A 56,625-nucleotide genomic window follows, 5' to 3' on the forward strand; every position below is an offset into this window, starting at 1 on the left:
CGGAACCGTGCCCTCCCTCGGCGGACCCGGATGGCGCTTCCCGCCGCTGCTAATTTTTTTCTCTTTCCTGGGATTTTTTATGGCGGTGGGCTCTGGTGGTTTGCGCTTTTTTTCTTTCTTAAATTTTTTATGGCTGAAGGTTTTGTGAAGAAGCTTCAGCGCACACCAGACCAAATTAAAAAAGAAATGAAGGGTTTACAGGCGATGGTAGAGGGCGCCATCCGCAGCGCCCGCCCCTTAGCCCGTCCGCGTGCGGAGATGCCGCTGAAACTGCCAGAAGCCTGGCGGGCGGAACCCCCTCAGTGCCGCGCACTGCTTAGCGCACCCCTGCGCTGGCGGGCGGAACCCCTCCGGTGCCGCGCGCTGCCGCAATCAGCCCCGCGCGGCTCAGCGCCAGCCCCTATGGCAACGTCACCCGCACCCGCAGTCCGCAGCGCTCGCCCTGAGGGGTAAGACAGTTAGAGAGCGCCACCTGCATCTGATGCTTCTGCGCCACGCTGCGCACAATCGACAGGCCGAGACCGCTGCCCTGCGCCTGCACGTCCGGTGAACGGGTAAAGCGGTCAAACGCCCGCTCAAGAAACGATTCCGGCATACCGGAACCGTTATCGACGATATCGACCACCGTACGATCGCCTGTGCGGTGCAGCAGCACATCGACCAGGCTTCCTTCTGGCGTATGCAGCATTGCGTTGCCGATGACGTTATCAAACAGAGTGCGCAGCTCAGAGCGGCTGGCCTGCAGCCGGTAACGCGTGCTGCCGCTATAGCCGATATCGATGCCGCGCTTATCGGCAACCACCATCAGCTGCTCAATACTCTCTTTCAGCAGATCGTCGAGTTCGATCGTTTCCGCGACCGGCACCGCGGACCGATCCTCCTGACGTGACACATCCAGCAGCTGCGTCACCAGATGACGGGTGCGGCTGACGCCCGCTTCCAGCTGATCAAACTGACGGCGCGCCTCGCCGGGCTGAATATGCTGGCGCAGATTCTCCAGCTGCAGCGTAACGGCGGTGACCGGCGTGCGCAGCTCATGCGCGGCATCCTCCAGAAACTGCCGCTGGGCGGACCAGGCGGCGCGCAGTTTATCCAGCAGCGCATTATAGGCGGCGACCAGCGGCAGCACTTCGTCAGGCAGGCCATCCGGCGATACCGTATGCGGGTGCAGGCTCTCCTGCGCCGCGATCTGCCGGGATGCCACCAGCAGATTGCGCGTAATGGCGCGTACGATCAGCCAGATCAGCAGCAGCGACAGCGGCATCATCAGGATCAGCGGGATCACCGCCGAGAGCACGCGTTTTACCATCAGGCTTTTCATATAGCCGATATTGTGCAGCACCTGAACCGTGCCGATTTCACTGCCCGCTTCGCCAGGGCGGGTATAGACGCGCCATTCACAATCGTCACCGCAGTCGCCAAGGCGTAAATCGGACCAGCCGTGCACCGCCTGCAGCGGGGCTTTCAGCGCCGGCCACGAGCTGGCACGCAGCTGATTATGCGTATCCCACAGCTGGACGATGTAAGCGCTTTTGAGCCGGTCCTGATCGAGGATCGTCGGGATCAGCGCGGGCATGGTCTGACTGGCTGACCAGACGTCGGCCACTTTTGCGAGCTGATCGTCCTTCATTGAGCCCATCATGTCGCCGTAGCAGTGGAAAAAGTACCAGGTCACGCCACCAATCATCGCCAGATGCAGCAGCACCAGGCTCATCAGCAGCTTATTGCGCAGGGAGCGCAGAAACGTAAAATTTTTCATTGTGCCGGTACCCGCCAGCCAAGGCCGCGCACGTTGCGAATCGCTTCGTTGCCCAGTTTACGCCGCATGCCGTGGATCAGCACATCAACGGCGTTGCTGGTGACCTCTTCGCCCCAGCCATAGATGCGATTCTCCAGCTGTTCGCGTGAAAGGATCGCGCCGGGCCGCTCCAGCAGCGCATAGAGCAGTGCATATTCGCGAGCGGTAAGCTGTTCACGCTGGCCCTTATAGAGCACTTCCCGCGTCATCATATCCAGCTGCACGTCGCCGCTGCCGAGCAGCGAGTCGGCGGCACCGTGGCGGCGTCGGGTGATAGCGCGCATACGTGCCAGCACCTCCTGCAGATCAAAGGGCTTGAGCAGATAATCATCCGCGCCGCTATCCAGCCCCTGAATGCGCTGGGCAACGCTGTCCCTGGCGGTCAGCACCAGCACCGGCGTCATATCACCGCGGGCGCGGGCACGCCGCAATACGTCGATACCATCCTCACGCGGCAGGCCAAGATCGAGCAGCACGCAGGTGTAATTGCTTTCCGACCAGGCGTGCGAGGCAAACCGGCCGTCGCGCACCCAGTCCACCGACCAGCCTGCGGCTTCCAGGGCCTGCTGCAGGTTGGCACCAATCATCTCATCATCTTCTACCAGCAGCACGCGCATGGAGTCTCCTTATCAGTGTGGGCAGTGTAACGCTGCATTCTTAGTGAAAAATTATCACCGCTGAATTTTACCGCTGCGCGCTTTGCTAATTCTGCGCTAATTCTTCGCTAATTAAGGGATAAATCTCCTGCGCTACAGTGGCTCTTCAGGAACAGTCTGTTAAGCCGGAGGGTGCGATGAATCAGCGAGAGTTTATCCGTAGTTTACTGGAGTGGATTGAAGATAACTTAGGTCACGATCTGCATCTGGATGAGGTGGCGCGTCGATCGGGCTATTCACGCTGGCATCTGCAGCGTCTGTTTCGTCAGCACACCGGTTTTTCACTGGCTGAGTATATCCGCCAGCGCCGTCTGACTGAATCGGCATTAACGCTGCTTAACAGCGACGACGCCATTTTACAGGTCGCCATGAACTACGGTTTTGATACGCAACAGGCCTACACCCGCACCTTTAAAAATTATTTTCGCATTACGCCAGGCCAGCTGCGTCGTCAGCGTCGCGTTGAGCCGGAGCGGCTGCTGCTGCCTTTTGCCGTCGCCGTATGACCGGCCAGCAGCGGAAAGAAAATCGGGTGCAGAACGGCGCAATACCTTTTAAGCTGCGGGTCATGTTTCTCTGACAGCCGGACCCATGAACCCTGGTGATAATCTGACAGCCATGCTGCTGTTTGCGCACGTGGCGGAGCAACAAAGTTTCAGCGAAGCCGCGCGTATTCTCGGCGTCTCTAAATCCTATGTCAGCCGTGAAATTGCCCGGCTGGAGGTGCGGCTGGGGATCAAACTGCTACAGCGTACCACACGTCATGTTGCGCTGACCGGCCACGGGCAGGCGTACTACCCATTCTGCCTGCGCATGCTGGATGAGCTGCATCAGGCGGATGCGTTTGTGCAGCAGCTGCACCAGCTGCCAGCCGGCAATCTTCGCCTGCAGGCTCCGGTAACCTTTGGCTGCCAGTGCGTGGCGCCGGTGGTGGACGCCTTTATTCGCCGGCATATTCATCTGCATGTGGATCTGGATCTCACCACCAGCGAAGACCCTCACCCCGATGCCGATGTCGCCATTGTGGTCCGCAGCCGCGCGCCGCAGGGAGGCGCCTGGCGCGAACTCAGTATCATCGACTGGGGCCTTTACGCTACGCCCGGCTACCTTGCCGCGCATCCGCTGATTGATCATCCCCGTACCCTGACGCGCCACAACCTGCTGCTGTTCCACGGGCCGGCCCATACCGCCGCTCTGCCGTTCCGGCGTGATAAGCAGCGGCTGGCGCTGGAGGTGCGCAGCCGCTTCCGCGCTAACAACAGCATGGCGTTGCTTAACGCGGCGCTGGCCGGCGGCGGCATTGCCTATCTGCCCTCCTATATGACGCGTGAGGCGCTGGCGCGCGGCGATATCCAGCCGGTGCTGAGCGACTGGCAAATGGACCGCTTTCACAGCTACCTGCTGCTGAAAGAGCAGCCGCAGCCCTCCTCTCCGGTTACACAGCTTTGCGATGCGCTGATCACCGCACTGCAGGTGCCCTGACTGTTGCTCGCTGGCAACAGTGGCAGGCTGGCAGGTAACTCTCCGGCACCCTCTGTTTTCTCTCTCTCCGCGCAGGTAGCCTGATAAAAACAACCGCCGGGAGAGGGTATGTCACACGCTTCAGTATCATTAACAGCTGAACAGCAACACTGGAAGTGCAACCTGCTGGTCTGCACTCTGGGGTCATTTACCACTATCGTCGCCATGACGCTGCTGCTGCCGTTTCTGCCGATCTATGTTCAGCAGCTTGGGGTTGAGGAGCCGGCGGCGATCGCCCGCTGGTCGGGTGCCGCCTATGCGGCCACGTTTCTGAGCGCCGCGCTGACGGCGCCGCTGTGGGGCCGGCTGGCAGATCGCTACGGACGCAAACTGATGCTGATCCGCGCCAGCCTCGGCATGGCGATAGCCATGTCGCTGATTGGTATGGCCACTGCACCCTGGCAGCTGGTGGCGCTGCGCCTGCTGGCCGGGCTGCTGGGGGGATACGCTTCCGGATCCACGATTCTGGTCGCTGCGCAGACGCCAAAAGCCCACACCGGCTGGGCGCTGGGTATCCTCTCAGCAGGCATTATGGCGGGCAACGTCGCGGGGCCGCTGCTGGGCGGAATATTGCCGCCGCTGATTGGCATCCGTCACACCTTCTGGCTGACGGGCGCGGCGATCTTCCTCGCGTTTCTCGGCACGGCGTGTCTGCTGAAAGAGGCACCGCGGCAGCCCAAAGGCGCAGCCACGGCAGGGCAGGCCGCTGATGAGCCGCCGGCGAATCTTCGGGTGGTGCGACTGATGTGGCTCACGGCCATGCTGATGATGTTTGCCACGATGTCAGTGGAACCTATTATCACGCTCTATATTGCGCAGTTTGTGCAGGGCGAGCACGCGATAACCGTCAACGCCGGGATTGTGATGGCGGCGGCGGCGCTGGGAAGTATTCTTGCTGCGCCGCTGGCCGGGCGGCTGGCGGACCGCATCGGGCACGGGCGAGTATTGCTTGCCGGGCTCGCGGCCAGCGCGCTGCTGCTGATCCCGCAGGCGTTTATCAGCCACGTATGGCAGCTTACCGGCCTGCGTTTTCTGATGGGCGTGGCGCTGGGCGGACTGCTGCCCTGCATTACCGCGCTGATACGCCACCACGTCCCGCAGCAGCAGACGGGAAAAATGCTGGGCTATGCGACCTCGGCACAGTATGCCGGGCAGGTGACCGGACCGCTCTGCGGCGGGATCGTGAGCGGAGCGTTTGGCATGCAGCCGGTGTTTCTGCTCACCGCGCTGATGATGGCGCTGTGTGCTTTACTGGTACGCGGCGTGGTGCAGGAGAGACAAAGCGCATAAAAAAGGCGGGCCACCGGCCCGCCTGATTTATTCTGCTGTTACGAAAGGTTATTTCGTATCAGGCAGCGCATAGGCAACCACGTAGTCGCCCAGTTTGGTGCCAAACGAACCGTGACCGCCAGCTGCAATGACAACGTACTGCTTGCCGTTCGCTTCATAGGTCATCGGCGTTGCCTGACCACCGGCTGGCAGACGCGCCTGCCACAGCATTTCACCGGTGTTGGTATCAAACGCACGCAGGTAGTTATCTGCCGTTGCGCCGATAAAGGCAACGTGTCCCGCCGTGGTGATTGGGCCGCCCAGCATAGGCATACCCATCTTAAACGGCAGCGGCAGTGGCGCGCTGTCGCGCACGGTACCAATGCGTTTTTTCCACACGGTTTCGTTGGTTTTCAGATCCACCGCAGAAATATAACCCCAGGCTGGCTGTTTGCACGGCAGGCCGAAAGGTGACAGGAATGGATTCAGCTCAACGCCAAACGGCACGCCATACTGTGGCTGCACGCCGGTTTCAGTACCGGAGCCGCCTTCCGCACCTTTCGGTGGCTCAGCCGGGTTGCCCGGTCCGCGTGGGATCAGCTTCGAGACAAACGGCAGCGCCATTGGGTTAGCGATGGCAATCTGACGATGTGGATCAACGGCGATACCACCCCATTCAAACATACCGAGGTTACCCGGGAAGACCAGCGTACCCTGTTCAGACGGCGGCGTGAACGGACCATCATAGCGCAGGCGCTTGAAGATCACGCGGCACACCAGCTGGTCGAACATCGTCGCGCCCCACATATCCTTGTCAGTCAGATTCTGCTTAGGACGGTAGGTCAGCTCAGAGTAAGGCTGCGTCGGTGATACGTGGTCACCTTTCGCTGCGCCCTGCGGAACCGGGGTTTCCGGTGCCGGTACAACCAGCTTGCCGTTGCGGCGATCCAGCACAAAGATGTTACCGGTTTTCGCCGGCGCGTAGATCACCGGAACGGTGTTGCCATCTTTGTCGGTGATATCAGCCAGCGTCGGCTGAGAAGGCAGGTCCATATCCCACAGGTCGTGATGCACGGTCTGATAAGACCAGACCAGCTTACCGGTGGTGGCATTCAGCGCCAGAACGCTGTTTGCATAACGCTCCTGCTCAGGCGTACGGTTGCCGCCCCAGATATCCGGGGTAGAGACGCCCATTGGCAGATAAACGATATCCAGTTTCGGATCGTAAACCGCCGGTGCCCATGAGTTCGGTGAATTCAGGGTGTAGGTGTGCTCATCTTCCGGAATCGCGTTAGGATCTTTCGCGCCCGGATCGAATGCCCACAGCAGTTTGCCGGTGTTGACGTCAAAGCCGCGGATGACACCTGATGGCTCACGGGTAGAGTAGTTATCGGTTACGGCACCGGCGATCACGATAGTGGTATCGGTGATAATCGGTGGTGAGGTCGGTTCATACTGACCAGGGGTGGTAACCGGCTGCTTGTGCTGCAGATCCAGCTCACCGTTGTTACCAAATGCCGGGCAGCGTTCGCCGGTTTCCGCATCCAGAGCAAACAGACGACCATCATTGACCGGCAGATAGATGCGACGTGCGCAGAGTGCCGGCTGAGTTGCCGCGCTATCCGCTGCTGCAGGGGTTTCATGATAGGAAACGCCGCGGCAGGTGATGTGCTGGAAGGTCGGATTCTGCTTCAGAGCCGGATCAAACTTCCACTTCTGCTTACCGGTTGTAGCATCCAGCGCAAACAGGATCTGATGCGGTGAGCAGAGATAGAGCGTGTCGCGGATTTTAATCGGCGTCACTTCATCAGTGATTTCACCCGGATCGTTAGCATTTTTCAGATCGCCGGTCTGGAACTGCCAGGCAACCTGCAGCTCTTTGACGTTGCTGGCATTGATCTGCTTCAGCGGAGAAAAGCGGGTACCCTGCTGATCGCGCGCGTACGCCGGCCAGTCAGCATCAGCAATATTGCTGATAGGCTGAGTCTGCGGGGTGGTCGCTGCAGCGGGCAGCTCGCCATTCAGCTCCTGCGGATCGTGGAAAACAGCCCACGCCAGAACCAGTACGCTGGCAATCAGCGCCACCAGCATCGCGCCTCTGCCGGCAGGATTGAACGTGCGATAGACGAAAGGCAGGATCAGCCAGATACCGAAAATCACCAGTACATCGGTGCGCGGTGCCAGCGCCCAGAAGTCAAAGCCGACTTCCCATACGCCCCAGATCAGCGTGCCAAGCAGCAGCAGCGCATACAGCAGCAGCGCGGCGCTGCTGCGACGCCAGAGCAGAACAGCGGTGATCAGCATCATCACACCGCCAATAACGTAGTACCAGGAACCTCCAATGGTGGCTAACCAAATGCCACCAACCAGCATAAACGCGCCCGTCAGCAGTGCGAACAGCACCGTGAGCAGGCGGATTACGCCAAAAGATGAGGAAGCTTTCCCCATAATATTGACCTCTTTCTTTGCCATAGAAAAACAAAGGAAACAACGCTTCAGGCTGTTTCCCGACATAGAGTACGAAGTGAGCAGAAATGTTCACGCAGCGTTCTTCCGTGACGCCAGATGATCCCTTTGCGTTAAATTTTATCTTAAAAACGTTAACGAGTTTGCTTTTTTTAGCGGTTTTAACTCTGTCGGACCAAATCACACGACATTTTATGGCGGAATAGCGGCGTTAATTCCGATCAAATCAGGTGGCTGCGCCGCGAAGTAGCAGATTGTGTAAACGGTTACCCTAAAAAAGCGTGCCGGGTGTGCGCTGCTGCTGCCAGCCGCTTAACTGCAGGCGCTGGTAATGTTCGCTATTCAGCGTCAGCTGTGCGGTGCGTAATATAACGTCTGCTTCTCTTTCTCTCAGAGACTCAATTAAAAACGGAAAGCTGAACTTGAGGTAATTATCGTTAAAAAAATCCTCGGATAAAACCACACCGCTAAATGGAAACGCCACGATCTTTTTCCACTCTGTTCCCGGCGGCGCGAGATCGCACAGCCAGAATGAGAAGTGGTGCGCAACGGCAAGCAGAGGGGCACCACCCTGTAGCAGCCCTGCATAATCAATTGCCAGACGGACGTGGGCAGCCTGCAGCATCGGATAATTTTCCGGGGCACGTAAAAATTCCATCAGGCTATTTCCCGCCAGCGGAATAATTATTAGTTCAGGGGTATCAGGCAACTGATTATGCAAAGCAATTATGTTATGTCCATTAAGTAATGTATCAGCGTCCTGCTCGCAATGCATAAAGGGTGCTGAATAACACACGCCGCACAGCGTGTTGTCAAAGCGATGAATACGCTCAGTAACATAAGGATTATAAGTACTGTTTTTCATGTATCTCTGCAAAAAAATTATTAACCGGAAAGATATGTTTTATTATAAATGCGTGTTATGACTGAAATTTACCGGCGGCTAATATAGATCGAAAGAGAGTGTTAAATCACCTTTTTTTACCTGTCTCTGATACAGAGATATTCCTGGCGTTAAAAGGGATAATTAAGCTGTTAATTCAGTAATCAATAAATCAATACCGGTATTCAATCAATAACAATCACTCTCCTGATATATAGAGACCAATGTTTATCTGCCAGGCAGTTAAGTTTTTGTTTCAAAAGCGCACAACCTGCCATTGCCTGCCAGAGTGATATCACGCACGCTCAGAGAGACAAAACGATAACAGAAGTCACTGCCTGGCTTCTGACCAGATTAGTGCAATGACGCTAATCAGTTAATCATTTCAGGATGGGATCGCATGACAGGTATAAAAAGCTCTGCTGCAGAAGACTCTCTGCTGCGGCATCGACCGTTTGTGGCTTTCTGGCTGGCGCGCACCTGCTCGTCATTCGGCTTTCAGATGTTTTCAGTGGCGGTCAGCTGGCAAATCTATGCCCTGACACACAGTGCGCTGGCGCTGGGTATGATCGGCTTAATGCAGTTTTTACCCTCGGTACTGCTGGCGCTGCCGGCTGGTCATCTGGCCGATCAGCACGACCGTCGTCGCATTGTTTTGGTGGGACAACTGATTGAGTGGGCAGCGCTGCTTGGGCTGGTGGCGCTGACGCTGCTGCACTGGGCAGGAAGCGTTGAGATCTGGGGACTGGTGTTTCTGATCTCAGTGGCAAAGGCGCTGGAGTGGCCGGCTATCACCTCTATGCTGCCGGCGCTGGTGCCGCCGCCGGTACTGGCCCGTGCGATGGCTGCCAGTTCAGTAGGCGGTCAGGCGGCAGTGATCGTCGGCCCGACGCTGGGCGGCCTGCTTTATGTCGCCGGGCCTGAAGTGGTGTATGGCGTTTCCGCGCTGTTCTATCTCTTCTCTATCGTACTGATTAGCCGCCTGCGCTACGCGCGGCCGCCGCAGTCGCGCATGCCGATGAACCTGACCAATATGTTCGCTGGCGTGCGTTTTATTCGCGAGCGCAAAGATGTGCTGGGCGTGATCTCGCTTGACCTGTTTGCCGTGCTGCTGGGCGGGGCCACGGCGCTGCTGCCGATTTTTGCGCAGGATATTCTGCATACCGGGCCGTGGGGGCTGGGCATGCTGCGCGGCGCACCATCAGTCGGTGCGCTTGTGGTGGGCGTCTGGCTCAGCCGTAATAAGCTGGAGAAGCACGTCGGTATGATTATGTTTGGCTCGGTAGCCGGTTTTGGTCTGGCGACGCTGCTGTTTGCGCTCTCCACTCAGCTCTGGCTGTCGCTGCTGGCGCTGGCTGCGCTGGGGGGATTTGATATGGTCAGTATGGTGATCCGCGGTGCGCTGGTCCAGCTCGATACGCCGGATGATATGCGTGGTCGCGTCAACGCCGTGAACGCTATTTTTATCAATACGTCCAATCAGCTGGGGGAGTTTGAATCTGGCCTGCTGGCCGCATGGCTGGGGGCGGTACCGGCGGCCGCGCTGGGCGGAATAGGTACGCTGATAGTGGTCGCCGTCTGGATGACGCTTTTCCCGCATCTGCGCAAACGGCAAAAGCTGGAGAATGAAAGCGGCGTGTAGATGAGGGTGCCCGGCGCAGCATCACGCCGCCGGGCACATCAGCAGACCGGCAGCCGGTCTGCCTGGCGTCGGCGCGTTATGCGACCCCGTTGACCAGGATAACGCGGTAGTTAGCGCCTTTCACGCGGTGCGCTTTCGCTTCCTGATAAGCCGGACTGTGATACCAGGCGCGCGCGGCGTCCATATCGGCAAATGCCAGAACGACAACGCCTTCGGCATCCCGGCCTTCCAGCACTTCCTGCTCGCCATAAAAAGCCAGCGGCGTGATCTGATGATCGCCACGCGCGTCGCCCGCTTTCTGTGAGTAGGTTGCCAGCTCATCTTTGTCCAGCGTCTCATCCTTAATCATTACCATGTAAGCGGTCATTACTTCTCTCCCCGTGCCTGACGTTTATCTTCGGTGTTGTGTTCAAAATCGCTGGCGTCATGCCGCTCCAGCAGCTGATCCTGCGGCTCAGCGGCAAAGGCGCGATTAACTTTACGTCCGCGTACTACCGCCGGACGCTCCGCGATCTCTTTCGCCCAGCGCACCACGTTGGTGTAAGCCTGCACATCCAGAAACTCTGCTGCACCATACAGGCCATTCAGCACCAGGTTGCCATACCAGGGCCAGGTCGCGATATCCGCAATGGTATAGGCGTCACCTGCGAGGAAACGGTGATCCGCCAGCTGGCGATCCAGCACATCCAGCTGACGCTTCGCTTCCAGCGTAAAGCGGTTGATGGCGTATTCAATTTTCTCCGGTGCATAGTGGTAGAAATGGCCAAAGCCGCCGCCAAGATAGGGTGCAGAACCCTGCAGCCAGAAGAGCCAGTTCAGGGTTTCAGTGCGGCCCGCCACATCTTCCGGAATAAAGTAGCCAAACTTCTCCGCCAGATAGAGCAGGATATTACCTGATTCAAACACCCGCTGCGGTGGCGTCACGGAGTGGTCGCTCAGCGCCGGAATTTTAGAGTTAGGGTTCACATCAACAAAACCGCTGGAGAACTGATCGCCTTCACCAATGCGGATGAGCCAGGCGTCATACTCCGCCTCTTTTACGCCCACCGCCAGCAGCTCCTCCAGCAGAATAGTGACCTTCTGACCATTTGGCGTACCGAGCGAGTAGAGCTGCAGCGGATGCTTCCCGACCGGCAGCGCCTGCTCATGCGTGGCGCCAGCGGCAGGGCGGTTCGTGCTGGCGCCGTTGCCTTTGGCTTCCGGTTCCCAGGTCCAGACTTTTGCGGGCTGATACTGATTATCTGACATCGTCATTTCACCTTATGGTCGTGAGCGTTGCGCTGCCACTGAGTGTAGCAGCGCAATTCCGCGCCGATTTAACCGCGCTGGCGGTGAGCGGGTTTGCGGGATCAGGTACAGTTCTCCTGGGTATAGAGCATAAAGTCGACTTTGCCCGGCGCGTAAGTATCAGGCTGCTCGCGCTCTTCCAGATGCCGCAGCAGCAGGGTCAGAGCGAGTTCAGCGTGGCGCTGCGTGTTCTGATCGAGGGTCAGGGTCAGGATGCGCTGCTGCAGCAGCTGGCGCGTAGTTGCATAAAGTTCATGCGTCACATAAACCGTGCTGCCGCACAGCCGGTGGCGCGCCAGCGCTTCATAAATCTGGGTATTGCCCATGCCGGTGTTATAGAGTCCGGCGATCTGGCGCGATCCCGCCAGCGTTTTTTCCAGCAGCCGGCTGATGCGTTCGCGATCGTCCTGGCCGGCGAGGATCTCACGCAGTCGCAACTGTGGAAAGCGCTCAGCCAGCACCTGCTGAAAACCTTCAATACGCTGCTGGTGCGCGAGGTAGTCAGCGCGACCGCTGATCAGCACCACATCCCCTGTACTGGCCGCCATGCTGCCGAGCATCAGGCCCGCCGTGCGTCCCGCTTTGTATTGATCGATACCGACATGGCAGAGCCGCGGCGCGTCAGGCAGATCGCTCACCAGCGTGATGACCGGCACGCCCCGCGCCTGGCAGCTGGCCAGCGCCTGATAAATCAGCGGGCTGGCGTGGGCAAAAACAATCAGCCCGTCCATTCTTTTACTGCCGGCATCGATATGGGCCGCCAGCTTCTCCGGCGCATCTTCCGGGATAAGCGTGCGATGCAGCCGGACGCGCCGGTAGCCCAGCGCATCTGCCAGACGGGCAAACTCCTGCGCCAGCTGCTGAAAGAAGAATGAGCCGTTGCCGCTCAGGATGACCTCTATCTGCCAGCTGTGGCGATGCTCCTCCGGCAGAATACGTTTTAAGCCCGCCTCCCGGGCCGCCTGCAGCACTTTTCGCGTCATCGCGGGCGAGACGCCCCCGCGATCGTTCAGGACCCGATCCACGGTTGCGACGCCAACGCCTGCGCGCTTAGCCAGTCCGGCCAGCGTGGTTGCTTTCATTCGAGTGAATTCCATCAAAAAACTGCGTTCTGACAGCCTGCCAGAACGGGATATTTTGACAAGACAGGGCATTCTGAAGTGTGAGCTAAAGGAGGAGATCCGCAGCTTTGCTGTTGATATGGCGATGATAATAGTGCCGCTGCAGAAGGGCGCGGTGATGCCTGGCGCGATGTAAGCGGTGCGTTTCCCCCTGCAGGGCCCAGGGGGAGAATACTACCCGATGCGGCAATCAGAGGTTCAGCAGTTCGCGCTCAATCAGTTCGCGCGTCTCTACCGCCTGATAGCGCATCTTCTCCGGATAGCCGAACAGCGCCGCTGAGATAATCGACTCACCGCCGACTTTGAAGCTGCGCCGGGCAAAATCCATCTCGCGCAGCGCTTCAAACAGCGCATCGAAGTTGACTTCGCCTTCTCCCACCGCGACGTGCTGATGGATGGTTGCGTCCACGCCGGGCGGATTCACAATGTAGCGGCAGTGTTTGGTGTGGTTCATGGTATCGGCGATCAGCATATGCGACAGATCGTCGCCAGCGTAGTGCAGCATGTTTTTCACATCCCCTTTGCCTTTGTCATAATAGAAGGTGTGGGGCGCACTATAGATATACTTCACGTTATCGCTGCGAAACGACTTCACGATATCCGCTGTTTCATTGTTCTCTTCGCAGAAATCCCACGGGTGCGCCTGGATTTCAATGCGGATCCCTTCCCGCTCAACGATCGGCAGCAGCTCCTCCATAGAGCGGTAGAACATCTCTTCGCAGATTTCTGGCTCATTAGGGTTGCCGGAGAGTTCGGTATTGATAACCTGCACGCCCATCTCAACCGCAATCTCAATCATGCGCTTCCAGTTTTTTACCGCCGCCTGACGCCGCAGCTCGTCGGGTCCCGACCAGCGATAAACCGTGATGAAGGAAGAGATTTCGGTGCCGGTGGCGTTCAGCGCATTTTTATATTCACGCAGGATTTCGCGGCTGGCTTTGGGGTGTTTATAAAAGGGATTGATCTGCGGATGGGGTGATTGCTCAATATATTTATAGCCCCATTCCGCCACCTGATGCACCATCCGGGTAATGCCGAGATCCCGGATAACGTCCACGTCAAAAGCAATTTTCATGCTGTCGCTTCTCCTGCGCTATTCCGCTGCCAGCGTTGTTCCGGACAGGCGGAAGCTGATGCAGAAACGCCAGGCAGACGGAGAATGTGTTTATCAGCCACTATAGGAAGGGAAGTCGGCGCGTTCTACGATTTTGCTGATGTAAAACCATCAGGACGGCACCGGCTACAGGAGCAGCAGGCAAAGCAGAATGAATAAAGCAGAAAAGCAAAAACCCGGCCATAAGGCCGGGTTTTCTGAATTGTGGTGCCCGAACCCGGAATCGAACCAGGGACACGCGGATTTTCAATCCGCTGCTCTACCGACTGAGCTATTCGGGCAACGGGGCGCATTAAACCTTAATGGCCGCAGATCGTCAACGGGTTTTAGCAAAAAAGCGCGCTATCCGTGACTGACTGCCTGCTTTTCAGGCATGTCAGCCCGTTTTCAGGCGAGTGCGCCGTTCTGACGACAGAGCGCAATACTGAATACATCTTCCGCCAGGCGCCGGGCGGTCGCCACATCCTGTACGTTGCGTTTCACCAGCAGTTTGCTCAGGCAGCCCTCGAGGATCAGCTCCATCTGATCGGCTACCATCGCGGGATTATCCAGCGCCAGCTCAACCAGGATCTCATGGGTAAACTGCCATGAGTGGCGCTTCTGCTGCTCCGCCAGCTGGTGCACCGGCTGGTCAGGCTGCGGATAGAAGCTGCAGGCAGCAATAAACAGGCAGCCGGGAAACCGGCCTTTGCTGACATACTCTGCCAGCACGTCATAGCGCGCCATCAGCTTTTGCGCCGGAGTGAGCCGCTCATCCAGCTGTACCTGACGCCGCCAGCTGTCGATCTGCTGACCGTGATAGCGCAGTGCATCATAGAGCAGCGCATCGCAGTCGGGCCAGTAGCGGGTCAGCTGTCCGGTGCTGAGGCCGGTTTCACCTGCCAGCTGTGGCAGCGACAGGGTGGCCGCCAGGCCGTGTTGTTCGAGCACATTCAGCGCATGCTCCAGAATTTGTTCGCGTTGCACATGACTCTCCTCTGGAATATCGGCCCGCTCGTCGATGAGCGGGCAGTGGCTGAACCAGTGTCGTTTAACGCGGCAGATTCTGCAAATGCGCGCGAAACGCTGCCGCACGCAGAAAGCCGCTGATACGCGAATCGGGGATCTCGCGACCCTGCGCGTCAAAAAACAGAATGGTCGGTAATCCCGCCACCTGCAGCTGCTTCAGCAGGGCATTGTCCTGCGCGCTGTTTGCGGTGACATCCGCCTGCAGCAGCTGCACGTCAGCAAGCGCGCTGGCGACTGCCGGATCGCTGAAGGTATATTTTTCAAACTCTTTGCAGGCGACACACCAGTCGGCATAGAGATCGAGCATGGTGATGCGCCCCGGTGCCTGCTGCAGCGCCTGCTCAAGCTCCGCGCTGCTGCTGATGCGCTTAAAGGGCAGGTGTGCCACGCTCTGGCTTGCCGTAGCGCCAAACGCCCACTCCTGCAGCGGCCGCGCCATAATCAGCGCTGCCCCTAACATCACCAGCGGCACGACGCGCCACTTGCCGCGCGCGTTGATGCTGTGAATAAATGCCCAGCTGAAAAACGCTACGCCCAGCAGACTCCAGAGCCGCAAACCCCAGGTGTCGCCGAGGATACGCTCCAGCAGAAATACCGGAAGCGCCAGGATAACAAACCCGAATGCCTCTTTTACCGTCTGCATCCACTGGCCGCTTTTGGGCAGTAGCCGATGGCCAAAAAGCGTGACGGCGATCAGCGGCAGCCCCATTCCCACGGCGTAGAGCCACAGCGTGCCGGCGCCGGCCCACAGGTTTCCGCTCTGTGCGATATACAGCAGGATCGCGCTGAGCGGCGCCGTGGTGCAGGGGGAGCAGATAAGCCCGGCCAGCGCGCCCATGACAAATACGCCAGGCAGCGAGCCGCCGCGCTGCTGATTGCTCCAGAGCGCAAGACGCGTCTGCAGGCTGGCGGGCAGCTGCAGCGAAAACAGGCCAAACATCGACAGCGCCAGCAGAATAAACAGCAGCGACAGACCCGCCAGGACGTATGGATGCTGCAGCGCCGCCTGAAAGCGCAGCCCGGCCGCCGCGACCACAACGCCCAAAAGCGTGTAGGTCAGCGCCATGCCCTGCACATAGACCAGCGCCAGCGCCAGCAGGCGGCCAGCGCTGTAACGGCGTGCGCCGCCAAGGATGATGCCGGAAATCAGCGGGTACATCGGCAGGACACAGGGGGTAAAGGCGACGCCGATACCGATCAGCAGCGCCCAGAGCGGCGAGAAGGGCAGCGGCGTGGCGGCGGGCTGCTCCGTAACCGGCGCGCTGCCGCCGCTGACGACGCTCAGCGGAACGGTGCGGCTCTCAGGCGGGTAGCAGAAGCCAGCTGCGGCACAGCCCTGATACGTTACCGTCAGCGTGGCACCCGCATCTGCCCGCTGCAGCGTGACCGGCAGCGTCACGGCCTGGCGATAAATCTCGCTTTTGCCGTAAAATTCATCTTCATGCGCTTCGCCGGCCGGCAGCGTCAGCGGGGCCAGCTGCGCGTGCTGAGCCGTAATCTTCATCTGCTGACGATAGAGATAGTAGCCGGGCCTGACCTGCCAGTTCAGCATCAGCGTTGAGCCCCGCTGAGAAAAATCAAACTGAAAGGCCTGATCGACCGGCACAAAGCGGCTGGTGGATTTCGGCGCAAAGAGATCGGCCTGAGCCGACAGGCAAAGCAGCAGCGTCAGGCAGAGCGTCAGCAGGCGGGAAAGAGGTGCAGCCATAACAGATTAATCAACTCCGGTAGTGCAGAAGCGGTGAGCATAGCACGACCGCTTCGGCACAGGATTTCACAATGTAACGGCGTCAGAGGATCAGACTGCCAAACAGAAAGCCAAACGCCACGGAAAAGGCGATGGCCAGTACGCCCGGAATAATAAAGGAGTGGTTAAAGACAAACTTGCCGATTCGCGTCGAACCGGTGTCATCCATTTCCACCGCGGCCAGCAGCGTCGGATAGGTAGGCAGGACAAAGAGCGCTGATACCGCAGCAAACGAGGCCACTGCCGCCAGCGGCGAGACGCCGAGCATCAGTGCTGCCGGCATCAATGCTTTGGTGGTTGCCGCCTGCGAATAAAGCAAGGTGGCGGCAAAAAACAGCACCAGCGCCAGCATCCAGGGATAGCGCTGCAGCATGTCACCCGCCAGAGTCTGGATCTCGCTCAGGTGCGCTTTGACAAAGGTATCGCCCAGCCACGCCACGCCCATGACGCAGATGCAGGCGCTCATGCCCGATTTAAACGTGCTGGCACTGAGGATCTCACTGCTGTCCACGCGGCAGGTCAGACAGATCAGCGTAGCGACCGTGAGCATAAACACGACGATCGCTTCGTTACGCGGCAGCACCGGGCTGGCGAGCAGGCCCACGCTGTCGCTGATGGCGGTGGCATAGAGCACCACTGCCACAATGCCGGTCAGAAACAGCAATACGGCGCGGCGCGCGCCGGGTCGGGTGGTATACACTTTCTCACCGCGCAGCGTCACGTCGCCTCTGGCAAGTCGCGCCTGATAGATGGCATCATCCTTTAGCTCCGTACCGAGAAAATTGGTGATCACTGCCGCGCAGAAGATTGCCGCCATCGTGGAGGGCAGCGCCACGCCCAGCAGCGCCAGATAGCTGACGCCGCGTGGTTCGAGTATAGAGGCAAAGAATACCACTGCGGCGGAGAGCGGTGAGGCGGTGATCGCAATCTGGGAAGCCACCACCGCGATGGAGAGCGGACGCGATGGCCTGACGCCCTGCTCTTTGGCGACTTCAGCGATAACCGGCAGCGTGGAGAACGCGGTGTGGCCGGTGCCGGCCAGCAGCGTCATCAGATAGGTGACCAGCGGCGCCAGAAAGGTGACGTAGCGCGGATGGCGGCGCAGCAGCTTTTCCGCCAGCCCGACCAGGTAATCCATACCGCCTGCGACCTGCATGGCAGCAATCGCGGCGATAACGGCCATAATAATTTCGATCACATCAAACGGGATTACGCCGGGCTTCATGCCGCACACCAGCGTCAGTATCAGCACTCCCAGACCGCCGGCAAAGCCGATTCCGATACCGCCCAGGCGGGCACCGAGCCAGATCGCCATGAATACCACTGCCAGTTCCACTGCTATCATCCGTTTCTCTCCTCAGGCTGCAGAACGTGCCCCCTGAATGTTGTAGTCGCCAGAGATAAAAAAAGCACGCCGTATTGTATACAGGCGTGCCCGGGGCGACGTGATCGGAAACAGATTACTGTTCGTTTTCGTCGGTATAGCGTTTCGCTTTATAGGTCGGATGCATCAGGTTCTGGACAGAGAAGATATCATCCAGCTCCGCTTCGGTCAGCAGGCCGCGTTCCAGCACCACTTCACGTACGCTTTTGCCGGTTTCAGCACAGACTTTACCCACGATATCGCCGTTGTGATGGCCGATGTAGGGGTTGAGATAGGTGACAATACCGATAGAGTTGAATACGTACGCTTCGCAGACTGCTTTGTTCGCCGTAATGCCGTTAACGCATTTTTCCAGCAGGTTATAGCAGGCGTTGGTCAGGATGCTGACGGATTCAAACAGCGCCTGGCCAATCACCGGTTCCATCACGTTGAGCTGCAGCTGACCCGCCTCAGACGCCATGGTCACCGTGGTATCGTTGCCGATAACCTTAAAACAGACCTGATTAACCACTTCCGGCACCACCGGATTGACTTTGGCTGGCATGATCGAGGAGCCCGCCTGCAGTTCCGGCAGGTTGATTTCGTTCAGGCCGGCGCGCGGACCGGAAGAGAGCAGACGCAGGTCGTTGCAGATTTTTGACAGCTTCACCGCCAGACGCTTCAGCGCTGAATGCACCATGACGTAGGCGCCGCAGTCGGACGTCGCTTCAATCAGATCTTCCGCCGGCACCACCGGCAGATTGCTGACTTCTGCCAGGCGCTGCACGGCCAGCTGCTGATAGCCATCCGGCGTGTTGAGGCGGGTACCGATTGCGGTTGCGCCAAGGTTCACTTCCAGCAGCAGCTCGGCGGTGCGCAGAATATTGCGGGTCTCTTCATTCAGCAGCACGTTAAACGCGTGGAACTCCTGGCCCAGCGACATCGGCACTGCATCCTGCAGCTGGGTGCGGCCCATCTTCAGAATGTTTTCAAACTCCACGGCTTTGCGCTGGAAGCCTTCGCTCAGCTGGGCAATCGCATCCAGCAGCTTGAGAATAGAGGCGTAAACCGCAATCCGGAAGCCGGTCGGGTAGGCATCATTGGTTGACTGGCATTTGTTAACGTGGTCGTTGGGGTTGAGATACTGATACTCACCTTTCTGGTGACCCATCAGCTCCAGGCCGATGTTTGCCAGCACTTCGTTGGTATTCATGTTCACCGAGGTGCCGGCGCCGCCCTGGTAAACATCTACCGGGAACTGATCCATACATTTGCCGTTGTTCAGCACCTCATCGCAGGCCTGAATAATGGTATTCGCAATGTTGCGCGGGATCGTCTGCAGCTCTTTGTTAGCCAGCGCGGCTGCTTTTTTAACCATCACCATGCCGCGGACAAATTCAGGAATGTCGCTGATTTTGCTGCTACTGATATAGAAATTTTCAATCGCACGCAGAGTATGAACACCGTAGTAAGCATCCGCCGGCACTTCGCGCATGCCTAACAGGTCTTCTTCGATACGAATGTTGTTCGCCATGATTACCTTCTTATTATTGCTGCTCTGATACCGCCACGCATCCGGCATGGATGGAGAGCGAATAACACGCAGGTGAAGCAATTATATTGTCGTGGAATACCAGTGCCGACATTTTATCCATCTTCGGGCTGGCGGGCACGATCATATTCTGTCACGGCAGAAATGCTCGTACACAGATCACTTTACGGACATTTGCCCGGCAAGTGGTAATAACGATATGTGATGTATCTCTCACTTTTATGTCAAAAGGAATTATTTGGCCGGTGCGGTTGAAATCCACCGCGCGGGTGCCCATCTCACTACCTATGATCGTTACGATCGCTCTGTTTCTGCCGCCTGGCCTGTCGCGGGGCGGCCCAACTCACAGGAGACACCAGTGCGCTGGTTACCGTTTTTACTCTTTTTTGTCCTGGCGTGGATTGAGATCACGCTGTTTATCCAGGTGGCACATGCGCTGGGCGTGCTGCTGACGATGCTGCTGGTAATTTTTACCTCCTGTATCGGTGTGTCGCTGGTGAAAAATCAGGGCATGAAAAACTTTATGCTGATGCAGGAGAAGCTGGCGCGTAACGAAAGCCCGGCGGCGGAGATGATCAAAAGCGTCTCGCTGATCATCGCTGGTGTGCTGCTGCTGCTGCCCGGCTTCTTTACCGATTTTCTCGGCCTGCTGCTGCTGCTGCCGCCGGTACAAAAGCTCCTGACGCTGAGACTGATGCCGCATCTGCGCGTCTGGCGCGGTCCTGGCCAGGGACCCGACAGCGGCGTAACGATGGATGGTGAATTTGAGCGTAAAGATCAGGATCGCATCGGCCACGATAAAGATCGCTGAGGTAAGCGAGGCGGCGCAAGCCGCCTTATTTGTATTCTTTTTAAGCGTTTGTAGCACAAACAAAAATTTTTTTATTTTTTTCCCCTTGAAACTCTCTTGTCTGCCCCTATCTCTTCCTGCACGAGGCCGGAACCCTCAAGCCCGGCGTTCAACCCAAAAATGAATGATTGGACTTCTCAAAGGAGAGCTACCAAATGAAAATTCGTCCGTTGCACGATCGCGTTATCGTCAAGCGTAAAGAAGTTGAAGCTAAATCAGCAGGCGGTATCGTCCTGACCGGCTCTGCAGCTGGCAAATCAACCCGTGGTGAAGTTCTGGCTGTTGGCAATGGCCGCATCCTGGACAACGGCGAGATCAAGCCGCTGGACGTGAAAGTGGGTGATCTGGTGATTTTCAGCGAAGGCTACGGTGCAAAAACCGAGAAAATCGACAACGAAGAAGTTCTGATCATCTCTGAAAGCGACATCCTGGCGATTGTCGAAGCGTAATTTACGCGTAATTCACTGAACGAAACGAATTTAAGGGAAATTTGAAATGGCAGCTAAAGACGTAAAATTCGGTAATGACGCACGCGTAAAAATGCTGCGTGGCGTGAACGTACTGGCAGATGCAGTAAAAGTTACCCTGGGCCCGAAAGGCCGTAACGTGGTTCTGGATAAATCTTTTGGTGCACCGACCATCACTAAAGATGGTGTTTCTGTTGCGCGTGAAATTGAGCTGGAAGATAAGTTCGAGAACATGGGTGCTCAGATGGTGAAAGAAGTCGCGTCTAAAGCAAACGATGCAGCAGGCGACGGCACCACCACCGCAACCGTACTGGCACAGTCTATCGTTAACGAAGGCCTGAAAGCCGTTGCGGCCGGCATGAACCCGATGGATCTGAAGCGCGGTATCGATAAAGCCGTTATCGCTGCTGTTGAGCAGCTGAAAGCGCTGTCTGTACCTTGCCAGGACACCCGTGCAATCGCGCAGGTAGGTACGATTTCTGCTAACTCCGATGAGAGCGTTGGTACCCTGATCGCCCAGGCGATGGAAAAAGTGGGTAAAGAAGGCGTTATCACCGTTGAAGAAGGCACCGGCCTGCAGGACGAGCTGGACGTAGTGGAAGGTATGCAGTTCGATCGCGGCTACCTCTCTCCTTACTTCATCAACAAGCCAGAAACCGGCGCAGTTGAGCTGGAAAGCCCGTTCATTCTGCTGGCTGACAAAAAAATCTCCAACATCCGTGAAATGCTGCCAGTACTGGAAGCCGTTGCGAAAGCGGGCAAACCACTGCTGATCATCGCGGAAGATGTGGAAGGTGAAGCACTGGCAACGCTGGTGGTGAACACCATGCGCGGTATCGTGAAAGTGGCTGCGGTTAAAGCACCAGGCTTTGGCGACCGTCGTAAAGCGATGCTGCAGGATATCGCTATCCTGACCGGCGGTACCGTGATCTCTGAAGAGATCGGTATGGAGCTGGAGAAATCCACGCTGGAAGATCTGGGTCAGGCGAAGCGCGTTGTGATCAACAAAGATACCACCACCATCATTGATGGCGTGGGCGATCAGGGTGCTATCTCTGGCCGCGTATCGCAGATCCGTCAGCAGATCGAAGAAGCGACCTCAGATTACGATAAAGAGAAGCTGCAGGAGCGCGTAGCGAAACTGGCAGGCGGCGTAGCCGTACTGAAAGTAGGTGCCGCTACTGAAGTGGAAATGAAAGAGAAGAAAGCCCGCGTTGAAGATGCCCTGCACGCTACCCGTGCTGCGGTAGAAGAAGGCGTGGTAGCAGGCGGCGGCGTCGCGCTGGTTCGCGTTGCGGCTCAGCTGACCGATCTGCGTGGTCAGAACGAAGATCAGAACGTCGGTATCAAAGTTGCGCTGCGCGCAATGGAAGCTCCGCTGCGTCAGATCGTTTCCAACGCCGGTGAAGAGCCTTCCGTTGTGGCAAACAACGTGAAAGCGGGCGACGGTAACTACGGTTACAACGCGCAGACCGAAGAGTACGGCAATATGATCGACTTCGGTATCCTGGACCCGACCAAAGTAACCCGTTCTGCGCTGCAGTACGCGGCCTCTGTAGCTGGTCTGATGATCACTACCGAGTGCATGGTTACCGATCTGCCTAAAGGCGACGCACCTGATTTAGGCGCGGGCGCAGGCGGTATGGGTGGCATGGGCGGTATGGGCGGCATGATGTAATTGTCCCCGACAGCGTAAGCTATCTGCGAAACCCCCGACCGGAAACGGTCGGGGGTTTTTCTTTTGCTGGCGAACAGGGTATAAGTAGGGACGCGATCTTTCGGCTTTGTGGGTTCAGGGCAATGAATGTTCAGAAAAAAAGTGCGCTTTTCTGCTACGCTGCCGCCCGACACTGATGATAATAAAATGGGGATTACAATGCGGATTAACCTCTTGCCCGGACTGGCAGCGGGCATCATGCTGCTGGCGGGTTGCAGCAGCTCAAATCAGCTGAGCGCCGCTGGCGAACGCGTCACGTTTGTCGATGAGCAGCCAGCAAGTCAATGTCAGCTTCTGGGCAACGTCACCGGCTCACAGAGCAACTGGCTGAGCGGGGCGGGCGGCGAAAATAGCGCGCTGCGTGGTGCTGCCAACGATCTGCGCAACCGGGCGGCTGAAATGGGCGGCAACGTTATTTATGGTGCCACCAGCCCGACGCAGAATCTGCTTTCTGCGTTCGCGCCGCTCGACAGCAAAATGACCGGCCAGGTTTACAAGTGTCCGTAATAGCAGAGCAGCAATAAAAAAGCCGCGAGAGCGGCTTTTTTTATTTGCAGCGGAATGTGGGGGTTACGAGCCGCTGTGGTCGCCATTAATGGCGACCCTACATAAGCACGCCGGGTGCGCATCAGTTGCGGCACGTCTGCTTGCAGGGTGCGCATCAATTGCGGCACGTCTTTGTAGGGTGCGCATTCATGCGCACCGGAGAGCGAGCGTTACTCCTGACGCAGCTGAAGGTCCAGCGGGGTTTTGCTCGGCTCACCGCCAATCTCACGCGCCAGTCTGGGAACCATATAGCCGGAGACCCGGCTGAGCAGCTGACGCATCAGCGCGCGCGCTTCGGCGTCTGAAACAAAGAAGTGGGCAGCGCCCTGAACTTTGTCGAGCACGTGGAGATAGTAGGGCAGAATGCCGGCATCAAACAGCGCATTACTTAGCTCAGCCAGCGCATCCGCATTATCATTAACGCCGCGCAGCAGCACGCTCTGATTCAGCAGCGTCACGCCCGATCGCTTCAGCAGCTGCAGACGCGCGCGCAGCGCCTCATCAATCTCCTGCGCATGATTGATATGGCTTACCAGCAGCACCTGCAGGCGGGTGTCAGCCAGCAGCTGACACAGCGTTTCCGTAATGCGCGCCGGGATCACCACCGGCAGCCGGCTGTGAATACGCAGGCGCTTCAGATGCGGGATCTGCTCCAGCGCCGCAATCAGCCAGGCCAGCTCATGATCTTTAGCCATCAGCGGATCGCCGCCGGAAAAGATAATCTCATCCAGCTCCGGGTGCGCGGCAATGTAGTCGATCGCCGCCTGCCAGTTACGCTTGTTGCCCTGATTATCCTGATAAGGAAAGTGACGGCGGAAACAGTAGCGGCAGTTTACCGCACAGCCCCCTTTGACCAGCAGCAGCGCGCGGTTTTTATACTTGTGCAGCAGGCCCGGCACCACGCTGCTCTGCTCATCGAGCGGATCGGTAGTGTAGCCCGGCGCATCGGTAAACTCCTGGCGGCTGGTCAGCACCTGCAGCAGCAGAGGGTCACCGGCATCGCCGTGGCGCATGCGCTGAATGAAGGCGCGCGGCACGCGCAGGGCAAAAAGCTGGCGTGCAGCGTGGCCGGCAGCTAATTCCTGATGATGTTCGAGGCCTAAAAGTTGCAGTAATTCAGCAGGATCGGTGACAACATCAGCAAGTTGCTGCAACCAATCTTCTCTGACAGGGGAATTTAGGGTTACAATGTGTGCCATTTTTTTGGCTATTACCAGTTAATATCTACAGAGGGCCTTTATGGCGACTTATCTTAGCAACGATTTTCGTTCCGGTCTTAAAATCATGTTCGAAGGCGAACCGTATGCCATCGAATCCAGTGAATTCGTAAAACCGGGTAAAGGCCAGGCTTTCGCACGCGTTAAAATGCGTCGTCTGCTGACCGGTTCTCGCGTTGAGAAGACCTTTAAATCTACCGACTCTGCCGAAGGCGCAGACGTTCGTGATATGACGCTGCAGTACTCTTACAACGACGGTGACTTCTTCTACTTCATGCACCCTGAGTCGTTTGAACAGTACCAGGTTGAAGCCAAAGTACTGGATGACGTGACCAAGTGGCTGCAGGACAACGCAGAGTGTATCGTAACCCTGTGGAACGATAAACCGATTGCCGTTCAGCCGCCAAACTTCATCGAAGCAGAAATCACCGAAACCGATCCGGGCCTGAAAGGCGATACCGCCGGAACCGGCGGCAAGCCAGCGACCCTGTCTACCGGCGCAGTGATCAAAGTGCCACTCTTCGTTCAGATTGGCGAAGTGGTGAAAGTTGACACCCGCTCGGGTGAATACGTTTCCCGCGTAAAATAAGCACGACATCAGTACTCAATCAGGCGCATCGGTGATGCGCCTTTTTTTATGGCCGCGAAACGCGATGGCGGCGTGAATTTTTCCGGGGCGCAGCTACCAGGGTTGCAGAAGCAGACTATGCTTTAAAAGCTGTACTTTTACTGCAACCAACAAGGATATGGCTATGTTTAAGAAAAGTATTGTCGCAATTTTCTCTGTGCTGGTGCTCTCTTCGGTACTGAGCGGCTGTAACACCACGCGCGGCGTCGGTGAGGATGTCGAAGCGGGTGGTCAGGCAATTCAGCGCAGCACCCAGTAAAATCTGCCGGTGCGAAAGCTTTCGCACCGCTCTTCTTTTCCTCTGATCTGCCAGCTTCTCTTCCGCTACGCCTCGTTGTTTGCTGCTTCTGTTCCGGGTAGACTTCCACCCCTTATTTGTATGAGGAGTCATCACCATGAGCGAAACGGCAAGCTGGCAGCCGAGCGCACCCATTGCCAATTTGTTGAAACGCGCCGCGATTCTGGCGGAAATCAGGCGTTTCTTTGCCGATCGCGGCGTGCTGGAAGTGGATACCCCGGCGATGAGCCAGGCCACCATCACCGATATCCATCTGGTGCCGTTTCAGACGCGTTTTGTCGGACCCGGCGCCAGCGAAGGCCGCGATCTCTGGCTGATGACCAGCCCGGAATACCATATGAAACGGCTGCTGGCCGCTGGCAGCGGGCCGATCTACCAGATGGGTCGCTGCTTCCGTAATGAAGAGGCGGGGCGTCATCACAATCCTGAATTCACCATGCTGGAGTGGTACCGCCCGCACTACGATATGTATCGCCTGATGAACGAGGTGGACGATCTGCTGCAGCAGGTGCTGGAGTGCGACACTGCAGAATCCCTCTCCTATCAGCAGGCGTTTATCCGTCATCTGGAGATTGATCCGCTCTCTGCGGATAAAACGCAGCTGCGCGAAGCCGCGACAAAGCTCGGCGAGGGGGAGCTGGCGCAGCGTGAAGAGGATCGCGATACGCTGCTGCAGCTGCTGTTTATGCTGGGCGTAGAGCCGAAAATTGGCAACGACAAACCCTGCTTTGTCTATCACTTCCCGGCAAGTCAGGCTGCGCTGGCGGAGATCAGCACGGAAGATCATCGCGTTGCTGAACGCTTCGAGGTCTATTACAAAGGGGTTGAGCTGGCGAACGGTTTTCGCGAGCTGACCGACAGCCGTGAGCAGCGTCAGCGTTTTGAACAGGATAACCGTCGTCGTGCGGCGCGCGGGCTGCCGCAGCATCCGATTGACCACTATCTGCTGGATGCGCTGGCGCATGGTATGCCAGCCTGTTCCGGCGTGGCGCTGGGCGTGGATCGCCTGATTATGCTGGCGCTGAAAGCCAGCGCGCTGAGCGATGTGATCGCGTTTCCGGTCGACAGAAGCTGAGAACGTCAGGTTAAGCGCGGCGCCGGCTGGCGCCGCGGCTTACTGGGCGGTGGTGACGGGGGCGGCAGCTTCCGGAAATTCCTGGATCGTAACCGGCAGCGTCATTTTTTGCTCATTGCGCAGCACCTGCACATCAATCACTGAACCGGGGCGGATCTCCGCCACCTGATCCATCGTCTCCTGCGCGGAGAGCGCAGGCTTGCCATTAACCTGCAGCAGCACATCGTTGGCCTGGATCCCGGCGCTATCGGCCGGACCGCCCGGCGCGACGCTGTTAACAATAATACCCTGTACGCGATCGAGATTGCTGCCCTGGCCGTGCAGCGGCGGCAGTTCACGTCCGGTAATGCCGATATAGCCGCGGATCACCCGCCCGTCGCGGATCAGCTTATCCATGATTTTGGCCGCCAGCGCGGTAGGAATAGCGAAGCCGATGCCTTCCGGTGTTTCTCCGTCGTTGCTTTTATCAAAGGTCAGCGTGTTGATACCCATCAGCTCGCCCAGCGAATTGATCAGCGCGCCGCCTGAATTGCCCTGATTAATTGAGGCATCGGTCTGCAGGAAATTTTGCCGGCCGGAAGAGCTCAGGCCGACGCGTCCGGTCGCGCTGATAATGCCCTGTGTGACCGTCTGCCCGAGATTATAGGGGTTGCCTATCGCCATCACGACGTCACCAATGTGCGCCAGCCGCGCAGGGTTAATCGGGATAACCGGCAGGCCTGAGGCGCTGATTTTGAGCACGGCTAAATCGGTCATGGCGTCGGAGCCCACCAGGGTCGCTTCAAAAAAGCGGCCATCCTGCAGCGCCACGATGATCTGATCGGCGTTATTGATAACGTGTTTGTTGGTAAGGATGTACCCTTTCGCGTTCATGATCACACCCGAGCCGAGCGTGGTGATACCGCGATTATTGTTACCGTGGGCGCTGCGGTTGTAGACATTGACTACGGCGGGCACGGCGCGGCGCACCCCCGGATTAAAACTGAAAGGGGTTTCGTCAGCGCTGCTTTCATGATCAAAAGTGACGTCGCTGCCCATCCGCAGCGCCGGGATCGCAACAAGCAGCAAGCCTGCTACGATCAGGCCCATCACCACTGCACGCAAAAGTTTAAGAAACATGGTGTTATTTCAAGCCAGGTGAGATCGCAGGGCAGAATAACATGAGAAAGGCGGACACACACCTGCTTGTCCGCCTGTCGGGGGGATTATCTCAGAAGCAGGTAGATACTCTCGTCGCCGCGTACCACATTCAGCGCCAGCACCGGCGGTTTGCCCTCCAGCACTTTACGCATCTCGGCAAGGCTCTGCACCCGGGTACGGTTTACGCCCACAATCACATCATCTTTCTGCAGACCGACCTGCTCAGCCGGCGTGCCTTTTTCGATGGCGTCGACTTTAATGCCTTTATCGCCTGTTTTGGTGGTGCCGTCGCTCAGCTGCGCGCCCTGCAAAGCAGGAGACATCAGCTGCGCGCTGGCGGTGCTCTGCGCGCTCTGCTCCAGCGTAACGGTCACGCTGACCGGCTTACCGTCGCGCAGCAGACCGATTTTCACCTGCTGGCCTGGCGGCGTGGTGCCTACTTTAACGCGCAGCTCGGCGAAGCTGGCGATCGGCTTATCGTTGATAGAGGTGATGATATCGCCCGATTTTATCCCCGCTTTCTCCGCGGCCGATTTTGGCAACACTTCAGAGACAAATGCGCCGCGCTGCGCGTCAACGTTAAACGCTTTCGCAATATCCGCCGTCATCTCGGTGCCTTTGATACCCAGCTGACCGCGCTTCACTTCGCCGAACTGAATCAGCTGCTGCGCCAGGTTGATCGCCATATCACTGGGGATGGCAAAGCCGATACCAATATTGCCGCCGCTTGATGCCAGAATCGCGGTATTAATACCGATAAGCTCACCGTTCAGGTTGACCAGCGCGCCGCCGGAGTTACCGCGGTTAATCGCCGCATCCGTCTGAATAAAGTTCTCCAGTCCTTCAAGATTAAGGCCGCTGCGGCCGAGTGCCGAGATGATCCCGGAGGTGGCTGTCTGACCCAGACCAAACGGATTACCGATGGCTACCGCAAAGTCGCCGACTTTCAGCGCATCAGAATCGGCGATTTTCACCTGCGTCAGGTTCTTAGCCCCTTCAACCTGAATCAGAGCGATATCTGTCTGCTCGTCGTGGCCAATCAGTTTGGCATCATATTCGTTGCCGTCGCTGAGCTGGACGCTGATTTTGTCCGCGCCGTTTACAACGTGATTATTCGTCAGAATATAGCCTTTTGCCGCATCGATAATGACGCCGGAACCGAGGCCTTCAAATGGCTGAGGCTGCGACTGACCTGGCGCCTGGCCGAAAAAACGCTTCAGCGGTTCCGGGATCTCCTGCGCCTGCTGACCACTGTCGCTGCCCTCAACGTGTACGCTGACCACCGCCGGCAGCACTTTCTCCAGCATCGGTGCCAGGCTTGGCAGCGCCTGCCCCTGAATCTGTACCGGAAGCGCGGCCATCGCGCCTGACGTTGCGGCCAGGCTCATGCTGATACTCAGCGCCAGTGCGCTTAATAGTTTTGTTTGTTTTTTCATGGGTTATCAGGCTCTCGCTGCGAATAGGGGAGTACAGAAAGTGTGACAGTCGTTTACTGCAAGTGTTCGAAACAAAAAGGGCACCGCATGAGGCGGTGCCCTGAAAAGATTAACTGCGGGGCGGGGTAGTGCGATCGCTGCCGCGCAGTAACCCGGAAGCGCCTTCAGAGTAGTCGCGCGGGATCTGCACCGGCGCCTGATCGTTATCCGCTTCCGCTTCCGTCAGCTGATAGGCGAACGGATTTTTTTCACCCGGCAGATTAGGCAGCAGATCGTTGGATCCTTTTGCCATGTGCTGATAAAGCTGGCGGTAATCGCGCGCCATATTGTCCAGCAGCTCTGCGCTCTGGGCAAAATGGTTGGTGAGCTCTTCGCGATAATCTGCCAGCTCCGCTTTTGATTTTTCCAGTTCATACTGCATGCTGCGCTGTTCGCGCAATTTTTTGTTGCCAAAACGCATAGCGACTGCGCCGACAATAATGCCAATCACTAAACCAATCAGCCCGTATTCCCAGGTCATAATAACTCCCGTGTAATTTCCGTTGCTTCGTAGGGCATTGCTTCAACTTCAACTTCAGCTTCACTATAAGTCACTATACCCGTTAATCTGCAGGAAGTGGAACTATCGGACTGTATCGCTTAGTGTAGAGCGGCCTAATTTTCAGCAACCGACACGTGAATCGGACTTTTCAGGGATTCTGAGAGAACCATGCAAACCTCATCTCCGCTTGCGCGCTATGAGCAGGCGCTGTCGCAGGGCGAGTTCCGCCCGGACGACGTACAACGTGAAGCTATAACCCGCTTAGACGCTATCCAGCAAGGGTTGATTGCCCGTCAGCAGCCGCGTGAAAACAGCGGTCGCGGCCTGCTGGGACGCCTCTCCCGACTGGTCGGCAAAGAGAAGGCAGCGCCGGAAGCACCGGTACGCGGTCTCTATATGTGGGGCGGCGTCGGCCGGGGAAAAACCTGGGTCATGGACCTGTTTTTTCAGTCAATTCCTGGCGATCGCAAACTGCGGCTGCACTTTCATCGTTTTATGCTGCGGGTACATGAAGAGCTGACGCAGCTGCAGGGACAAAGCGATCCGCTGCAGATTGTGGCTGACCGTTTTAAAGCAGAGACCGATATCCTCTGCTTTGATGAGTTTTTTGTCTCCGACATTACCGATGCCATGCTGCTGGGTACGCTGATGGAGGCACTGTTCGCACGCGGTATCGCCCTGGTCGCCACCTCCAATATTCCGCCGGACGATCTCTACCGCAACGGTCTGCAGCGCGCGCGCTTCCTGCCCGCTATTGAGCAGATTAAACAGCACTGTGAGGTGATGAACGTGGATGCCGGCATCGACTATCGCCTGCGTACGCTGACGTCAGCACATCTGTGGAACCATCCGCTTAATGACGCCACACAGGCGGAGATGACGCGCATGTTTCGTGCGCTGGCGGGCGGAGCACCCGATGATGCACCGGTGCTGGAGATCAATCACCGGGAGATGCCCACCCGTGGAGTACATGAAGGCGTACTCGCCATTGATTTCCTGACGCTGTGCGGGGCGGGGCGCAGCCAGCACGACTACATTGAGCTATCGCGGCGTTTCCATAGCGTGCTGCTGTTTGATGTACCGGTGATGATTTATAAAACTGAAGATCAGGCGCGCCGCTTTCTGGCACTGGTGGATGAATTTTATGAACGCCACGTCAAACTGGTGGTGGCAGCGGAAACCTCGCTGTTTGAAATTTATCAGGGAACCCGGCTGAAGTTCGAGTATCAGCGCTGCCTGTCACGCCTGCAGGAGATGCAGAGCGAGGAGTATCTCCGGCTGCCGCATCTGCCGTGACGCCCGGCCAGAAATCGTGAATTTTGTCGCAAAAAGGTTCGATTTTTAAATCTGACTTCTCTATAATCTTGCGACCCCACGTTACAGCACAGCATTTCTTTTCCCGGAAAGCTGTGTGATCCGGTAACTCTACCTGAGGGGGTGGGCTTGCTGGGCGAAATGGTCGCGTGAGCCTCAATCGTTAACTTAGCGTTTGGGATTTCACCAACGTGTAACTTTTATTTGGGTAAGCTTTTCAATGAAAACTTTTACAGCTAAACCAGAAACCGTACAGCGTGACTGGTATGTTGTTGACGCAACTGGCAAAACCTTGGGTCGCCTGGCGACTGAACTGGCGCGCCGTCTGCGTGGTAAGCACAAAGCGGAATATACTCCGCACGTTGACACCGGTGATTACATCATCGTTCTGAACGCGGACAAAGTTGCTGTAACCGGCAACAAGCGTACCGACAAGATTTACTATCACCACACTGGTCACATCGGTGGTATCAAGCAGGCGACCTTCGAAGAGATGATTGCCCGCCGTCCTGAGCGTGTGATTGAAATCGCGGTTAAAGGCATGCTGCCAAAAGGCCCACTGGGTCGTGCTATGTACCGTAAACTGAAAGTTTACGCAGGCAACGAGCACAACCACGCGGCGCAGCAACCGCAAGTTCTTGACATTTAATCGGGATTATAGGCAATGGCTGAAACTCAAAACTACGGCACTGGTCGCCGCAAAAGCTCTGCCGCTCGCGTCTTTATCAAGCCGGGTAGCGGTAACATCGTAATTAACCAGCGCTCTCTGGAGCAGTACTTCGGTCGCGAGACTGCACGCATGGTCGTGCGTCAGCCGCTGGAGCTGGTTGATATGGTTGGTAAACTGGATCTGTACATCACCGTTAAAGGTGGTGGTATTTCTGGTCAGGCTGGTGCGATCCGTCACGGTATCACCCGCGCTCTGATGGAATACGACGAATCTCTGCGTGCAGAACTGCGCAAAGCGGGCTTTGTTACCCGTGATGCTCGTCAGGTTGAACGTAAGAAAGTCGGCCTGCGTAAAGCACGTCGTCGTCCTCAGTTCTCCAAGCGTTAATTGCTTACTGCTTCGGCAGTGTCAATTGGCTCAAAAAACCCGCTTCGGCGGGTTTTTTATTGGCTGTTATCCCGGTAAAGCAGTGTAAAAACGCGAGCTTTCCCGGCTATTTGCCCGCAAATGCGCAACCCCGCCCCACAAGCTGCTTAAAATCTGGTAAACTCACTGACACTTTGCGCCCGCGAGCCGCGGCCTGAACTGACGCTCCGCTCCGGACATGAGCCGGATATCAGCGCTGCCCGGCAGTGTGCGAGTCTGATGATCGGGTGAGTCGCCGTGTGGTTGGCTATTCGCAGTATATTTTTGTGAACAAACTTGGAGGTTTTCATGGCTGTCGCTGCCAACAAACGTTCGGTAATGACGCTGTTTTCTGGTCCGACTGACATTTTCAGCCATCAGGTACGTATCGTACTGGCTGAAAAGGGCGTCAGCGTGGAGATCGAGCAGGTTGAACCAGATAATCTGCCGCAGGATCTGATTGACCTCAACCCGTATCGCACCGTACCTACGCTGGTTGACCGTGAACTGACGCTGTATGAATCACGCATCATCATGGAGTACCTGGATGAGCGTTTCCCGCATCCTCCGCTGATGCCGGTTTACCCGGTTGCGCGTGGTGAAAGCCGCCTGATGATGCACCGCATTGAGCAGGACTGGTATAGCCTGCTGCGTACCATCGAAACCACCAGCGGCGCTGAGGCAGATGCCGCGCGCAAACAGCTGCGTGAAGAGCTGCTGGCGATTGCGCCGCTGTTTGCGCGCACGCCGTTCTTTATGAGCGAAGAGTTCAGCCTGGTGGATTGCTACCTGGCGCCGCTGCTGTGGCGTCTGCCGCAGATGGGCGTTGATCTGAGCGGTGCCGGCTCGAAAGAGCTGAAAGGTTATATGACACGCGTATTTGAACGCGACTCCTTCCTCGCCTCACTGACGGAAGCTGAGCGGGAAATGCGCCTGCAGGCTCGGGGCTAAGTATGGAAATGTCGCAACTCACCGCGCGTCGCCCCTATCTGCTGCGGGCATTTTACGACTGGCTGCTGGATAATCAGCTGACGCCGCATCTGGTGGTGGATATCAACTTGCCTGGCGTACAGGTCCCGCTGGAGTATGCGCGCGACGGACAGATCGTGCTGAATATTGCGCCGCGTGCGGTAGGCAATCTCGATCTCTCCAATGACGAAGTGCGCTTCAACGCGCGCTTTGGCGGCGTGCCGCGTCAGGTTTCCGTGCCGATGGCTGCTGTAATGGCAATCTACGCGCGTGAAAATGGTGCGGGCACCATGTTCGAACCGGAGCCGGTCTACGATCAGGCGATGGACGATCAGGAAGCGGGTCAGGAAGAGACGGTCATGTCCGTTATCGATGGCGATCGTCCGGATGATGCTCAGGATGAGGATCATTCCCCTGATGACGAGCCACCGCCGCGCGGCGGACGTCCTTCACTGCGCGTCGTTAAGTAATCTTTTCGCGCAGAAAAAACGGGCCTGATGGCCCGTTTTTTTATGCTGTAACTCAGTAGACGTCGCGCAGATAGCGTTTTTCTTTCTTCAGCTGGTCGATATACGCTGCGGCACGTTCACCGGACAGACCGCCAGCCTGGCGTACCACTTCATACAATGCGGCGTCGACATCTTTCGCCATGCGCGATGCATCACCGCAGACGTAAAAGTATGCGCCTTCCTGCAGCCAGGCGTAGAGCTCAGCGCCTTTCTCCAGCATCCGGTTCTGAACATAGATTTTCTCTTCCTGATCGCGCGAGAAGGCGAGATCGAGGTGCGTCAGCAGACCGCTCTGCTGCCAGCCGTGCAGCTCATCACTGTAGATATAGTCATGCTCCTGATGCTGATCGCCGAAAAAGAGCCAGTTTTTGCCTTTTGCTTCCGTTGCCTGGCGCTCCTGCAGAAACGCGCGAAACGGCGCAATACCGGTACCCGGTCCGACCATGATCAGCGGTGCATTGCCATCAGCCGGCACGCGGAACGCTTTATTAGGCGAAATAAAAATAGCCGGCTTCTCGCCACGGCGTACGCGCTCTGCCAGATAAGTGGAACAGACGCCTTTACGCTCGCGTCCGCCGCTGTGATAGCGCACAGAGGCGATGGTCAGGTGCACCTGATTGGGATGCGCTTTGGCGCTGGAGGAGATGGAGTAAGCGCGGTGCTGCAGCGGCCGCAGCATCGCCACAAATTCCGGCACCGACAGGCTGCGCTTCAGCTCCAGCTGCAGCAGATCGAGGCTGTCTTTGCCCCACAGCCAGTTGGCCAGCGTATCTTTATCGTCGTGCTGCAGCACATGCAGCAGCTCCTGGTTGGCGGTGTGCTGGCCAATCCACTCAATGAGCTTGCGTGACGGCTCGGCGATTTCAAACTGATAGGTCAGCAGATCGCCCAGATTACGATCGAAGCCCGGTACCGGTGTTTCATAGTCCGCTTTCAGCTCAGTCAGCAGCAGCGTGACCAGCGCGGCGTCGTTGACCGGAATAATCCCCAGCGCATCGCCCGCTTCATATTTCAGACCGCTACCGCTGAGATCAAATTCAAAGTGGCGGATATCTTTGGCCGACTGTTCGCCGGAGAGGCGTTTATTGGTGGTCAGCGCAGCCGCATAAGGATTCTGCTTATTGCTGCCGGGGATCACCGGCGCTTCCGGTGCGCTCTCCAGCACGGTGCCGCTGCTGCCGGCGCTGGCGGCAAACTGCGGCATCGCGCTGCCAATCCAGGCATCGGATGGCTCTTCAAAATCGATATCGCAGTCGATGCGATCCACTACGCGGCGCGCACCCAGCTGTTCAAGACGCATATCGATGAATTTACCCGCCTGGCAGAAACCGTCGTAGCCGGTATCGCCAATTGCCAGCACGGCAAAGTGCATCTGCTCCAGGCGCGGTGCGGTGCTGGCTGAAATCGCCTGCCAGAACAGCTGCGCGTTGTCAGGCATCTCACCTTCACCATAGGTTGAGGTCACAATCAGCACATGACGCATGGTGGTGAAGACTTCGAGATCGACCTCACCCAGCGCCTGCACCACCGGGACCAGACCTTTGGCACGAGCCGCTTTAGCCGCGGTCTGGGCCAGCGCTTCGGCATTGCCGGTCTGGGAGCCGTACAGAATGTGCAGCTGCGTGGTTGCGCTGGCGCCAGCGGCAGGCGCCGTCTGCTTATCTTCCAGCACTAACAGGCGCGAGTGGAGACCGGCGAGAAAACCCGCCAGCCAGTATTTCTGCTCACCGTTAAACGGTGCGTCTTCAGGAATGTAAGGAATCTTCATGATACGGGTACTCAATCCTGTTAGTAATGTTCACTTTTAAGGCTCAAATGCCGGGCTGACGCGATCAGGACAGTTTTCCGACCGCAGCGGCAATTTCCGGCAGCGCCGCACGCGCAAACAGCTCTTCAAAGTCCGGCAGGTGGCCCAGCACCTCGCGATGGCGCGCATCCTGATAGATGATCCAGCCATAGGTCGCCAGGCTATCCATAGAGCGGATATTACGCTGCGTTAATGCCGCTTTGTAATCAGCCATGCGTTTTGCCGCGATCAGGCTTGCCAGCTCATCATCGCTGTAGCTCTCAATTGCCGCGCGGGCGTGCCGCTGCAGCTTACTGACCAGCGCAAAATCCTCGGTCATCAGCAGATTGCGTACCGCTTTTTCAACCGCCGGATCTTCCACTGCGGTGCCTTTCGGCAGCTTGCCCAGCGCCAGCTGCTGCGCAAAGCTCAGCACGGTGTAGTTGTTAAGCAGGATAAACATCTCCTGCGTATCAGTCGCACCGTAGGCGGGTACGGCCCCGTCAGCAATGGTTTTGCCGCTGCGCCACGCCGCTTTAAATTTGGCTACCTGGTGCGCAGCCAGCGAGGTTGAAAGCTCTTCCAGCAGATCTTTGCGCGATTTTGCTTTCAGGATCTCACCACCATCCTGGTAGAGCAGCAGCGAACGCGGCATAACATACACAAAGTGCTGACATTCGCTCTCCCAGTTCGCCAGCAGCCAGGCGGCGCGTGGCGAGCGGGTCGCTTCCAGATGCCAGTTCAGCATGGTCAGTACCGCCTGCTTATGCACGCGCGCCATCTCGTTATCATCCGCAATGGAACCAAAGAGTACGGAGTCTCCCGCCGCATGGCCGGCAAGGTTGCCGTACGGGTCATACTGATAAGCGAAGCCGCCGCTCATGCCGTTGCCAAAGCCTTTGCCAAAGGTGCCGAGGTTAAGGATGGCGCCGTTGGTCATATATTCACAGCAGAAATCGCCCACGCCTTCCACCACGGCGGTGGCGCCGGAGTTACGTACCGCGAAGCGATCGCCCGCCTGGCCCTGCACAAACAGCCGGCCGCCGGTGGCACCAAACAGCGCAAAGTTGCCGATCAGCACGTTGCCATCGCTATCCTGTGCGCCGCCGCCTGGTGACATCACCACCAGCTCACCGCCGCACTGACCTTTGCCTACGCCATCGTTACAGGTGCCGTAGTGCTGCATCAGCATGCCGTCGTTACAGAACGCCCCGAATGATTGTCCGGCTGCGCCCTGGGTATGGATTTGCACCGTACGTGGCGCCAGGTAGTGGCGCCCGCGATCGTCCTTCAGCACCGCCGGCAGCAGGAGGCGCTGCTCAGCCGGTAGCGTATGGTTCAGCAGGCGCTCGATATCGATAGCCAGCTGTCCGCCAACGCTTTTATTGCGGTTATTCAGCGTCACGCCGTTGCCCAGAGTAACCTCACGGCCCGCCTGCTCAACCAGCTGCGCCGTCACTTCCGTTACCCAGCCGTCGTCGAGCGTAAAATCTTTTTCCAGATAGACCGGATGCGCGATTTTCTGTTCCGGTACTACCGTCAGCATGGCGCGCAGATCGAGTTTGCCCACTTCCAGCGGATGATCCATCAGGTGCAGCAGATCGGCCCGGCCGCGCGCCTCACGCAGCGAGCGCAGGCCGAGGCGGGCGAGAAACTCGCGCACTTCCTGCGCCACGTTAATGAAGTACTGCGCCAGCTGACGCGGATCGCCATCAAAGGCTTCGGCATTGGTGGTTAAGCCCGCCGGGCACTTCACGTTGCAGTTTTTCGCCATCACGCACTTCAGCATCATCAGTGCCGTGGTACCAAACTCAAAGCTATCGCCGCCCAGCAGCGCGGATTTAATCACGTCGCTGCCGGTCTGCTGCGCGCCGGAGCAGCGGAGCTGTACTTTGTCACGCAGGCCATTGGCGCACAGCGCCTGATGAACTTCAGCAATACCGATTTCTGCCACGCGGCCGGTATATTTCAGGCTGGTTACCGATGCCGCACCGGTTCCGCCGGTGTTGCCCGCCACGTTAATGACGTCGGCGCCGGCTTTGGCTACGCCCACCGCAATGGTGCCGATACCTTCTGAAGAGACCAGTTTGACAATAACGCGCACGCGCGCGGCTTTGCAGTCGTGGATCAGCTGTGCCAGATCCTCAATGGAGTAGGTGTCATGGTGAGGCGGAGGCGACACCAGCTCCACACCCGGCGTGCCGCCGCGTGCGGCAGCAATCTCTACCGTGACTTTAGGCGCCGGCAGCTGACCGCCTTCGCCAGGTTTTGCACCCTGACCAATTTTGATCTCCAGCTCTTCCAGCATCGGATCGGCCAGGTAGGCCGCCCAGACACCAAAACGTCCTGAAGCCAGCTGTTTAATGCGCGAGGCGCGGATGGTGCCGTGACGCGAATAGTGCTCGCCGCCTTCACCGCAGTTACTCATGCCGCCCACCATATTGGTGCCGTGCGCGACGGCTTCATGCGCAGGCGCAACCAGCGCTCCGTGGCTCATTGCACCGGAAGCGAAGGTGCGGGTGATTTCGTGTGCCGGCTGAATCTCCTCCAGCGGCAGCGAAGGCTGCGCCGTGAAAATTTTTGCCAGGTACTCTGCGGCCTTACCATAGGCGGTAATGCGCAGCACGCTCTCTTCCACGCTGCTGCTCTCAATGTCATCCCGGAAGCGGGTGCTGAGCGCACGCGCCAGCGCCGCCAGACGCTCCTGCTCCGGTTTCAGACCGGCAATCGCGTCGATCAGGCGCAGTTCAAACTGGTTCAGGCTGCCCGCCACCGTCTGACACTGCAGGCCACGGATGGCGAAACCATTGTTCACCAGCGAATAGCGGCCCAGCTTGCGGCCAAACTCCGCTTCACTGTCAACGTGGGTCAGATCGCAGGGCAGGGCAAGAATGTCACGCAGTGCTGCCGGACGGCGTTTGCGCTCAGCATGCATCAGGCTGGAGAACTGACGGTAATCCGGCGTAATGGCAAAGGTATCGATGACCGCATTCGGGATCCGTTCAAAGCTGCTCTCTTTGAATGCGTCCGCTTTAATACCAAACGCGTTTTCCAGCCTGGCGAGCGTCATCAGACGGATAAAGTTATCCTCTTCGCGCGCCTTATCGGCAAAGCGGATCGGCTGTTCAGTCATATCGATAAAGGTTCGCACGGCGATGGTGCCGTAGGAGTGACCGGCACCTTCCGCACGCTCTTTGAACAGGCCAAGCAGCGGCACTTCCGCTTCACCCTGGATTTTCAGCGCGCTTTGATGCCAGTCTACTGCCATCTGGGCGATCGCCGGGAAGCCTGCGCCACCCACCGGGGTTTTGATATTCGGAAAATATTTTTTCAGCACCGGATCTTCAGTATCGAGAAAATTAGGCTCAAAAAACTCACCGCAGCTGTAGCTCTCGACGGTGCAGAGGCCCACTTTACCCATGGTCTTCATCAGCGCTTTCTCAGCGGCTTTGGCATAGCGCCTGAACGCCTTATTACCCTCTTCGCCTTCACCAAATTTCTCTTCTGCGCGCATCTGTACGCCCAGCGGATAGACGGCGGAAGCACCGAAGCCAAGCGTGGCAGCGATATGGTGCGACGAGATGCTCTGACCGCTCTCAACCACCAGAGAGACATCCAGACGCAGCCCTTCCTGCACCAGACGCTGGTTAATGGCGGAGATCACCAGCAGCATCGGCATGGCGGCATGAGTGGTTGATACGTGACGATCGGTGATCACGGCAATGCCGCCCTGCGTACGGGCGAAATCCACCACCTGCTGAGCCAGATTATCTATCGCTTTTTCCAGCGCGCTGGCATTAGCGGCGCGGCTGACGATATCTTTGCCGGTCACCGGCTCATAGAGCATTTCAAAGCGCGCGTAAGGTGCCACGTTCTGCTCGCGCAGGCGCAGCATATCAAGGTGGGTCAGGATCGGACTGGGAACAATAATCTGCTGCCCTTTGCTACGGCCAAGATGGGGTTTTGCGCCCAGCGCCACGCGCAGCGTCATGCCGTCAGCTTCACGGATAGAGTCGAGCGGCGGGTTGGTCACCTGCGCAAAGCGCTGCGAAAAGTAGTGCGCCATGCCGCCTTCATGATCGGAAAGGCCGTTGATGGCGTTGCCGTAACCCATTGCGGAGATTTTCTCCGCACCGGTCTGCAGCATCGGATCCATCATGAACTTGAAGCTTTCCTGGTTGTAGTAGTAGGCGACAAAACGCTGGTAGGTTTTGAGATCGCCGCGATAGCGCAGCGGAGAGCCAAGCTTCTCGGCCGGAATTTCCGGCAGCTCATGCAGCTCGACGCGCGCCGCCTGCAGCAGGGCACGATAATCTTTTGCGGCCGCCAGTTTTTCCAGCGCTTCGGTCGTGGTATAGGCGCGCTTCTCTTTGTGATCGTAATAGAGCATACCGCCCGCTTCGATGCGGCCGCGACGCAGTACGCTTTCTGGCGGAAAGGCAATCTGGCCCGCTTCTGACATGGCACCGATATAGTCGGCAGTTTCCACTGAACGCAGCGGACGCAGGCCCAGGCGATCCAGACGGGCACCGATGACCTCGCCGTTGCCGAAAATCAGCGCGGCCGGACCATCATTTTTCTCTTCATACAGCGAAAAGTACTCCAGCATCGCACGCACGTCAGCGGAGAGTGAACTGTCGTTCTCCCACGCCGGGGGCATCATGGAGACCACGGCGGTGATCAGGTCGAGATCGTCTTCCATCAGGCGGCTGTGGATGCTCTGGTCAAGACGCGAGCTGTCAGACTGGCCTTTAGGGCGGACAATTTTTTTACCGCGCGCCAGCATCAGCGCCGCTTCAGCAATGCGGTTTTTACGATCGGTATTCAGCTCGCCGTTATGCGCCATCAGGCGGAACGGCTGTGCCATAGTGGTATGGGGATCGGTATTGGTCGAGAAGCGGGTATGGAAAAAGAGTCCGCGCACCTGGTGATCGCTGTCGGTGAGGTCTTTAAAGTAAGGGATCACTTCATTCGAGTTCAGACGCGCTTTAAACACCTGCGTGCGGGAAGAGAGTGAGAGCGGATAGAGGCCGCCAAACTCACTTTCGGTGAACGCGCGCGCTTCGATATCCAGCAGCGCCCGGTAGATCTGACGTTCGAAGTCAGTCTGATTCGTCAGCGCAGGCGGAGCGGCAAACACCCACTGCACAATCGGCAGCTGAAACGCCACGGCGGCAGGGCGGGTTACGCTATTATCCAGCGGCATATCGCGCTTCAGCAGCACCGGGAAATTCCATGCGGCCAGCGTCTCTTCAACCAGACGTTCGGCATTAGCCCGCAGCGCGGTATCTTTCGGGACAAAAAAGTTGCCTACGCCAAACTGGCCAGCTTCCAGCGCCTGGCCGGTTAATTTACGGAAAAAGTTAAGCGAGAGATCGACGTTAACGCCGGCACCATCACCGACACCCTCTGCGGACATCCCGCCGCGATGCGGCACGGTGCAGAGTGCGCTGTGCGCCATCTGCAGAATGTCATGTGTCTGCTCGCCGTCCTTGCGGGTAATAAAACCTACACCACAGCTATCGCTGCCTGCGGCCGGGTCGTACAAACCATAGGAATGAGGTTTTTGCGTGGACATTGAGAGTCTCCTTAAACTGCTTTAGACATTGCCTGTTCTGTTTCAGGCACAGAGCGCTGACGCGTGCTGTTTCACTGGTTTTTTCCGCGCTGTACGCGGGCGTCGCCACACCGAGCAATGACTCTCAGGATCCGGGTATAACGTCCTTGATGAGTTGCTCTTCAATCCGGTCTCTAACGGGAGATAACTTGCATCCAGAGGGAGTCTTCTTGCTGCATAGATATGTCGAGACACAGTCCCGACTGGAAAGCATCCAGCGGAATTTCAACTTATCGGGAAAGCGCACAGAGGTCAAATAGAGAGCGCTGAGCCCTATATCTGCAGAAAAAAGAGGTTAACCTTATGAATTTTATGTTTTTTAACAGTAAATTTATGTCAATAAGCGCCGATTTAAACCCCTGCTAAGTGTGAGCCGTCTCACTATCTGCAGGCGGCGATATTACTTTACCCTGCTGGCAGTGCTGCTTATAGCAGCATAAAATATCGTAGCTGTGCAGACCGGCATGTCATGTATCTGTTTTTCTTATGGCGTCTGTTTTGAATTAAATATAGGTCTGTATAAGCAAAACTAATCAGAAGGTAACTGAGTAAAATTTCGTTAAATGTGAATCAGTATGCAATAAGGAGGGGTGGCAGTATGCTGAGAAATCAGCTGCCACAGGCGAAAGAGAGCAATAAGGTCTGACGCTTAGCTGCGCGCAGACGGCCTTTCAGATTATTCACCTGTGCAAATTAGTCAAGTGCTTTACTCAGCGCGCGCCAGATAACGTTCAAGCCGGGCGCGGATGCACTATGATGGGGCGTCAGGCGGGCGCAATATCCCGGTCAGCCCGGGCAGACGCAGGCTAATTACGTTATGATGGCGCCATTCGTTCAGGGGATCTGCCATGAAACAAATTCGTCTGTTAGCTCAATATTATGTCGACCTGATGGTCAAACTCGGTCTGGTGCGCTTTTCACTGCTGCTGGCGTCGGCGCTGGTGGTGCTGGCGATGATTGTCCAGATGGCGGTCACTATGGTACTGCGCGGGCACGTGGAAAGTATCGACGTGGTGCGCTCGGTCTTCTTTGGTCTGCTGATTACGCCCTGGGCGGTCTATTTCCTGTCAGTCGTGGTCGATCAGCTGGAGGAGTCGCGTCAGCGGCTAACGAAGCTGGTTGATAAGCTGGAAGAGATGCGCACGCGCGATCTCGAGCTTAATCAGCAGATGAAACAGACCATCACGCAGCTGAATCAGGAGATCAGCGATCGCATCAGCGCAGAAGAGGCGCGTAAACAGGTGATGGATAAGCTGCGTGAAGAGATGGCGCGCCGCGAGCAGGCGCAGATTGAGCTGGAGCAGCAATCCTCTTTCCTGCGCTCATTTCTGGATGCATCGCCCGATCTGGTCTTCTACCGTAATATCGACAAACAGTTCTCCGGCTGCAACCGCGCCATGGAGCTGCTGACCGGCCTAAGTGAAAAACAGCTGATCGGACTGACGCCGCACGATATTTATGATGATGAGGCAGCGACCAAGGTACTGGAAACAGACGAAAAGGTGTTTCGCCATAACGTATCGCTCACCTATGAGCAGTGGCTGCAGTATCCGGACGGGCGCAAAGCCTGTTTTGAAATCCGTAAAGTGCCCTATTACGATCGGGTGGGCAAGCGCAGCGGCCTGATGGGATTCGGACGCGATATCACGGAGCGTAAGCGCTATCAGGATGCGCTGGAGAACGCCAGCCGGGAGAAAACCACCTTTATTTCAACGATCAGCCACGAGCTGCGCACGCCGCTGAACGGCATCGTGGGTCTGAGCCGTATTCTGCTGGATACCGAGCTCAGCCAGGAGCAGCTGAAGTACCTGAAAACGATTCACGTCTCAGCCATTACGCTGGGCAATATCTTTAACGATGTGATCGAAGTGGACAAAATCGAGCGGCGCAAAGTTCAGCTGGATAACCAGCCGCTTGATTTCACCGGTTTCCTTGCCGATCTCGAAAACTTATCCGGCCTGCTGGCCCAGCCGAAAGATCTGAAGTTTGTTATGCAGCCCGCGCTGCCGCTGCCGCATAAAATTCTGGCTGACGGCACGCGCTTACGGCAGATCCTGTGGAACCTGATTGGAAACGCCGTGAAATTCACCCGCGAGGGGGAGATTGTCGTGCGGGTCGCGTACAGCGCGAATGAAACGCTGCGCTTTGAAGTGCAGGATTCAGGAATGGGTATTCCGCAGGAGGAGCAGGACAAAATCTTTGCCATGTATTATCAGGTTAAAGATCAGCACGGCGGCAAACCCGCGACCGGTACCGGTATCGGGCTGGCGGTATCGCGCCGCCTGGCGCAGGCGATGGGCGGAGATATCACCGTCAGCAGCGCGCCGGGTAAGGGCTCCTGCTTTGTGGTTGAGATTAACGCGCCGCGCGTGGCTGACGAAGTGGAAGATACCGGCCTGGATGACAGCCTGCCGCTGCCGGCGCTGCACGTACTGCTGGTGGAAGATATTGAACTGAATGTGATTGTCGCCCGCTCGGTGCTGGAGAAGCTCGGCTGCAGCGTTGAGGTCGCCATGAACGGCCATGACGCGCTAAGCCTGTTTGATCCGCAGGAGTTTGACCTGGTGCTGCTGGATATTCAGCTGCCGGATATGACCGGACTGGACGTTGCGCGCGCTATCCATCAGCAGCATAAGGGCGTGCAGCTGCCGCCGCTGGTCGCGCTGACGGCCAACGTACTTAAAGATAAAAAAGAGTATCTCGATGCCGGAATGGATGAAGTACTCAGTAAACCGCTGGCGGTGCCGGCGCTGACGGCGGTGATCAAAAAATTCTGGGATTATCAGGGCGAGGAAGAAGAGACAGATATGCCTGTCGCGGATACGCAGTCGCGCATGCTGCTGGATGTGGCGATGCTGGAGCAGTATATCGAGCTGGTCGGGCCTGGTCTGATTACACAGAGCCTGACAATGTTTGAACAGATGATGCCTGGTTATCTTGATGTGCTTGATTCCAATATGATGGCGCGCGATCAAAAAGGCATTGCCGAAGAGGGGCACAAAATTAAAGGTGCCGCGGGATCGGTAGGCTTGCTGCACCTGCAGCAGCTGGCAAAACAGATTCAGTCACCGGAACTGCCGGCCTGGTGGGACAATGTGCAGGAGTGGATCGATGAACTGAAGCAGGAGTGGCGACAGGATGTTGCCGTACTGCGTGAATGGGTTGCCGGGCGGGAAAATCAGAAGCGCTAAAAAAAATGACCCCGGTCGAAACCGGGGTGCGCGAATACTGCGCCAACACCAGGGAAAAAGTGACTGCTGCTGTTATGGTTAATTGAAGTAAAAAGCAGCAGTCAGGTATTGGTTAACGTTACAAAATCACCTTAGCAAATTTGCCAGCCTGCGCGACAAGATTCATTAAATTGTGTGATGTTGAACAACGTTCCGCTACAGAAAACATTAATTTGACAACACTGTCAAGCGGGGAATCAATTTCCCCGCTGATTTGTTTGTTATTTAACCAATATCAACCGGTTTTGGCTGATTTTTCGCCATCAGGATTGAGGGAAGCGGCGAAAGCCCGGATAGCTATCCGGGGACGGATTTTTATCAGGAAAATATTCTTTATGCTATTGTTTTGTAATAAAAATAGCCGTATTGCATCACATTTATCCGAAACGTTTTGGAAAGCAGGCGGTTAAACTTCCAGATCGGTCGTTCTGAAAAACAGGCCGGTCAGAGTGTAAAATTTGATTTACGGACAATTGCCGGGGGATTCGGCTTTCTGGCAGCATAATATGTGTCTGAAACCGATCTCATAGCAGACGATAGTCAGGAAACGCTAAGCTATTCTTTGCAAATGTTAAGCTATATGAAAGTCTTATTAACATGACTATTAGTACAGGTTAACGGCGGTCTGAAGTTTGCCTTGCGCGATTTTTATGCATGGAACCGATTCCTTAAAGATGGAAGTCTTTGATGTTTCAGGGTATCAGCACAAGAGCCGCGGCTGGCCTGAACGCTTTTTCAGCTCCGGAAACCGGCTGGCAGCATGCAGGCAGGTATAACAATGAGCACTGGACGCAATCATGACCAGAGTGATTAATTAATACAGGGAAGGGATACAGGAAGAGGTAATGAAAAAATACAGAGGGAAAGGGTTCAGCCTTTTCAGGTCGCTGATGGTTAAATGTCTGCTGGCATGGGCACTACTCTGGATCGGAGGAATTGCCGTTTTCGCTTTTTTACCCGTGCCTTTTTCCGCGGTTATGGCGGAACGTCAGGCAGGCGCCTGGCTGCACGGAGATATCAGTTATGTCGCACATTCAGAGTGGGTCAGCATGGATAACATCTCCCCGTGGATGGCGCTGGCCGTGATTGCCGCCGAAGATCAGAAATTCCCTGAGCACTGGGGTTTTGACGTTGGCGCTATTCAGCAGGTGCTCGACAACAGCAGCGGCGAGCGCATGCGTGGCGCGTCAACGCTTTCTCAGCAGACCGCGAAAAATCTCTTTTTGTGGGACGGACGTAGCTGGCTACGTAAAGGGCTGGAGGCGGGGATGACGGTTGGCATTGAAACCGTCTGGAGTAAACGTCGTATTCTGACGGTCTATCTTAATATCGCTGAGTTCGGTCCCGGTATTTTTGGCGCTGAAGCCGCAGCGCAGCACTATTTCCATAAGCCCGCCAGCCGCCTGACTATCGCAGAGGCTGCCCTGCTGGCTGCAGTATTGCCTAATCCGATCCGTTTTCGCGCGGATGCGCCTTCAGGCTATGTTCGCCAGCGTCAGCAGTGGATCATGCGTCAGATGCGCCAGCTGGGAGGGGAGGGTTTCCTGAATCGCTACCGGCTACACTAAAACCTTTACTCTTCGTCAAAGCCCGATTCAAACAGCTCAATAACGGCGGCCAGCGCCGCAGTTTCCTGCGGTCCGCTGGCTTCAATTTCAATATGACCGCCTTTTGCTGAATCCAGCATCAGCAGCGCAATAACGCTGCTCGCCTCAGCCTCGGTGCCCGCTTCATTGCGCAGCAGAACATCCGCGTCAAAGCTCTGCACCAGCTCAAACAGCTTCATCGCCGGGCGCGCATGCATACCCAGCTTGTTACGGATTTCGACAGTTTGCTTTACGGTCATGATTTACGCTTTTCCAGTGTGCGATGACGCGACTGCACGTTTTTACCGCGCGAACGGAAATAGTCAGCCAGCTGCTCGGCGATATACACGGAACGATGTTTGCCACCGGTACAGCCGATCGCCACAGTAAGGTAGCTGCGGTTGTTGGTTTCCAGCATCGGCAGCCATAGCTCAAGATAGCTGCGCGTCTGGTAGATAAAATTATGTACTTCTGTATGCCGATCCAGGAACGCCGCCACCGGTCGATCGAGGCCCGTCATCGGACGCAGTTTGGGATCCCAGTGCGGGTTAGGCAAAAAGCGCACGTCAAACACGTAGTCGGCATCGATCGGGATACCGTGTTTGAAACCGAACGACTCAAACACCATCGTGAGTTCGCGTTCGCGCTTGCCCAGCAGGCGGGTGCGCAGCATCTCAGCCAGCTCATGCACTGACATCTCTGAGGTATCAATAATCAGATCGGCACGCGAGCGCAGCGGCTCCAGCAGATCGTTCTCTTCATCAATGGCGCTTTCCAGCGACAGGTTTTTGCTGGAGAGCGGATGCAGGCGACGGGTGTCGCTGTAGCGTCGGATCAGCGTATTGCGATCGGCATCCAGAAACAGCAGCTGAGGAGAGAAAGAGTCAGGCAGATTATTTAACGCCAGCTCAAAGACTTCCTGCGACTCCGGCATGTTGCGTACATCAATACTTACCGCCGCCGAAATATTCCGCTCTGTCAGCGTATTCGCCAGCTCAGGCAGCAGGACTACCGGCAGATTGTCGACACAGTAAAAGCCCATATCCTCCAGGGCACGCAGCGCAACTGATTTACCTGAGCCTGATCGACCACTGACGATCATCAGCACCATCACTATTCTCCCCTGTTTTATCCGGCCCGCAGACCGGTAACGCTATGTACTGATTACGAATGCGCTTCCTGAGCTTCTGTGATAATGGCGTAGAGCTCTTGATCACTCTGGGCCGCACGCAGGCGACGGCAAACCGTCTTATCTGCCAGGCGTTTTGCGACCAGCGACAGGGTATGAAGGTGCGTCTTACACTGATCGGCAGGCACCAGCAGAGCGAACAGCAGATCGACCGGCTGATTATCCACGGCGTCAAAAGCAATAGGCTGATCGAGGCTGATAAACACCCCCACCGCCCGCAGCGTATCCTCTTCCAGTTTGCCATGCGGAATAGCAATGCCGTTGCCAATGCCGGTACTGCCCATACGCTCGCGGGTCAGAATCGCTTCGAAAAGCGTCTGGTGCGGCAGATTGAGCTGCTTAGCCGCCAGTTCGCTGATAATCTCCAGCGCGCGTTTTTTACTCTGGCAGTGTACGCCGCTGCGGGTGCAGTCAGGCGTCAGAACCGAGCTCAATTCCAGTGTCAGATCGTTGTTCATCGTGGTTTCACTTGCGAGTTCACATAGCCACAGAGCGAAAAGCCCTGCTGGCGCTTGCGCAGATGATAAAACGGGGCGCTCTTCCGCCCCATTTTTCCCTGAGCGCTGAACGGGTCAGCGCTCTGCAAACGTGAAGGTTAGTGTTTTTTCAGTTTGTCTTTATGTTTGGTCAGCTGACGTGCCAGCTTATCAACCAGCCCGTCAATGGCCGCGTACATATCTTCCGCTTCCGCTGTGGCGTGCAGCTCACCGCCGTTAACGTGCAGAGTTGCCTCTGCAATCTGAGTCACTTTCTCCACTTTCAGAACAATATAAACCTGATTGATGCGATCGTAATAGTGTTCAAGTTTGCCAAATTTGCTGTTCACAAATTCGCGCAGCGGGTCAGTGATTTCGACATTGAGTCCGGTAAGGTTTAGCTGCATAGGTCTTCCTTCTGAGTTCGGTCAGACCAGCTGTTTACGCTGGTTTGATGGCGGTATAGATAAAGACTCGCGATACTTCGCAACCGTACGTCGCGCTACCATAATACCCTGTTCAGATAACATGGCGGTCAGTTTGCTGTCGCTCAAGGGCTTTGCGGGATTTTCTGCCGCGACCAGTTTTTTTACCAGCGCACGAATGGCCGTAGACGAGGCTTCGCCGCCGCCTTCCGTGCTGACATGGCTGGAGAAAAAATATTTCAGCTCAAAAATACCACGCGGACTGTGCAGATATTTTTGCGTGGTCACGCGTGAGATGGTGGACTCGTGCATATCGACCTGTTGCGCGATATCTGCCAGCACCATCGGACGCATATACTCTTCGCCCTGCTCAAAAAACGCCTGCTGCTGCGCAACGATACAGCGGGTAACCTTGAGCAGAGTGTCATTACGACTCTCCAGGCTTTTAATGAGCCAGCGCGCTTCCTGCAGATTATTGCGAATAAACTGGCTGTCGCTATCGCTGCGCGCTGAACCGCCCATGGCGGCATAGTGTTGGTTGATCCGCAGACGCGGCAGGCTTTCAGCATTCAGTTCCACTATCCAGCGTGCGCCCGCTTTGCGCACCAGCACATCCGGAATAACGTATTCCGGTTCACCCGTATTAATCGATTGTCCGGGGCGCGGATCGAGCGACTGTATCAACAGCATCGCCTCTTTCAGCACCTCTTCTTTCAGGCGGGTCACCCGCATCAGGCTGCGGAAGTCGTGATTAGCCAGCAGATCGAGATGTTCACTGACAATCAGGCGCGCCTCTTTTAGCATAGGAGCGTCAGCCGCATATTGCGATAGCTGAACCAGCAGACAGTCGCGCAGATCGCGCGCGCCTACGCCAACCGGATCAAACCGCTGGACGCGCTTGAGAACCGCCTCTACCTCATCCAGCGTCAGCTCATCGTCGCCGATACTGTCGCAAATTTCCTGCAGCGTCACGGTGAGATAACCGGTCGTGTCGATCGCATCAACAATCGATGTCGCAATAGCGCGATCGGTATCGGTAAACGGGGTCAGCTCCACCTGCCACATCAGGTAATCCTGCAGCGACTGCGTGGTTTCTCCCTGATACACCGGCAGTTCATCATCCTGATAATCTGTTCCGGTGCCGGAAGGGGTGCCGGCGGTATAAATTTCATCCCACGACGCATCCAGCGGCAGCTCGTCAGGCATCTCTTTCTGTTCCAGCGCCTCACGGGTATCTAACGTATCGCTTTCCTGCGTTTCGCGTGCGTCCACTTCATCATGAATATCGGTCTGCTCAAGCAGCGGATTGCTCTCCAGCGCCAGCTGGAGCTCCTGCTGGAGTTCAAGCGTAGAGAGCTGCAGCAGGCGAATGGCCTGTTGCAGCTGGGGGGTCATCGCCAGCTGTTGGCTGAACCTGAGTTGCAAACCTTGCTTCATAATCCGGCTTGAATGTCCTAAGCGAATATCGGGTTAATCGACACCTTATCAGAGTCTGAACTCTTCGCCCAAATAAACCCGCTTAACCTGCTCATCTGCCAGAATTTCATCTGGCGTGCCGTGTGCAATCAGATTGCCCTGGCTGACAATATAGGCGCGTTCGCAGACGGCCAGCGTTTCACGCACGTTATGGTCGGTGATCAGGACACCGAGGCCGCTGTCGCGCAAATGTTCGATGATCTTTTTGATATCGATAACGGAGATGGGGTCAACCCCGGCGAACGGCTCATCCAGCAGAATGAACTTTGGATTCGCTGCCAGCGCGCGTGCAATTTCAACGCGGCGACGTTCTCCCCCGGAGAGCGCCTGGCCCAGGCTGTTGCGCAGATGCTCAATATGGAACTCTTCCATCAGCTCATTGGCGCGATCCTGGCGCTGCTCTTCGGTCAGATCGTCGCGGATCTGCAGCACGCCCATCAGATTGTCATACACGCTCAGCCGCCGGAAAATAGAGGCTTCCTGCGGCAGGTATCCGATACCACGACGCGCACGGGCGTGCAGGGGCAGGATACTGATATCCTCATCATCGATAATAATGCGGCCCGCATCGCGCGGGACAATGCCGACCACCATATAAAATGTCGTGGTCTTACCGGCGCCGTTAGGACCCAGCAGTCCGACAATCTCGCCCGATTTAACCTGCAGGCTGACATCTTCCACTACGCGGCGGCCTTTATACGCTTTGGCCAGATTTTCAGCGACTAAAGTTGCCATCGGTCAGTTACTCTTTTTAGGGCTCGCAGCGGAACCGTTTTTATCCTGCAGCTGTGAAGGAACCAGCACCGTGGTGACGCGTTTGCTTTGACCCTGACTATAGGCCTGCATTTTCTGCTCTTTCACCAGATAGGTGATGCGATCGCCTTTGATGTTGCTGTCCTGCTGTTCAATGAAAGCATTACCGGTCAGCTCGACAAAATCGTTGGCCAGCTCATAGTGCAGCTTAGCGGCATGGCCTTTAACCGGCTTGCCGTTGTCCTGCATCTGATAAAACGTAGCCGGATTGCCATAGGCATCAACAATAGTTTTGTTGCTGTCGCCGCCGGGACGGGTTACCACGACTTTATCCGCTGTAATTTTAATCGTGCCCTGCGTGACAATAACATTGCCGGTAAAGGTCGCCACGTTGCCCTGCAGATCCAGCGCCTGATTAACGGAGTCGATATTAACCGGTTTTTCTGAGTCGCCGGTGACAGCCAGCGCGGGCAGGCTGCCAATCAGCAGCGATCCCAGCAGCAGCGCGTTAACGCTATTTTTGTTCATTTTGAATTTCATAAGAGGTTTTGACCTTTTCAAGCAGTTCGGCGTTTTTTGTCCGCAAATTGCCGCGCATCTTCATGCCCGTGGAGTTAAAACTGCGGCCAAATAGCGTCACCTGGTCGTCAGACATGACATCCTGGGTCACCAGATTGACCTGCGCGTTATCAGTGATAATGCGTTCCAGCTGAGAATCCTGCGTCAGCGTATGCACTTCAACGTGGCCATACAGATAAAGCATACGATCTTTCGTTAGCTTTGCTTTGTCCGCCCGTACTGACCAGGTTGGCACTTTGTTTTCATCAAAGGTTGTCATAACGGGACGATCAAACCAGCTGACTTCATCAGCTGAAAAATAGGTCACTTTATCGGAGACAAGCTTGTAGGCCAGTGCACCCGTTGGGTTGTATACCACGGTATTAGAGTTCGCGCTGGTGTAGGTTGGCTCCTGATCGTTTGAAGCCAACGGCGTGGCACTCTCATCCTGATTCGTCAGGTTCCAGCCGATCAATATCAGCGCGACCAGAGCCAGAATCAGCGTTATCCAACGCCTGCTTTTACTCATACTGATTGCCCTCTGGCATCCTCAAATTTATTCTGCGCCAGTAATATCAGGTCGCATATTTCGCGTACCGCACCGCGTCCGCCGCCGATGCGTGTGACATAGTCTGCACGCGGCAGCAAGACCGGATGTGCATCCGCTACGGCAACACTCAGACCCGCCTGTGCCATGACCGGCCAGTCGATCAGATCGTCGCCAATATAGGCAACCTGCGTGCTGTCCAGTGACAGTTTATCCAGAAGTTCGCGCCACGCCAAAAGCTTATCTGATTGTCCCTGGTAAAGATGCGTAATGCCCAGCGTTTCACAGCGATCTTCCAGCAGCTTAGCGCGACGGCCGGTTATAATAGCGACTTCGATGCCGGAGGTCAGCAGGCAACGTATGCCGTAGCCATCCCGCACATTAAACGCCTTCAGCTCTTCACCGCTGTTTCCCATATAGATCAGGCCGTCTGACATGACGCCATCGACATCACAAATCAGCAGGCGGATTTGCGCTGCCCGTGCCATGACTTCAGCTGATACCGGACCATAGCAGGTGGCAACCAGCGCATTTTCAGCGTTCATTTACATTTCCTGTTCAGACTACGCCAGCGCGCAGCATGTCATGCATGTGGACGACGCCCAGCAGCCGATCTTCATCGGCTACCAGGACGGCAGTGATATTTTTATTTTGCATCAGATTTAAGGCCTCTACCGCCAGCATATTTGGCCGGACGCGGATGCCGCCACGCGTCATGACGTCCTGAATACGCGCTGACTGAAAATCGACGCCCATATCAAAAATACGGCGCAGATCGCCATCGGTAAAAATCCCTTCAATTTTCATTAAGTCATCGACGATCACCGTGAGACCGAGGTTTTTGCGCGTGATCTCCAGCAGGGCATCACGCAGCGACGCCTCGCGCGTGACGTGCGGAATTTCATCGCCGCTGTGCATAATGTCGCTGACGTGCAGCAGCAGTTTACGACCCAGCGCGCCGCCAGGATGCGACAGCGCAAAATCCTCTGGCGTAAAACCGCGCGCCTCAAGCAGCGCCACCGCCAGCGCATCGCCCATCACCAGCGTTGCCGTGGTGCTGGACGTTGGTGCCAGTCCCAGCGGGCACGCTTCCTGCGGCACTTTCACACACAGGTGAACATCTGCCGCGCGGCCCATGGCGCTCTCCGGGCGGCTGGTCATACAGATCAGCTGCACTTTCTGTCGCTTCAGCACCGGGATCAGCGCCAGGATCTCTGCCGACTCGCCGCTGTTCGAGATGGCGATAACCACATCGCTGGCGCTCACCATGCCGAGGTCGCCATGGCTCGCCTCGCCTGGATGCACAAAAAAGGAGGCGGTGCCGGTGCTGGCAAAGGTCGCGGCCATTTTCTTACCGATATGTCCTGACTTGCCCATGCCCATCACCACGACTTTTCCCTGGCAGGCATAAAGCAGCTGGCAGGCGCGGCTGAAGTCGTCATTGATATACTGATCAAGCTGTTCAAGTCCTTCACGTTCGATGCGCAGAACCTTTTTACCCGCCTGCTGAAAATCAAACTCTGCATGCTGCTGTGACATATCAGTGCATCCTTAATAGCCAGTAAGAAGGGTGGGGCTGAGCCACAGCCATAGCACCCAGAGAAGAAATCCGCTCAGTAACAGCGCGCCGGCTATCCGGCCGACGCGCCGCTTACGCAGCAGACAAAACAGGGCAAACACTACGCTGACGCCGAGCATGACCCAGTAATCACGGCTAAACGCGAGCGGATTGACCTCGCCCGGATGAAACAGCGCGGGCAGGCCAAGAACAATCGCCAGGTTGAAAATATTGGCGCCGATCAGATTACCAATCGCCATATCATCTTCACCTTTCAGCGCACCCGCGACAACCGTGGCCAGCTCCGGCAGGCTGGTCCCTACCGCGATAAGCGTCAGCCCCATCACCAGCTCGCTTACGCCAAAGTAATCAGCAAAGACGGTGGCATTGTCGATGACCATACGGGTCGACATCGGCAATATAATCAGCGCGACCGCCAGCCAGAGAAAGGCTACCGTATTACCCGCTTCATCGCGCGGCAGTTCTGCCAGCTGTTCCCGGGTGAGTGTATCGCTGTTGTCATGTCCGGCGCGGCGGGCAATGCGGATCACGATCAGCAGATAGAACAGCGCCATCAGCAACAGCGCGACACCATCCAGCCGGCTCAGGTAATTATCAAACAGCATAATGCCGCTCAGCAAAGAGACCAGCAGCAGCAGCGGAAGTTCGCGCCGAATCAAATTGGAGTGTACGGTTAAAGGATGAAGCAGCGCGGCGCCACCCAGAATTAACAGGATATTCGTAATGTTTGAGCCCAGCGCGGTGCCTACGGCCAAATCCATTTGTCCATGTTGCGCAGCTGAAAACGAAATAATCAGCTCCGGTAGCGATGTGCCGATACTGACTACCGTCATGCCGATAATCAGCGGCGGAATACCGAATGAGCGGCACAGAATGGCGGCGCTGAAGACCAGTCGATCGGCCCCGTAAACCAGTAACAGCAATCCGATAAACAACAGGGCGGTAGCTACAAACATGAAAAATCCTTGATGGATACGGTGCCGGCGGACCCTGGCCGGCAAAAAAACCTGAGATGCGGGGAGAGTCAGCCGCTGATTTTGACTCTCTGAGCGACAAAAGTAAATTTAATGACCGTTTTCGCCACACTGAACCGGTAAGTTTCTGTAAAACTATCGTGAATTGCGGTTTACCAGGCTACCATCCACCCCATTTAGTACGCCCGACCCGCTTAACGAGGTAATAATGACTCAGCAGCAAACGAATCTGGTCGAGGTGCGCGGTGTGAGTTTCACCCGTGGCGATCGCACGATATTCGATGATATTTCACTTACGGTTCCGGCGGGTAAAGTGACCGCGATTATGGGACCTTCCGGCATAGGAAAAACAACGCTGTTACGCCTGATTGGCGGTCAGCTGCAGCCTGACCACGGCGAAATCTGGTTTCAGGGCCAGAATATTCCCAGCCTGTCACGGCGCAAGCTCTATGAAGCCCGTAAGAAAATGAGCATGCTGTTTCAGTCAGGCGCGCTCTTTACCGATCTTAACGTCTATGAAAACGTCGCCTGGCCGCTACGCGAGCACACTCAGCTGCCGCCGGAACTGCTGCACAGCACGGTGATGATGAAGCTTGAAGCGGTCGGACTGCGCGGCGCGGCAAAACTTATGCCGGCAGAGCTCTCCGGCGGGATGGCGCGACGTGCTGCGCTGGCACGTGCCATTGCGCTGGAACCGGAACTCATTATGTTTGATGAGCCGTTTGTGGGGCAGGATCCAATAACTATGGGCGTGCTGGTCAAGCTGATTGATGAGCTGAACCACTCGCTGGGCGTGACCTGTATTGTGGTATCGCATGATGTGCCTGAAGTTCTGAGCATCGCCGATCACGCCTATATTGTTGCCGGGCAAAAAATCATTGCTGAAGGCAGCACCCGGCAGCTGAAGGAGAACGCCGATCCGCGCGTACGCCAGTTTATTGATGGGCATGCTGATGGTCCGGTGCCATTTCGTTTCGCCGCCGGCGACTATCTTAGTGATTTGACCCGGACAGGGAGAGAGTAAACTCATGGTGTTACAGGCACTGGCGTCGTTCGGGCGTCGGGGAATAAACAGCTGTGCGACCTTTGGTCGCGCCGGTCTGATGCTGTTTCATGCGCTGGTGGGAAAACCCGCTTTTCGCCGCCATGCTCCATTGTTGATCAGGCAGCTTTATAGCGTTGGCGTACTCTCGCTGCTGATTATTGTGGTTTCTGGTCTGTTTATCGGTATGGTGCTGGGACTGCAGGGATATCTGGTGCTGACCACCTACAGCGCGGAGACCAGCCTTGGCATGCTGGTGGCGCTGTCGCTGCTGCGTGAGCTGGGGCCGGTTGTCACGGCGCTGCTGTTTGCCGGACGAGCCGGCTCGGCGCTGACGGCAGAGATTGGTCTGATGAAAGCCACAGAGCAGCTCTCCAGTATGGAGATGATGGCGGTGGATCCGCTGCGCCGCGTGGTCTCGCCACGCTTCTGGGCGGGTTTTATCAGTATGCCGCTGTTAACGCTGATTTTTACGGCCGTCGGTATTGCCGGTGGTGCACTGGTTGGCGTTGGCTGGAAAGGTATCGATCCCGGCTTTTTCTGGTCCGCGATGCAAAGCGCGGTAGATTTTCATAATGATGTCCTTAACTGCCTGATCAAGAGCGCAGTTTTTGCCATTACGGTAACCTGGATTGCGCTGTTTAACGGCTACGATGCGATTCCGACGTCGGAAGGTATCAGCCGGGCAACAACGCGTACCGTCGTACACGCTTCACTGGCGGTGCTTGGGCTTGATTTTGTGCTGACCGCACTGATGTTTGGGAACTGATGCAATGCAAAGCAAGAAAAATGAAATTTGGGTAGGGGTATTTATGCTGGCGGCGCTGGTGGCGCTGCTGTTTCTCAGTCTGCGCGTGGCCGATCTCAAATCGCTGGGCACCGAGCCCACGTGGAAGCTCTACGCTACCTTTGACAATATTGGCGGCCTGAAAATCAGTTCACCTGTGAAAATTGGCGGCGTCGTCATTGGCCGCGTAACGGATATTTCACTGGATGAGAAAAGCCTGTCGCCGCGCGTGACCATGGATATCAGCGAACAGTATGACGACAAAATCCCGGATACCAGTTCTCTGGCTATTCGTACGCAGGGTTTGCTGGGCGAACAGTTTCTGGCGCTGAATCTGGGCTTTGACGATCCGGATCTCGGTTCAGCTATGCTGAAAGATGGCGGAACGTTGCGCGACACCAAATCTGCCCTGGTGCTTGAGGATTTGATTGGTCAGTTCCTTTACAAAAGCGGCGACGGCAGCAAAGAGAATCAGTCACAGGATGGCGAGCGTGCACCTGCGCCTGCCACAACGGAATAATCCAGAGAGGTAAAACACGATGTTGAAACGTTTTCTGATGGTTGCCCTGCTGGCAATCGCTCCCCTGGCCGCCACAGCAGCGGATACGGATCAGAGCAACCCGTATAAGCTGATGAATGAAGCCGCAGCCAAAACTTTTACCCGGCTGAAAAATGAACAGCCGAAAATCAAGCAGGATCCAAACTATCTGCGCGATATTGTGCGCCAGGAGCTGCTGCCCTATGTGCAGATTAAATATGCCGGCGCGCTGGTTTTAGGCCGTTACTATCGTGAAGCGACGCCGGCACAGCGCGACGCCTACTTTGCCGCATTCGGTGACTACCTGGCCCAGGCTTACGGGCAGGCGCTGGCGCTGTATCACGGTCAGACTTACCAGATTCAGCCAGAAAAACCGCTGGGCGATGCCAATATTGTGGCTATTCGCGTCACTATTGTTGATCCCAACGGCCGTCCGCCGGTGCGTCTCGATTTTCAGTGGCGTAAAAACAGCCAGAGCGGAAAATGGCAGGCTTACGATATGATTGCCGAAGGGATCAGTATGATCACCACCAAGCAGAATGAGTGGAGCGATCTGCTGCGCACTAAAGGCATTGATGGCCTGACTGCACAGCTGAAAACCTATGCGGCACAACCTATTACACTGGATAAACAGCAATAATGAGTGAATCGTTACGCTGGCAGCGCAGTACTGATACGCTGGTACTGAGCGGCAAGCTTGACCGGGATACGCTGCTGACACTATGGCAGCAGCGTGAAACGGTTATGCAGAATATAAATGTCATTGATGTGGCGGCTCTGGAGCGGGTCGATTCGGCCGGGCTGGCGCTGCTGGTGCATCTGCGCGAGATGGTACGCGCGCAGGGAAGTACGC

Annotated in this window: 53 protein-coding genes and 1 tRNA gene (1 of these 54 only partly in view); 24 read left to right on the forward strand and 30 right to left on the reverse strand. The window is 56.5% G+C overall.

The window, feature by feature from the left end; genetic code table 11:
• Positions 1-400: 400 nt before the first annotated feature.
• A complete protein-coding gene (locus DBY66_RS12915) occupies positions 401-1,759 on the reverse strand; it encodes a HAMP domain-containing sensor histidine kinase (protein ID WP_071669147.1) in 1,359 nt (452 codons plus the stop codon).
• A complete protein-coding gene (locus DBY66_RS12920; RefSeq protein WP_039382093.1) occupies positions 1,756-2,415 on the reverse strand; it encodes a response regulator in 660 nt (219 codons plus the stop codon). Before DBY66_RS12920 ends, DBY66_RS12915 begins: the two co-directional genes overlap by 4 nt.
• A 176-nt stretch (positions 2,416-2,591) precedes the next feature.
• Between DBY66_RS12920 and DBY66_RS12925 the strand changes: the two genes are divergently transcribed.
• The 3 genes from DBY66_RS12925 (at position 2,592) to DBY66_RS12935 (ending at position 5,265) form a co-directional block, all read left to right on the forward strand.
• Positions 2,592-2,960 carry a helix-turn-helix domain-containing protein gene (locus DBY66_RS12925; RefSeq protein WP_039382095.1) on the forward strand — a complete coding sequence of 123 codons (369 nt, stop codon included), beginning with the start codon at positions 2,592-2,594 and terminating at the stop codon, positions 2,958-2,960.
• Positions 2,961-3,045: 85 nt separating this feature from the next.
• The gene (locus tag DBY66_RS12930) at positions 3,046-3,936 is read left to right on the forward strand and encodes a LysR family transcriptional regulator (protein ID WP_071669146.1); all 891 of its coding nucleotides are present in this window, start codon (positions 3,046-3,048) and stop codon (positions 3,934-3,936) included.
• Between the two features lie 108 nt (positions 3,937-4,044).
• On the forward strand, positions 4,045-5,265 hold the full coding sequence (locus DBY66_RS12935) for an MFS transporter (RefSeq protein WP_039382099.1): 1,221 nt from the start codon (positions 4,045-4,047) through the stop codon (positions 5,263-5,265).
• 48 nt (positions 5,266-5,313) lie between these two features.
• Here DBY66_RS12935 and DBY66_RS12940 read toward each other — a convergent pair whose 3' ends face one another.
• Positions 5,314-7,692 (reverse strand): glucose/quinate/shikimate family membrane-bound PQQ-dependent dehydrogenase, encoded by a 2,379-nt coding sequence (locus DBY66_RS12940; protein WP_071669153.1) that lies wholly within the window; start codon positions 7,690-7,692, stop codon positions 5,314-5,316.
• A 289-nt stretch (positions 7,693-7,981) separates the two neighbouring features.
• A complete protein-coding gene (locus DBY66_RS12945) occupies positions 7,982-8,575 on the reverse strand; it encodes a hypothetical protein (protein ID WP_039382101.1) in 594 nt (197 codons plus the stop codon).
• Between the two features lie 418 nt (positions 8,576-8,993).
• Between DBY66_RS12945 and DBY66_RS12950 the strand changes: the two genes are divergently transcribed.
• Positions 8,994-10,235 (forward strand): MFS transporter, encoded by a 1,242-nt coding sequence (locus tag DBY66_RS12950; RefSeq protein ID WP_039382105.1) that lies wholly within the window; start codon positions 8,994-8,996, stop codon positions 10,233-10,235.
• 76 nt (positions 10,236-10,311) lie between these two features.
• On the opposite strand, the gene DBY66_RS12955 is transcribed toward DBY66_RS12950, so the two are convergent.
• The 3 genes from DBY66_RS12955 to DBY66_RS12965 all read right to left on the reverse strand — a co-directional run bounded on the left by DBY66_RS12955 (position 10,312) and on the right by DBY66_RS12965 (position 12,604).
• Positions 10,312-10,602, reverse strand: a complete 291-nt coding sequence (locus DBY66_RS12955) for a DUF1330 domain-containing protein (RefSeq protein WP_039382107.1) — start codon at positions 10,600-10,602, stop codon at positions 10,312-10,314.
• Complete coding sequence (gene yghU, locus DBY66_RS12960; RefSeq protein ID WP_108570032.1) at positions 10,602-11,483, reverse strand: glutathione-dependent disulfide-bond oxidoreductase; 882 nt, start codon at positions 11,481-11,483, stop codon at positions 10,602-10,604. The genes DBY66_RS12955 and yghU overlap by 1 nt, the downstream gene beginning before the upstream one ends.
• A gap of 101 nt (positions 11,484-11,584) precedes the next feature.
• Complete coding sequence (locus tag DBY66_RS12965; protein ID WP_039382113.1) at positions 11,585-12,604, reverse strand: LacI family DNA-binding transcriptional regulator; 1,020 nt, start codon at positions 12,602-12,604, stop codon at positions 11,585-11,587.
• On the opposite strand from DBY66_RS12965, the gene DBY66_RS12970 reads away from it, so the two are divergent.
• On the forward strand, positions 12,591-12,779 hold the full coding sequence (locus tag DBY66_RS12970; RefSeq protein ID WP_039382115.1) for a hypothetical protein: 189 nt from the start codon (positions 12,591-12,593) through the stop codon (positions 12,777-12,779). The two genes, DBY66_RS12965 and DBY66_RS12970, sit on opposite strands and share 14 nt — an antisense overlap.
• Positions 12,780-12,833: 54 nt before the next feature.
• Here the strand turns inward: DBY66_RS12970 and DBY66_RS12975 are convergent, their stop codons facing one another.
• The 6 genes from DBY66_RS12975 to aspA form a co-directional block, all read right to left on the reverse strand.
• On the reverse strand, positions 12,834-13,718 hold the full coding sequence (locus tag DBY66_RS12975) for a sugar phosphate isomerase/epimerase (protein WP_039382117.1): 885 nt from the start codon (positions 13,716-13,718) through the stop codon (positions 12,834-12,836).
• A gap of 244 nt (positions 13,719-13,962) precedes the next feature.
• Positions 13,963-14,038: transfer RNA gene (locus tag DBY66_RS12980), tRNA-Phe, on the reverse strand.
• A 106-nt stretch (positions 14,039-14,144) separates the two neighbouring features.
• Positions 14,145-14,723, reverse strand: coding sequence for a transcriptional regulator (locus tag DBY66_RS12985; protein WP_039382120.1), 579 nt, complete (start codon positions 14,721-14,723; stop codon positions 14,145-14,147).
• Between the two features lie 64 nt (positions 14,724-14,787).
• Positions 14,788-16,473, reverse strand: coding sequence for a protein-disulfide reductase DsbD (locus DBY66_RS12990; RefSeq protein ID WP_108570031.1), 1,686 nt, complete (start codon positions 16,471-16,473; stop codon positions 14,788-14,790).
• 82 nt (positions 16,474-16,555) lie between these two features.
• Positions 16,556-17,857: an anaerobic C4-dicarboxylate transporter gene (locus tag DBY66_RS12995; RefSeq protein ID WP_108570030.1), complete on the reverse strand. Its 1,302-nt coding sequence runs from the start codon at positions 17,855-17,857 to the stop codon at positions 16,556-16,558.
• Between the two features lie 115 nt (positions 17,858-17,972).
• A complete protein-coding gene (aspA, locus tag DBY66_RS13000) occupies positions 17,973-19,409 on the reverse strand; it encodes an aspartate ammonia-lyase (protein WP_039382126.1) in 1,437 nt (478 codons plus the stop codon).
• A gap of 376 nt (positions 19,410-19,785) precedes the next feature.
• Between aspA and DBY66_RS13005 the strand changes: the two genes are divergently transcribed.
• The 4 genes from DBY66_RS13005 to DBY66_RS13020 all read left to right on the forward strand — a co-directional run bounded on the left by DBY66_RS13005 (position 19,786) and on the right by DBY66_RS13020 (position 22,968).
• Entirely contained in the window at positions 19,786-20,238 is a 453-nt protein-coding gene (locus tag DBY66_RS13005) for an FxsA family protein (protein WP_039382127.1), read from the forward strand.
• 194 nt (positions 20,239-20,432) lie between these two features.
• The gene (locus DBY66_RS13010; RefSeq protein ID WP_039382130.1) at positions 20,433-20,726 is read left to right on the forward strand and encodes a co-chaperone GroES; all 294 of its coding nucleotides are present in this window, start codon (positions 20,433-20,435) and stop codon (positions 20,724-20,726) included.
• A 46-nt stretch (positions 20,727-20,772) separates the two neighbouring features.
• Positions 20,773-22,422, forward strand: coding sequence for a chaperonin GroEL (groL, locus tag DBY66_RS13015; RefSeq protein ID WP_104085595.1), 1,650 nt, complete (start codon positions 20,773-20,775; stop codon positions 22,420-22,422).
• Between the two features lie 198 nt (positions 22,423-22,620).
• Positions 22,621-22,968: a DUF4156 domain-containing protein gene (locus tag DBY66_RS13020; protein WP_039385686.1), complete on the forward strand. Its 348-nt coding sequence runs from the start codon at positions 22,621-22,623 to the stop codon at positions 22,966-22,968.
• A 209-nt stretch (positions 22,969-23,177) separates the two neighbouring features.
• Here the strand turns inward: DBY66_RS13020 and epmB are convergent, their stop codons facing one another.
• Entirely contained in the window at positions 23,178-24,206 is a 1,029-nt protein-coding gene (gene epmB, locus DBY66_RS13025; RefSeq protein WP_039382136.1) for an EF-P beta-lysylation protein EpmB, read from the reverse strand.
• Between the two features lie 40 nt (positions 24,207-24,246).
• On the opposite strand from epmB, the gene efp reads away from it, so the two are divergent.
• The 3 genes from efp (at position 24,247) to epmA (ending at position 26,225) form a co-directional block, all read left to right on the forward strand.
• Entirely contained in the window at positions 24,247-24,813 is a 567-nt protein-coding gene (efp, locus tag DBY66_RS13030) for an elongation factor P (RefSeq protein ID WP_039382139.1), read from the forward strand.
• Positions 24,814-24,976: 163 nt separating this feature from the next.
• Positions 24,977-25,111, forward strand: a complete 135-nt coding sequence (locus DBY66_RS13035) for an entericidin A/B family lipoprotein (protein ID WP_039382142.1) — start codon at positions 24,977-24,979, stop codon at positions 25,109-25,111.
• Between the two features lie 136 nt (positions 25,112-25,247).
• Entirely contained in the window at positions 25,248-26,225 is a 978-nt protein-coding gene (gene epmA, locus DBY66_RS13040) for an elongation factor P--(R)-beta-lysine ligase (RefSeq protein ID WP_039382145.1), read from the forward strand.
• 39 nt (positions 26,226-26,264) lie between these two features.
• Here epmA and degS read toward each other — a convergent pair whose 3' ends face one another.
• From degS to zapG, 3 genes are all read right to left on the reverse strand, one after another.
• Positions 26,265-27,344 (reverse strand): outer membrane-stress sensor serine endopeptidase DegS, encoded by a 1,080-nt coding sequence (gene degS, locus DBY66_RS13045; protein WP_039382147.1) that lies wholly within the window; start codon positions 27,342-27,344, stop codon positions 26,265-26,267.
• 86 nt (positions 27,345-27,430) lie between these two features.
• Positions 27,431-28,801, reverse strand: coding sequence for a serine endoprotease DegQ (degQ, locus tag DBY66_RS13050; protein ID WP_108570029.1), 1,371 nt, complete (start codon positions 28,799-28,801; stop codon positions 27,431-27,433).
• Between the two features lie 109 nt (positions 28,802-28,910).
• A complete protein-coding gene (gene zapG, locus DBY66_RS13055) occupies positions 28,911-29,321 on the reverse strand; it encodes a Z-ring associated protein ZapG (RefSeq protein WP_094110668.1) in 411 nt (136 codons plus the stop codon).
• Between the two features lie 189 nt (positions 29,322-29,510).
• On the opposite strand from zapG, the gene zapE reads away from it, so the two are divergent.
• The 5 genes from zapE (at position 29,511) to sspB (ending at position 33,170) form a co-directional block, all read left to right on the forward strand.
• A complete protein-coding gene (gene zapE / locus DBY66_RS13060; RefSeq protein ID WP_094110669.1) occupies positions 29,511-30,638 on the forward strand; it encodes a cell division protein ZapE in 1,128 nt (375 codons plus the stop codon).
• A 238-nt stretch (positions 30,639-30,876) separates the two neighbouring features.
• Positions 30,877-31,305: a 50S ribosomal protein L13 gene (gene rplM / locus DBY66_RS13070; protein ID WP_039382157.1), complete on the forward strand. Its 429-nt coding sequence runs from the start codon at positions 30,877-30,879 to the stop codon at positions 31,303-31,305.
• 15 nt (positions 31,306-31,320) lie between these two features.
• Positions 31,321-31,713, forward strand: a complete 393-nt coding sequence (rpsI, locus tag DBY66_RS13075; protein ID WP_039382160.1) for a 30S ribosomal protein S9 — start codon at positions 31,321-31,323, stop codon at positions 31,711-31,713.
• Between the two features lie 327 nt (positions 31,714-32,040).
• Positions 32,041-32,682 carry a stringent starvation protein SspA gene (sspA, locus tag DBY66_RS13080; protein ID WP_039382163.1) on the forward strand — a complete coding sequence of 214 codons (642 nt, stop codon included), beginning with the start codon at positions 32,041-32,043 and terminating at the stop codon, positions 32,680-32,682.
• Between the two features lie 2 nt (positions 32,683-32,684).
• Positions 32,685-33,170: a ClpXP protease specificity-enhancing factor gene (gene sspB / locus DBY66_RS13085; RefSeq protein ID WP_039382169.1), complete on the forward strand. Its 486-nt coding sequence runs from the start codon at positions 32,685-32,687 to the stop codon at positions 33,168-33,170.
• Positions 33,171-33,222: 52 nt separating this feature from the next.
• Here the strand turns inward: sspB and DBY66_RS13090 are convergent, their stop codons facing one another.
• Both DBY66_RS13090 and DBY66_RS13095 read right to left on the reverse strand, forming a co-directional pair.
• Positions 33,223-34,977, reverse strand: a complete 1,755-nt coding sequence (locus DBY66_RS13090) for a sulfite reductase subunit alpha (protein WP_039382173.1) — start codon at positions 34,975-34,977, stop codon at positions 33,223-33,225.
• Positions 34,978-35,041: 64 nt separating this feature from the next.
• Entirely contained in the window at positions 35,042-40,573 is a 5,532-nt protein-coding gene (locus tag DBY66_RS13095; RefSeq protein WP_108570028.1) for a glutamate synthase-related protein, read from the reverse strand.
• An 887-nt stretch (positions 40,574-41,460) separates the two neighbouring features.
• Between DBY66_RS13095 and arcB the strand changes: the two genes are divergently transcribed.
• Entirely contained in the window at positions 41,461-43,803 is a 2,343-nt protein-coding gene (gene arcB / locus DBY66_RS13100; RefSeq protein ID WP_108570027.1) for an aerobic respiration two-component sensor histidine kinase ArcB, read from the forward strand.
• Positions 43,804-44,687: 884 nt separating this feature from the next.
• Positions 44,688-45,410 (forward strand): monofunctional biosynthetic peptidoglycan transglycosylase, encoded by a 723-nt coding sequence (gene mtgA, locus DBY66_RS13105; protein WP_108570026.1) that lies wholly within the window; start codon positions 44,688-44,690, stop codon positions 45,408-45,410.
• A gap of 5 nt (positions 45,411-45,415) precedes the next feature.
• On the opposite strand, the gene npr is transcribed toward mtgA, so the two are convergent.
• The 11 genes from npr to DBY66_RS13160 form a co-directional block, all read right to left on the reverse strand.
• Positions 45,416-45,688, reverse strand: a complete 273-nt coding sequence (gene npr / locus DBY66_RS13110; protein ID WP_039382188.1) for a PTS phosphocarrier protein NPr — start codon at positions 45,686-45,688, stop codon at positions 45,416-45,418.
• Positions 45,685-46,539 carry an RNase adapter RapZ gene (gene rapZ, locus DBY66_RS13115; protein WP_039382191.1) on the reverse strand — a complete coding sequence of 285 codons (855 nt, stop codon included), beginning with the start codon at positions 46,537-46,539 and terminating at the stop codon, positions 45,685-45,687. The genes npr and rapZ overlap by 4 nt, the downstream gene beginning before the upstream one ends.
• Positions 46,540-46,592: 53 nt before the next feature.
• Positions 46,593-47,075, reverse strand: a complete 483-nt coding sequence (gene ptsN, locus DBY66_RS13120; protein WP_039382195.1) for a PTS IIA-like nitrogen regulatory protein PtsN — start codon at positions 47,073-47,075, stop codon at positions 46,593-46,595.
• A gap of 137 nt (positions 47,076-47,212) precedes the next feature.
• Positions 47,213-47,500: a ribosome hibernation promoting factor gene (gene hpf / locus DBY66_RS13125; protein WP_039382198.1), complete on the reverse strand. Its 288-nt coding sequence runs from the start codon at positions 47,498-47,500 to the stop codon at positions 47,213-47,215.
• A 21-nt stretch (positions 47,501-47,521) separates the two neighbouring features.
• Complete coding sequence (gene rpoN, locus DBY66_RS13130) at positions 47,522-48,955, reverse strand: RNA polymerase factor sigma-54 (protein WP_039382200.1); 1,434 nt, start codon at positions 48,953-48,955, stop codon at positions 47,522-47,524.
• 48 nt (positions 48,956-49,003) lie between these two features.
• Positions 49,004-49,729 carry an LPS export ABC transporter ATP-binding protein gene (gene lptB, locus DBY66_RS13135; protein ID WP_039382204.1) on the reverse strand — a complete coding sequence of 242 codons (726 nt, stop codon included), beginning with the start codon at positions 49,727-49,729 and terminating at the stop codon, positions 49,004-49,006.
• Positions 49,730-49,732: 3 nt separating this feature from the next.
• Complete coding sequence (gene lptA / locus DBY66_RS13140; RefSeq protein WP_039382207.1) at positions 49,733-50,287, reverse strand: lipopolysaccharide ABC transporter substrate-binding protein LptA; 555 nt, start codon at positions 50,285-50,287, stop codon at positions 49,733-49,735.
• On the reverse strand, positions 50,262-50,834 hold the full coding sequence (gene lptC, locus DBY66_RS13145) for an LPS export ABC transporter periplasmic protein LptC (protein ID WP_065650292.1): 573 nt from the start codon (positions 50,832-50,834) through the stop codon (positions 50,262-50,264). The genes lptA and lptC overlap by 26 nt, the downstream gene beginning before the upstream one ends.
• Positions 50,831-51,397, reverse strand: a complete 567-nt coding sequence (gene kdsC / locus DBY66_RS13150) for a 3-deoxy-manno-octulosonate-8-phosphatase KdsC (protein ID WP_039382215.1) — start codon at positions 51,395-51,397, stop codon at positions 50,831-50,833. Before kdsC ends, lptC begins: the two co-directional genes overlap by 4 nt.
• Positions 51,398-51,410: 13 nt before the next feature.
• Positions 51,411-52,391 (reverse strand): arabinose-5-phosphate isomerase KdsD, encoded by a 981-nt coding sequence (kdsD, locus tag DBY66_RS13155; protein ID WP_039382218.1) that lies wholly within the window; start codon positions 52,389-52,391, stop codon positions 51,411-51,413.
• Between the two features lie 12 nt (positions 52,392-52,403).
• Positions 52,404-53,387, reverse strand: a complete 984-nt coding sequence (locus DBY66_RS13160) for a calcium/sodium antiporter (protein ID WP_039382222.1) — start codon at positions 53,385-53,387, stop codon at positions 52,404-52,406.
• Between the two features lie 226 nt (positions 53,388-53,613).
• On the opposite strand from DBY66_RS13160, the gene mlaF reads away from it, so the two are divergent.
• The 5 genes in view from mlaF to mlaB are tightly spaced (at most 19 nt apart) and all read left to right on the forward strand, a layout consistent with a single transcriptional unit that may run on beyond the window.
• Positions 53,614-54,429: a phospholipid ABC transporter ATP-binding protein MlaF gene (gene mlaF / locus DBY66_RS13165; RefSeq protein ID WP_039382224.1), complete on the forward strand. Its 816-nt coding sequence runs from the start codon at positions 53,614-53,616 to the stop codon at positions 54,427-54,429.
• A 4-nt stretch (positions 54,430-54,433) separates the two neighbouring features.
• Entirely contained in the window at positions 54,434-55,216 is a 783-nt protein-coding gene (gene mlaE, locus DBY66_RS13170; RefSeq protein ID WP_039382227.1) for a lipid asymmetry maintenance ABC transporter permease subunit MlaE, read from the forward strand.
• 4 nt (positions 55,217-55,220) lie between these two features.
• A complete protein-coding gene (gene mlaD / locus DBY66_RS13175; RefSeq protein ID WP_108570025.1) occupies positions 55,221-55,754 on the forward strand; it encodes an outer membrane lipid asymmetry maintenance protein MlaD in 534 nt (177 codons plus the stop codon).
• Positions 55,755-55,773: 19 nt separating this feature from the next.
• A complete protein-coding gene (mlaC, locus tag DBY66_RS13180; RefSeq protein WP_039382232.1) occupies positions 55,774-56,412 on the forward strand; it encodes a phospholipid-binding protein MlaC in 639 nt (212 codons plus the stop codon).
• A protein-coding gene (mlaB, locus tag DBY66_RS13185; RefSeq protein ID WP_039382234.1) for a lipid asymmetry maintenance protein MlaB crosses the window boundary here: on the forward strand, positions 56,412-56,625 show its 5' portion. Its footprint extends 92 nt past the window's final position; 214 of the gene's 306 nt are visible here — the first part of the coding sequence; it begins with the start codon at positions 56,412-56,414; the stop codon falls past the right edge of the window. Before mlaC ends, mlaB begins: the two co-directional genes overlap by 1 nt.

The organism is Pantoea sp. RIT413 (assembly GCF_003057675.2).
In the GTDB taxonomy this organism is placed as follows: Bacteria; Pseudomonadota; Gammaproteobacteria; order Enterobacterales; family Enterobacteriaceae; genus Pantoea; species Pantoea eucrina.

Excerpts from the sequence above, each read along its gene's own strand:
- rplM (WP_039382157.1), top strand. The coding sequence starts at position 30,877 with ATGAAAACTTTTACAGCTAAACCAGAAACCGTACAGCGTGACTGGTAT.
- lptC (WP_065650292.1), bottom strand. The coding sequence starts at position 50,834 with ATGAGTAAAAGCAGGCGTTGGATAACGCTGATTCTGGCTCTGGTCGCG.
- mlaE (WP_039382227.1), top strand. The coding sequence starts at position 54,434 with ATGGTGTTACAGGCACTGGCGTCGTTCGGGCGTCGGGGAATAAACAGC.
- hpf (WP_039382198.1), bottom strand. The coding sequence starts at position 47,500 with ATGCAGCTAAACCTTACCGGACTCAATGTCGAAATCACTGACCCGCTG.
- sspB (WP_039382169.1), top strand. The coding sequence starts at position 32,685 with ATGGAAATGTCGCAACTCACCGCGCGTCGCCCCTATCTGCTGCGGGCA.
- DBY66_RS12945 (WP_039382101.1), bottom strand. The coding sequence starts at position 8,575 with ATGAAAAACAGTACTTATAATCCTTATGTTACTGAGCGTATTCATCGC.
- DBY66_RS13010 (WP_039382130.1), top strand. The coding sequence starts at position 20,433 with ATGAAAATTCGTCCGTTGCACGATCGCGTTATCGTCAAGCGTAAAGAA.
- yghU (WP_108570032.1), bottom strand. The coding sequence starts at position 11,483 with ATGTCAGATAATCAGTATCAGCCCGCAAAAGTCTGGACCTGGGAACCG.
- mlaC (WP_039382232.1), top strand. The coding sequence starts at position 55,774 with ATGTTGAAACGTTTTCTGATGGTTGCCCTGCTGGCAATCGCTCCCCTG.
- DBY66_RS12965 (WP_039382113.1), bottom strand. The coding sequence starts at position 12,604 with ATGAAAGCAACCACGCTGGCCGGACTGGCTAAGCGCGCAGGCGTTGGC.
- degQ (WP_108570029.1), bottom strand. The coding sequence starts at position 28,801 with ATGAAAAAACAAACAAAACTATTAAGCGCACTGGCGCTGAGTATCAGC.
- kdsC (WP_039382215.1), bottom strand. The coding sequence starts at position 51,397 with ATGAACGCTGAAAATGCGCTGGTTGCCACCTGCTATGGTCCGGTATCA.
- DBY66_RS13035 (WP_039382142.1), top strand. The coding sequence starts at position 24,977 with ATGTTTAAGAAAAGTATTGTCGCAATTTTCTCTGTGCTGGTGCTCTCT.
- arcB (WP_108570027.1), top strand. The coding sequence starts at position 41,461 with ATGAAACAAATTCGTCTGTTAGCTCAATATTATGTCGACCTGATGGTC.
- zapG (WP_094110668.1), bottom strand. The coding sequence starts at position 29,321 with ATGACCTGGGAATACGGGCTGATTGGTTTAGTGATTGGCATTATTGTC.
- epmB (WP_039382136.1), bottom strand. The coding sequence starts at position 24,206 with ATGGCACACATTGTAACCCTAAATTCCCCTGTCAGAGAAGATTGGTTG.
- DBY66_RS12915 (WP_071669147.1), bottom strand. The coding sequence starts at position 1,759 with ATGAAAAATTTTACGTTTCTGCGCTCCCTGCGCAATAAGCTGCTGATG.
- groL (WP_104085595.1), top strand. The coding sequence starts at position 20,773 with ATGGCAGCTAAAGACGTAAAATTCGGTAATGACGCACGCGTAAAAATG.
- degS (WP_039382147.1), bottom strand. The coding sequence starts at position 27,344 with ATGTTTCTTAAACTTTTGCGTGCAGTGGTGATGGGCCTGATCGTAGCA.
- DBY66_RS12955 (WP_039382107.1), bottom strand. The coding sequence starts at position 10,602 with ATGACCGCTTACATGGTAATGATTAAGGATGAGACGCTGGACAAAGAT.
- epmA (WP_039382145.1), top strand. The coding sequence starts at position 25,248 with ATGAGCGAAACGGCAAGCTGGCAGCCGAGCGCACCCATTGCCAATTTG.
- ptsN (WP_039382195.1), bottom strand. The coding sequence starts at position 47,075 with ATGAACAACGATCTGACACTGGAATTGAGCTCGGTTCTGACGCCTGAC.
- mlaD (WP_108570025.1), top strand. The coding sequence starts at position 55,221 with ATGCAAAGCAAGAAAAATGAAATTTGGGTAGGGGTATTTATGCTGGCG.
- lptB (WP_039382204.1), bottom strand. The coding sequence starts at position 49,729 with ATGGCAACTTTAGTCGCTGAAAATCTGGCCAAAGCGTATAAAGGCCGC.
- DBY66_RS13090 (WP_039382173.1), bottom strand. The coding sequence starts at position 34,977 with ATGAAGATTCCTTACATTCCTGAAGACGCACCGTTTAACGGTGAGCAG.
- DBY66_RS12950 (WP_039382105.1), top strand. The coding sequence starts at position 8,994 with ATGACAGGTATAAAAAGCTCTGCTGCAGAAGACTCTCTGCTGCGGCAT.
- aspA (WP_039382126.1), bottom strand. The coding sequence starts at position 19,409 with ATGGCGAACAACATTCGTATCGAAGAAGACCTGTTAGGCATGCGCGAA.
- DBY66_RS13160 (WP_039382222.1), bottom strand. The coding sequence starts at position 53,387 with ATGTTTGTAGCTACCGCCCTGTTGTTTATCGGATTGCTGTTACTGGTT.
- DBY66_RS12975 (WP_039382117.1), bottom strand. The coding sequence starts at position 13,718 with ATGAAAATTGCTTTTGACGTGGACGTTATCCGGGATCTCGGCATTACC.
- rpoN (WP_039382200.1), bottom strand. The coding sequence starts at position 48,955 with ATGAAGCAAGGTTTGCAACTCAGGTTCAGCCAACAGCTGGCGATGACC.
- DBY66_RS12995 (WP_108570030.1), bottom strand. The coding sequence starts at position 17,857 with ATGATAGCAGTGGAACTGGCAGTGGTATTCATGGCGATCTGGCTCGGT.
- rapZ (WP_039382191.1), bottom strand. The coding sequence starts at position 46,539 with ATGGTGCTGATGATCGTCAGTGGTCGATCAGGCTCAGGTAAATCAGTT.
- mlaF (WP_039382224.1), top strand. The coding sequence starts at position 53,614 with ATGACTCAGCAGCAAACGAATCTGGTCGAGGTGCGCGGTGTGAGTTTC.
- sspA (WP_039382163.1), top strand. The coding sequence starts at position 32,041 with ATGGCTGTCGCTGCCAACAAACGTTCGGTAATGACGCTGTTTTCTGGT.
- DBY66_RS12925 (WP_039382095.1), top strand. The coding sequence starts at position 2,592 with ATGAATCAGCGAGAGTTTATCCGTAGTTTACTGGAGTGGATTGAAGAT.
- efp (WP_039382139.1), top strand. The coding sequence starts at position 24,247 with ATGGCGACTTATCTTAGCAACGATTTTCGTTCCGGTCTTAAAATCATG.
- DBY66_RS12990 (WP_108570031.1), bottom strand. The coding sequence starts at position 16,473 with ATGGCTGCACCTCTTTCCCGCCTGCTGACGCTCTGCCTGACGCTGCTG.
- kdsD (WP_039382218.1), bottom strand. The coding sequence starts at position 52,391 with ATGTCACAGCAGCATGCAGAGTTTGATTTTCAGCAGGCGGGTAAAAAG.
- mtgA (WP_108570026.1), top strand. The coding sequence starts at position 44,688 with ATGAAAAAATACAGAGGGAAAGGGTTCAGCCTTTTCAGGTCGCTGATG.
- rpsI (WP_039382160.1), top strand. The coding sequence starts at position 31,321 with ATGGCTGAAACTCAAAACTACGGCACTGGTCGCCGCAAAAGCTCTGCC.
- DBY66_RS13095 (WP_108570028.1), bottom strand. The coding sequence starts at position 40,573 with ATGTCCACGCAAAAACCTCATTCCTATGGTTTGTACGACCCGGCCGCA.
- DBY66_RS12930 (WP_071669146.1), top strand. The coding sequence starts at position 3,046 with ATGAACCCTGGTGATAATCTGACAGCCATGCTGCTGTTTGCGCACGTG.
- DBY66_RS13020 (WP_039385686.1), top strand. The coding sequence starts at position 22,621 with ATGCGGATTAACCTCTTGCCCGGACTGGCAGCGGGCATCATGCTGCTG.
- zapE (WP_094110669.1), top strand. The coding sequence starts at position 29,511 with ATGCAAACCTCATCTCCGCTTGCGCGCTATGAGCAGGCGCTGTCGCAG.
- DBY66_RS12935 (WP_039382099.1), top strand. The coding sequence starts at position 4,045 with ATGTCACACGCTTCAGTATCATTAACAGCTGAACAGCAACACTGGAAG.
- DBY66_RS12940 (WP_071669153.1), bottom strand. The coding sequence starts at position 7,692 with ATGGGGAAAGCTTCCTCATCTTTTGGCGTAATCCGCCTGCTCACGGTG.
- lptA (WP_039382207.1), bottom strand. The coding sequence starts at position 50,287 with ATGAAATTCAAAATGAACAAAAATAGCGTTAACGCGCTGCTGCTGGGA.
- npr (WP_039382188.1), bottom strand. The coding sequence starts at position 45,688 with ATGACCGTAAAGCAAACTGTCGAAATCCGTAACAAGCTGGGTATGCAT.
- DBY66_RS12920 (WP_039382093.1), bottom strand. The coding sequence starts at position 2,415 with ATGCGCGTGCTGCTGGTAGAAGATGATGAGATGATTGGTGCCAACCTG.